38 protein-coding genes and 1 pseudogene (2 of these 39 cut by a window edge) are annotated in these 57,671 nt (G+C 43.3%); 25 read left to right on the top strand and 14 right to left on the bottom strand.

Annotated features, from left to right (window positions below; all coding sequences use genetic code 11):
• The 5 genes in view from B9A32_RS13410 to gshB are tightly spaced (at most 60 nt apart) and all read right to left on the bottom strand, a layout consistent with a single transcriptional unit that may run on beyond the window.
• Window positions 1–721, bottom strand: partial view of an ABC transporter ATP-binding protein gene (locus tag B9A32_RS13410; protein WP_084069955.1) — the 5' portion only. It extends 242 nt beyond the left edge of the window; the window shows 721 of its 963 coding nt (coding positions 1–721); the start codon lies at window positions 719–721; its stop codon lies off the left edge, out of view.
• A 2-nt stretch (window positions 722–723) separates the two neighbouring features.
• A complete protein-coding gene (locus B9A32_RS13405) occupies window positions 724–1,617 on the bottom strand; it encodes an ABC transporter permease (protein ID WP_084069954.1) in 894 nt (297 codons plus the stop codon).
• A gap of 52 nt (window positions 1,618–1,669) precedes the next feature.
• Entirely contained in the window at window positions 1,670–2,644 is a 975-nt protein-coding gene (locus tag B9A32_RS13400; RefSeq protein ID WP_084069953.1) for an ABC transporter permease, read from the bottom strand.
• Entirely contained in the window at window positions 2,641–4,422 is a 1,782-nt protein-coding gene (locus tag B9A32_RS13395; protein ID WP_084069952.1) for an ABC transporter substrate-binding protein, read from the bottom strand. Before B9A32_RS13395 ends, B9A32_RS13400 begins: the two co-directional genes overlap by 4 nt.
• A 60-nt stretch (window positions 4,423–4,482) precedes the next feature.
• On the bottom strand, window positions 4,483–5,463 hold the full coding sequence (gshB, locus tag B9A32_RS13390) for a glutathione synthase (protein WP_084069951.1): 981 nt from the start codon (window positions 5,461–5,463) through the stop codon (window positions 4,483–4,485).
• Window positions 5,464–5,675: 212 nt separating this feature from the next.
• On the opposite strand from gshB, the gene B9A32_RS13385 reads away from it, so the two are divergent.
• The 4 genes from B9A32_RS13385 (at window position 5,676) to B9A32_RS13370 (ending at window position 9,689) form a co-directional block, all read left to right on the top strand.
• Window positions 5,676–7,049, top strand: a complete 1,374-nt coding sequence (locus B9A32_RS13385) for a GNAT family N-acetyltransferase (protein WP_084069950.1) — start codon at window positions 5,676–5,678, stop codon at window positions 7,047–7,049.
• Window positions 7,046–7,948, top strand: a complete 903-nt coding sequence (locus B9A32_RS13380; protein ID WP_084069949.1) for an ATP-grasp domain-containing protein — start codon at window positions 7,046–7,048, stop codon at window positions 7,946–7,948. Before B9A32_RS13385 ends, B9A32_RS13380 begins: the two co-directional genes overlap by 4 nt.
• 15 nt (window positions 7,949–7,963) lie before the next feature.
• The gene (locus B9A32_RS13375) at window positions 7,964–9,103 is read left to right on the top strand and encodes a hypothetical protein (RefSeq protein WP_084069948.1); all 1,140 of its coding nucleotides are present in this window, start codon (window positions 7,964–7,966) and stop codon (window positions 9,101–9,103) included.
• Window positions 9,104–9,485: 382 nt separating this feature from the next.
• The gene (locus tag B9A32_RS13370) at window positions 9,486–9,689 is read left to right on the top strand and encodes a hypothetical protein (RefSeq protein WP_084069947.1); all 204 of its coding nucleotides are present in this window, start codon (window positions 9,486–9,488) and stop codon (window positions 9,687–9,689) included.
• A 73-nt stretch (window positions 9,690–9,762) separates the two neighbouring features.
• Here B9A32_RS13370 and B9A32_RS13365 read toward each other — a convergent pair whose 3' ends face one another.
• The 4 genes from B9A32_RS13365 to B9A32_RS13345 all read right to left on the bottom strand — a co-directional run bounded on the left by B9A32_RS13365 (window position 9,763) and on the right by B9A32_RS13345 (window position 16,642).
• Complete coding sequence (locus tag B9A32_RS13365) at window positions 9,763–10,683, bottom strand: adenylate/guanylate cyclase domain-containing protein (protein WP_084069946.1); 921 nt, start codon at window positions 10,681–10,683, stop codon at window positions 9,763–9,765.
• A gap of 143 nt (window positions 10,684–10,826) precedes the next feature.
• Entirely contained in the window at window positions 10,827–14,051 is a 3,225-nt protein-coding gene (locus B9A32_RS13360) for an Npt1/Npt2 family nucleotide transporter (protein ID WP_084069945.1), read from the bottom strand.
• Window positions 14,048–14,935 (bottom strand): formylglycine-generating enzyme family protein, encoded by an 888-nt coding sequence (locus tag B9A32_RS13355; protein ID WP_139795824.1) that lies wholly within the window; start codon window positions 14,933–14,935, stop codon window positions 14,048–14,050. The genes B9A32_RS13360 and B9A32_RS13355 overlap by 4 nt, the downstream gene beginning before the upstream one ends.
• Before the next feature lie 276 nt (window positions 14,936–15,211).
• The gene (locus B9A32_RS13345; protein ID WP_084069942.1) at window positions 15,212–16,642 is read right to left on the bottom strand and encodes an adenylate/guanylate cyclase domain-containing protein; all 1,431 of its coding nucleotides are present in this window, start codon (window positions 16,640–16,642) and stop codon (window positions 15,212–15,214) included.
• 435 nt (window positions 16,643–17,077) lie between these two features.
• On the opposite strand from B9A32_RS13345, the gene glnA reads away from it, so the two are divergent.
• The 3 genes from glnA (at window position 17,078) to B9A32_RS13330 (ending at window position 20,674) form a co-directional block, all read left to right on the top strand.
• Complete coding sequence (gene glnA, locus B9A32_RS13340; RefSeq protein WP_084069941.1) at window positions 17,078–18,412, top strand: type I glutamate--ammonia ligase; 1,335 nt, start codon at window positions 17,078–17,080, stop codon at window positions 18,410–18,412.
• A gap of 581 nt (window positions 18,413–18,993) precedes the next feature.
• A complete protein-coding gene (locus B9A32_RS13335) occupies window positions 18,994–19,551 on the top strand; it encodes an NAD(P)H-dependent oxidoreductase (protein ID WP_232367159.1) in 558 nt (185 codons plus the stop codon).
• A 118-nt stretch (window positions 19,552–19,669) separates the two neighbouring features.
• Window positions 19,670–20,674 (top strand): DMT family transporter, encoded by a 1,005-nt coding sequence (locus B9A32_RS13330; RefSeq protein WP_232367158.1) that lies wholly within the window; start codon window positions 19,670–19,672, stop codon window positions 20,672–20,674.
• Window positions 20,675–20,817: 143 nt separating this feature from the next.
• Here the strand turns inward: B9A32_RS13330 and B9A32_RS13325 are convergent, their stop codons facing one another.
• Window positions 20,818–21,690 (bottom strand): diacylglycerol/lipid kinase family protein, encoded by an 873-nt coding sequence (locus tag B9A32_RS13325; RefSeq protein ID WP_084069940.1) that lies wholly within the window; start codon window positions 21,688–21,690, stop codon window positions 20,818–20,820.
• Between the two features lie 162 nt (window positions 21,691–21,852).
• Window positions 21,853–24,972 (bottom strand): hypothetical protein, encoded by a 3,120-nt coding sequence (locus B9A32_RS13320; RefSeq protein ID WP_084069939.1) that lies wholly within the window; start codon window positions 24,970–24,972, stop codon window positions 21,853–21,855.
• Window positions 24,973–26,676: 1,704 nt separating this feature from the next.
• Here B9A32_RS13320 and B9A32_RS13315 point away from each other — a divergent pair.
• The 10 genes from B9A32_RS13315 to B9A32_RS13270 all read left to right on the top strand — a co-directional run bounded on the left by B9A32_RS13315 (window position 26,677) and on the right by B9A32_RS13270 (window position 44,395).
• A complete protein-coding gene (locus tag B9A32_RS13315) occupies window positions 26,677–32,565 on the top strand; it encodes a type I polyketide synthase (protein WP_084069938.1) in 5,889 nt (1,962 codons plus the stop codon).
• Between the two features lie 86 nt (window positions 32,566–32,651).
• The gene (locus B9A32_RS13310) at window positions 32,652–34,532 is read left to right on the top strand and encodes an SDR family NAD(P)-dependent oxidoreductase (protein WP_084069937.1); all 1,881 of its coding nucleotides are present in this window, start codon (window positions 32,652–32,654) and stop codon (window positions 34,530–34,532) included.
• Between the two features lie 73 nt (window positions 34,533–34,605).
• On the top strand, window positions 34,606–35,985 hold the full coding sequence (locus B9A32_RS13305) for a polyketide synthase dehydratase domain-containing protein (protein WP_084069936.1): 1,380 nt from the start codon (window positions 34,606–34,608) through the stop codon (window positions 35,983–35,985).
• A 146-nt stretch (window positions 35,986–36,131) separates the two neighbouring features.
• On the top strand, window positions 36,132–36,884 hold the full coding sequence (locus B9A32_RS13300; protein ID WP_139795826.1) for an ABC transporter ATP-binding protein: 753 nt from the start codon (window positions 36,132–36,134) through the stop codon (window positions 36,882–36,884).
• Window positions 36,885–37,023: 139 nt separating this feature from the next.
• A complete protein-coding gene (locus B9A32_RS13295; protein ID WP_212637936.1) occupies window positions 37,024–38,286 on the top strand; it encodes an ABC transporter permease in 1,263 nt (420 codons plus the stop codon).
• A gap of 136 nt (window positions 38,287–38,422) precedes the next feature.
• Complete coding sequence (locus tag B9A32_RS13290) at window positions 38,423–39,199, top strand: outer membrane lipoprotein-sorting protein (RefSeq protein ID WP_084069934.1); 777 nt, start codon at window positions 38,423–38,425, stop codon at window positions 39,197–39,199.
• A 40-nt stretch (window positions 39,200–39,239) separates the two neighbouring features.
• Entirely contained in the window at window positions 39,240–40,469 is a 1,230-nt protein-coding gene (locus tag B9A32_RS13285) for a hypothetical protein (protein WP_084069933.1), read from the top strand.
• 376 nt (window positions 40,470–40,845) lie between these two features.
• Complete coding sequence (locus B9A32_RS13280) at window positions 40,846–42,237, top strand: oxidoreductase (RefSeq protein WP_084069932.1); 1,392 nt, start codon at window positions 40,846–40,848, stop codon at window positions 42,235–42,237.
• 79 nt (window positions 42,238–42,316) lie between these two features.
• Window positions 42,317–43,003: a TVP38/TMEM64 family protein gene (locus B9A32_RS13275; RefSeq protein ID WP_084069931.1), complete on the top strand. Its 687-nt coding sequence runs from the start codon at window positions 42,317–42,319 to the stop codon at window positions 43,001–43,003.
• A gap of 264 nt (window positions 43,004–43,267) precedes the next feature.
• Window positions 43,268–44,395, top strand: coding sequence for a sulfotransferase family protein (locus tag B9A32_RS13270; RefSeq protein WP_084069930.1), 1,128 nt, complete (start codon window positions 43,268–43,270; stop codon window positions 44,393–44,395).
• A 551-nt stretch (window positions 44,396–44,946) separates the two neighbouring features.
• Here B9A32_RS13270 and B9A32_RS13265 read toward each other — a convergent pair.
• Together B9A32_RS13265 and mrcB are read right to left on the bottom strand one after the other, a co-directional pair.
• A complete protein-coding gene (locus tag B9A32_RS13265; RefSeq protein WP_084069929.1) occupies window positions 44,947–45,432 on the bottom strand; it encodes a hypothetical protein in 486 nt (161 codons plus the stop codon).
• Window positions 45,429–47,729: a penicillin-binding protein 1B gene (mrcB, locus tag B9A32_RS13260; protein ID WP_084069975.1), complete on the bottom strand. Its 2,301-nt coding sequence runs from the start codon at window positions 47,727–47,729 to the stop codon at window positions 45,429–45,431. The genes B9A32_RS13265 and mrcB overlap by 4 nt, the downstream gene beginning before the upstream one ends.
• A 352-nt stretch (window positions 47,730–48,081) precedes the next feature.
• Between mrcB and truA the strand changes: the two genes are divergently transcribed.
• Window positions 48,082–48,909 carry a tRNA pseudouridine(38-40) synthase TruA gene (truA, locus tag B9A32_RS13255; protein WP_084069928.1) on the top strand — a complete coding sequence of 276 codons (828 nt, stop codon included), beginning with the start codon at window positions 48,082–48,084 and terminating at the stop codon, window positions 48,907–48,909.
• A 2-nt stretch (window positions 48,910–48,911) separates the two neighbouring features.
• Window positions 48,912–49,412: a TrmH family RNA methyltransferase gene (locus B9A32_RS13250; RefSeq protein WP_170923824.1), complete on the top strand. Its 501-nt coding sequence runs from the start codon at window positions 48,912–48,914 to the stop codon at window positions 49,410–49,412.
• A 13-nt stretch (window positions 49,413–49,425) separates the two neighbouring features.
• On the opposite strand, the gene B9A32_RS13245 is transcribed toward B9A32_RS13250, so the two are convergent.
• Window positions 49,426–50,076, bottom strand: coding sequence for an MBL fold metallo-hydrolase (locus B9A32_RS13245; protein ID WP_084069927.1), 651 nt, complete (start codon window positions 50,074–50,076; stop codon window positions 49,426–49,428).
• Window positions 50,077–50,630: 554 nt separating this feature from the next.
• On the opposite strand from B9A32_RS13245, the gene B9A32_RS13240 reads away from it, so the two are divergent.
• From B9A32_RS13240 to B9A32_RS13220, 6 genes and pseudogenes are all read left to right on the top strand, one after another.
• A complete protein-coding gene (locus B9A32_RS13240) occupies window positions 50,631–51,908 on the top strand; it encodes an Hsp70 family protein (protein WP_084069926.1) in 1,278 nt (425 codons plus the stop codon).
• A gap of 221 nt (window positions 51,909–52,129) precedes the next feature.
• Window positions 52,130–53,989 (top strand): sigma 54-interacting transcriptional regulator, encoded by a 1,860-nt coding sequence (locus tag B9A32_RS13235; RefSeq protein ID WP_170923823.1) that lies wholly within the window; start codon window positions 52,130–52,132, stop codon window positions 53,987–53,989.
• 383 nt (window positions 53,990–54,372) lie between these two features.
• Window positions 54,373–55,614 carry a 4-aminobutyrate--2-oxoglutarate transaminase gene (gene gabT, locus B9A32_RS13230; RefSeq protein WP_084069924.1) on the top strand — a complete coding sequence of 414 codons (1,242 nt, stop codon included), beginning with the start codon at window positions 54,373–54,375 and terminating at the stop codon, window positions 55,612–55,614.
• A gap of 189 nt (window positions 55,615–55,803) precedes the next feature.
• Window positions 55,804–57,189 (top strand): annotated as a pseudogene (gene mtbB, locus B9A32_RS13225) ([dimethylamine--corrinoid protein] Co-methyltransferase).
• 47 nt (window positions 57,190–57,236) lie between these two features.
• Window positions 57,237–57,464: a hypothetical protein gene (locus tag B9A32_RS21375; protein WP_212637933.1), complete on the top strand. Its 228-nt coding sequence runs from the start codon at window positions 57,237–57,239 to the stop codon at window positions 57,462–57,464.
• Window positions 57,465–57,580: 116 nt separating this feature from the next.
• Window positions 57,581–57,671, top strand: the beginning of a protein-coding gene (locus tag B9A32_RS13220) for a cobalamin B12-binding domain-containing protein (RefSeq protein WP_084069923.1). It continues 566 nt past the right edge of the window; only the first 91 of its 657 coding nucleotides appear in the window; the start codon lies at window positions 57,581–57,583; its stop codon lies off the right edge, out of view.

Below are 57,671 nucleotides of genomic sequence, written 5' to 3'. Positions count from 1 at the left end.
ACACTTCTTCCCTGGTGCCGGTCTCCACAATCTTTCCATCATACATCACACATATTTTTTCACACACCCGGGCCACCACCGCAATATCATGGGAGATAAACACAAAACCGGTATCAAGCAGATTTTGTATTTTTATGATCTCCTTTAATATCTGATCCTGAACCACCACATCCAGGGCCGTGGTGGGTTCATCTGCAATGATCAAACGGGGATTACAGGCCAGGGCCATGGCAATGATGGCCCGCTGTTTCATGCCGCCGCTGTACTGATGGGGATAATCGTTGATGCGATCCCCGGGTATTCCCACAAGATCAAATAACTCTTCTATTTTCACCGATATTTCCACAGGAGAGACAGCGGTCTGGTGGGTGGTAATCATCTCCGCCACCTGATCCCCCACCCGGACAACGGGATTCAGCGCATTCATGGCTGCCTGGAAAATCATGGCAATTTTTCTGCCCCGTATCTCTCTAAAATCTTCCTGGGAAATTTTTATAAGATTTTGATCGTCCAGAATGATATTGCCATGTAAAATCCGGGCATTATCCGGCAAAAGTCCCATCAAAGCCATGCCAATGGTGGTTTTGCCGCATCCCGACTCCCCCACAAAGCCCAGGGAAGTACCGGATTCTATGGTAAAAGAAACATCGTCCACAGCCCGGGTCATGCCCGTTGCACTGTCATATCCCACGGTCAGGTTGTCCACGGTGAGTAATGCCATGCTTATTGCCCCTCCCTTCTCAACCTTGGATCCAGCACCTCGTCCATGGCCCGTCCCACCATATAAAAGGAAAGGGTGAGAAGGGAAATACAGATCCCCGGGGGCAACAGCCAGTAAGGGGCCTGGAACATGTGGCCGGAACTCCACACCCATTGCAGCATCATACCCCAGCTGATCTGACCGGGATCACCAAACCCGAGAAATGATAAAGAAGCCTCCACCAGAATGGCGGAGGTGACCCGAAATGTCATGTAAAGAAAGGCAAGGGGCAATACATTGGGCATGATGTGCTTAAATATAATACGGATATCAGAGGCCCCGGCCACCCGGGACGCTTCAATAAAGGGACGTTGTTTCAAAGACAGGGTCTGGGACCGGATCACCCTGGCCACTGCCGGCCATCGCAATATGGCAATTAAAAAAACAATCATCCAGATGTTAAGCTGGCCAAAAAGCGCTGCAATGATGAGCAGAATCACAAGGGAGGGCAACACCATGACCATATCAGCCAGACGCATGAGAAGAATATCCACAATCCCTCCGGCATATCCTGACACCATGCCCACCACAGTGCCGATGATGATGCTGATAAATGCCGAAGCCAGTCCAACAATAAAGGCAATTTTGGCCCCTTCCAGCAATTGACATAAAATATCTCTGCCAATAAAATCGGTACCCAGCCAATGGGATGTACTTGGCCCCACAGAGCGCGAAACCACAGGGTCCACACCGGTCATGGGATCATACATGGGGCCCAGCAGGTGCAGCCCAAAACTGGCCACGGCCATGAGAGCAAACAAAGACAAAAGAGCTAACCCGGCTTTTCCCAGTGGATTTTGAATAAAAATTTTCCAGTTGGATGAAAACCGATGCATAAAACCAAAATAATAACTCATATTGACAGGGTATCCATTGATTTGAGGAGTATTTCATATAAAAAAAATAATCTTAATAATGAATCCGGGGGTCCAGCCAGGCATAGAGCAGATCCACAATAAAATTGGCTGACAGCACCACCGCAGCAATGAGCAGAAAACAGCCCTGGGCCAGCGGATAATCATTGTTACTCACGGCAAAAATCAGCTCCCGCCCAATACCGGGCCATGTGAAAATCTGCTCGGTCAAGGCCCCGCCGTTAATGGAGAACGCAAGGCTTAACCCCACACTTGTCACCACGGGAAGGGCTGCATTTTTTGCCGCATGGCGGTTGCGAATCACCCGGTCTGTAAGGCCCTTGGCCCGGGCCGTTAAAATATAATCTTCCTTTAACACCGACAGCATGCTGCTTCGCATTAATAAGAGATAACTGCCCACATGGATAATAAAAAGGGTTAAAAGGGGCAGTATCATATGATGGATCACATCCAGGACCTTCAGGCCAAAGGGGGCATCTTCGATCCAGAGCTCAGGAGAAATAATGCCCCCCAGGGGAAACCATCCCACTTGAAATCCCAGCATCCATAACATCATCAAGGCAAACCACGGCACAAAAAGCGTATGACACACCAAGGCAGAGATGGAAAGCACCCCATCCATGCGGGACCCCTTTTTCCAGGCAGAAATTTTTCCCAGAAACACCCCGGCCAGGGCCGCCAGAAGGGTGGATGTGGTAAATAGTAAGAGCGTACAGGGCAATCTTGCCATGATCACCCGGGCCACGGGCTCTCCATAGTGAAAGGAAAATCCAAAATTACCCGTAAAAAAATTTTTAACATAAATCATATACTGGGTGGTCAGGGGTTTATCAAGGCCCATCTGTTCTATAATATGGGCGGCATCTTCGGGGGTGAGCATGGGGTCCACCATGCGGGTCACAGGGTCCCCCGGAGCCAGGCGAAATAAAAAGAAAAGAACGGTGAGAATCAAAAAAAACAAAATAAACAGTTCCACCGCTTTTTTGGATATAAACACAATGCGATTCATGGATTAAGTTCCGTTGCCGTTACAGGTTTAACCATGCAAAGGGACCAGATATTACCGATGCCTTCCAGGCTTTCCACCCATCCGTTAAAGCGCTTCCGGGAGGATGCCTCCAGGATATCAGGATTATACAAAGGAATATAGGGCACATCATCAAGGATAATGCGCTGCATTTCAATCAACAGTTCTCTTCGCCTGTTTCGATCCATTTCAGCCCGCTGCCGGTTGGCCAGGTCATCAAACAGAGGATTCTTATATCCACTCATATTCCATCCCCGGGGCTTGTCATTTTTAGAATAAAAAAAGGTTCTCACATAATCGGGGTCCAGATTGAGTCTGCCGTATCCCAGAACAAAGGCATCAAAATCATGCTTTCCCTTGACCTTGTCCAGGAGCGCCCCAAAGGACATGGGCCGGGCAAAGGCGGGAATCCCCATCTCCCGCATCCATTCCTGTATCATCATACCGGCAAAGGCCCGTTTGGGATCATAGTCCGCCGGTGGGGTCAGGATAATCATTTTTTCCATGGGATTCCCATTGGGAAGACGGATATTGCGGGCCGTTTGGATGTTTCCATTTTCGTCCACCGGAGGAGTTTCCCAGGTGTATCCTGCCTGTTTTAAAAGGTCATGGGCCTTTGCAATGCGCTGATCACGGTTTAACCCCTCACTGTACCGGGGCACATCACGATTATGCCAGAATGCATTGCCCGGGGGTACAATGGAGTGCATGGCAATGCCGTAATTTTGAAGAAGACGGGTGACAATGAATTCTTTATCAATGAGGGTGGCAACGGCCCGCCGGAGTGCCCTGTCATCAAAGGGGGCTTTTCTTACATTAAATCCCATGAAGTACAGGGCACTTTTGTGGTTATGGAACAGTTCAATGTCCGGGGTTTGAGTCAACTGGGCCACATATCCCGGTTGAATACCCCACCAGTACATATCAATTTCTCCCTTTTGCAGGGCAAGAATGGCCACATCACCGGTGCCGTACATTCTGTAGATCACGCCGTCCACCCATGGCCCCAGACGACGGTGGGCCATGGTGCGCCCTGTGCCGAAAAACCGGGGATTTTTCTCCATGTAAATAAAAGTGCCCTTTTGATATTGCGAAAGCACAAAAGGGCCTGTGCCCAGGGGGGATTCAATTTTATGATTCTGCAGGGTCCGCAGGGGTTTCCGGGTTTTTAATGCCGCATCCACCACCGGCTGCCATCGTTTTTGGGAAACCATGGGAGCAGTGAACACCCGGGATAAAATAATGGCAGAGGGTTTTTTCAGGAAAAAACGCACTGTGTGATCATCCACCACTTCAATTTTTTCAACGGCCTTCCATTTGCTGTAGTACCGGGGGACTTTAAAATCGTGAAACACCCCGGCGGTGAAGGCCACGTCATGGGCAGTAAAAGGGGTACCGTCGGACCATTTTGCCGCCTTTAATGTCACAAGGTAACTCATGTTTTCCCTGTCCAGCACCGGCATATCCTTTGCCAGCCAGGGAATAAGTTCCAGGGTGTCCGGGTCCCGCAGGTACATGGGCTGGTAAATCTGGGATAAAATTTTCCAAGAGTTGGAGTCACTTGCCAGCCACACATTAAGGGTGCGCGGCTCTTCTGGAAGCCCTATTTTTAAAATCTCTTTTGTGGATTTCTCCTGACAGGAAAGCAAACAAAACACCATGAAAACAGTGATCATAAAAAAAGCCTTCAGACGCACCCGTACCCAGGTGTGATACAGATCAATGGAAGTAATGTCGGCACTGGACAGCATTGTTTTCATATAAAAAAATCCGAAAAAATTATGGGCAAAACCGAATCAGGCACGGTCTGCCCGTGGCGGTTATTTAAAAATCTTATGCTCAATAAAATCAATCACCCGGGTTTCAATCTTCTGCCCGGTGAGTTGATTGATCCGGGGAATGCCACCGGGACTGACACAATTAATTTCAAGAAGTTTGTCTCCAATGACATCAATCCCCACAAAATAAAGCCCATCTTCCATGAGTCTGGGCTTAATGATATCGCAGATTGATTTCTGGGCAGGTGTTATTTCATGGAAAAGCACTTCGGCCCCGGCATGAACATTGGTTCTGAAATCTTCGGACACGGATTTACGTTTCATGGCACCGAGGATATCCCCGTTAAGCAGCAGTATTCTTACGTCCCCGTCCTTTTTAACATCTTCCAGGTATTCCTGCACCATGATGGGCTGACGCTGGGGATAGGGTCGATTGGCCCGGATATAATAGTTAATCAAGGAATTTAAATTTTCAGGGTCACGATTGCTTACCTTGATGACTCCCTCCCCGCCATGTCCCTGAAGGGGCTTTATAATCATGTCACCCCCGAAATTATCAATAATTCGCCGCAGACGTTTGGGATCCCTTGAAATATGGGTCTGGGGGATAATATGGGCAAAATTCAAGGTATAGACTTTACTGTTACCTTTGATTTGACCCATGGGACGATTCATGACAAAAACCCGATCACACACAGGGCCTAAGAACTCCATGACCTGATAATTGATGGGAGGATCTTTTCTTAAAAAAATAACATCCAGTTCAATGACCGTTTCAAAAATAAGCTCATCCTGGACCAGGCAGTCAATAAGGGCATCCCAGTAAGCTTTAATGGATAAATCCTTTTGCACGGTGATGTTGTGCATCCTGGCCACCACCCCGTTATCTCTTATATAAAGGTCATGGGGTTCCAGAAAAAAAACAGTGTGTCCACGCTGGTTGCACTCATACATTAAATGGGAGGTGGTCTCCCAGACAGGATCAATACTGCGCAGGTGATCCATTAAAAAAGCTATTTTCATAAGGTTCCCAAAAAATCTTTTTGATTCATCAGACGATAAAACGGTAAGATCTCAATAAGTCCGGGTATTCAAGTATCCGTTCTGAATATCATCCGGCATTTAAAGCACTGTCAGGGGGTATCAACCCGAGGTTATTGAGAATTTACATAAAACGCTTTTAACCTGTTTAATCCATTGAAAATCACGTAAAAATAAAGTAACATACTCTCACCATGAAACATATAAAAAAAAATATTTTATTGATCCATTCAAAACAACCCCCGGAAATTGATCCTCCCCTGGATAAATTCCAGCCGATTTTTCCCCCGGCAACCACCCAAATGAGCCTTATCTCCCATGATGTCGCCATGGATCATCATCTTCCTGACTGCCCACCGGAAAATTCCAGAAAAAAAATTCCCGAACCGTCCCCAACACCCTATTGCACCAAAAAAGAAGATTTCCACCCGGACATTGATTCTTTTATCAACAACATCATCCAAAGTATTGATGCCACCCGGGCAGATGCGCTTTTCTTTGAAATGCCTTTTGAAAGTGACGATTTTCTATTCCGGGTGTTGGAAGCAATTCACCGCAAAAAAAATATTACCATGGGTATTACCCGGGTAATCCGGGATGGAAAGCCCCCGTTTGAGCTTGCAGAAAATTTTTTTACCATTTCCACCCTTTGCATGATCCAATGGCAGATTCCCCATCCGGAAAAAAAATTGGAGACCAAAGCGTTATGGCAACTGTCCAAAAAAGGAATATGGAATCACTTTATTCTTGGCTTTAATGAAAATATTTCAAAAACACCCCCCTTTTTCTCCTTTGTCCTTTCCAACCCCAACATTGCCCATTCCCATGAAATGGCAGTAATCTCCCGGGCAACAAAAAAAAATGATGATTTTAATGCCCGTCCCAGGCTTGACATGGAAATACCTTACAGCGATGTTGAACAACTGCCGGGGATTCCCCTGTGGCAGGCCCTGAATGATCCCACCCGTTTACTGGGTTACCTCACCTGCTATTCCCGCAAAGAACTTTTTCCCATGCGGGTGGATACGGCCTGTGGAACAATTTTTTCCCTGGGAAAGGATATCACCTTTTATTTTGAAAAACCGGAAAACCTGCCGCCGAAATATTTAGATGAAATATGCAAAATGGTGGAGGCGGGTGGATCTGTGGCCACAAAATGGGTGAGATACAACCTGGAGCGGGCCTTTCTCATTGCCTATGCCATGGAAAACGGGGTAATTGTGGGGAATTCCAGTTTAAAACGCCCCAGAAAACCCTTTATTGAACGAATTAATAAAATATCAAACATGGATTTTACCCATTTTCTGGAACGGGGGTATACCTCGGTGAGGCCGGAATACCGGGCATTGGGGGTGGGGGCAAAACTTCTGGAAGGATTGACGGCCCGGGCAGAAGATCACAAAATTTTTTCCATCATCAGTGAGGATAACACTGCCACCCAGAAAATTGCCATACGAAACAAAACCCGCAAAGTGGTCACCTATTACAGTGAACAAATGGGAAAACCCGCCGGTATCTGGATGCCGGAACAGATGATTAACAGCAACATGGAAAAATTACACAAATGAACATCGGCATCATGACCGTTAATGATTATTCATTTCATCCCACCATGCGACTTGCCCAGGCCGCAGAACAACAGGGATGCAAGATTTGCCTGATCAATCCTTACAAAATGTTGTCCGGCATTGGTAAAGGTAAATTTCAATACACCGTTAATGACCTTGTTTCTCCTCTGGATGTGGTGTTACCCAGACAAGGTTCACCCATGGGGGAGTATGGTATGGCCCTGCTCCGCCAATTGATGCACCTGAATATTCCTCTGATCAACGGAGTTGAAGGCATCACCATTGCCAGAAACCAGTACATCACCCTCCAGACCCTGGCTGCGGCAGACCTGCCGGTACCAGACACCTTTTTTATTACTGCCGAAGAGGGGTTCCACCGGGCCGTGACACTTTTGGGCGGCTATCCGGTCATTGCCAAAAAAATGGACGGTATGGGAGGTGAAGGGGTTTTTAAAATCACCGGGAACGATGATATTTCCAAGCTTTGCCACACATTGCTAAAAGAAAAAAAAGGTGCCGTGGTCCAGCGTTTTATTCCACCGGAAAACCGCAGGGATCTGCGCATTCTGGTGGTGGGAAATGAGGTCATCGGGGCCATGGCCTTATCCCCGGGAAAGGGAGAATTCAGAAGTAATTTTCATCTTAACGGCAAGGCCCAATGCGTAGATCTATCCGCTGAATGGAAAACAATGGCCATCAAGGCCACCAGGGCGTGTCATCTGGAAATTTCCGGGGTGGATCTGATTATTACGGCAGAGGGAAGACCATATATTATGGAGGTAAACTATTCCCCGGGGTTCCGGGGACTGGAAGAGGCCACCCATATTGATATTGCCGGAAAAATCATTGAGCATGTGTGCCACCGTATAAACCGCCACAAGCGGACAAATAATGAATAATTTAAAAGGCCGTCTATGATTATCTCGCAACTGAACCGGACAAAAGACCATGCATTCACCCAGATCAGTGCCAGGGTGCAATTTGAAGAAAGTGACCATCCCGGAAAAACCATTTTCATCAAAACCCCCCATGCCACAGCAGATAAGCTGTCATTAAATCCCCATGCCTTTCTGGTGGGATGCCTCATCCCGGCCATGCATTTCCATGAAAAAAGAATTAAAATGGATGAAAAAATCTGCCCCACCCTGCTGGAGGGGCTTAACATTGCCATGGCCATCACCCAGGTGTGGAGCAAGGGGGATTATACTCCGCTGAAAATTGAAACCGATGTGCTGGATCACGCACTGTTTTCCGATAACAGGCATGCCGGCATGGTCATGTCCGGGGGTATGGATTCCCTGGCAGCCCTGCGACTTAACCGACTGCGCTACCCTGCCTCCCACCCGGGTTCAATTAAAGAGGGACTTTTTATCCATGGATTTGACATTGGCGGTGTGGTGGAGCGGGGCATGAAATATCATGTGTACGACCGGGCTGTCACCGCCATCACCCGGATCACCGATGCCGCAGATGTTGAGCTGGTACCAGTGTACACCAACATCCGGCATCTTTGCGACAACCGGGTTTTGTGGCTGGAAAATTTTTTCGGTGCTGTGCTGGCTTCCATCTCCCACGCCTTTGCAAAAGTTCTGCACATGGTTTACATCGGCTCCTGCTACGATGTTTCCTATCTTCATCCCAATGCATCCCACCCGTTAAGGGATCCGGAATACTCCAGCCATGACATGCGCATCCGCCACCGGGACCATGATCAGTCCCGGCTGGATAAAATAAAAATTGTGGCAGGCTGGGAGGTGGCGCTGAACAATTTCAGGGTGTGTCTTGCCAATGTGCCCCATCGCCTGAACTGCGGGGTGTGCGAAAAATGCGTGCGCACCATGATTGAACTTCTGGCCATTGGTGCCCTTGATAAAACAGACGCCTTTGTGGAAAATGATGTTACCCCGGATATGATCGCCAAATATGACATCACCATCCGTAAACGTCCGCCCTATTATCAGGCGGTGTTACCGCTATTGAGAAAACAGGGGCGTATGGATCTGGTTAACACCATTGAAAAATTACTGAACAAACAAAAAAGCCTTAAGCTTTAACATTATCCGGGAAAAAGCAACCATTGGCATCTTAATTGCATTAAAAATCATTAAAGTTGAACTTTTAAACCACCTCAACTTTCGGTGTTCGCATTTCGTGGTGGGGTCAGGCTTTCGTTATTGACATTATCGAGGCTTTTTTCGTTGGCAAAGGCCTTGGTCGATAACATCAACAACAAAAGCCTGACCCCGTCGGCACACTGAGCCCATCGGTACATTTAAAAATGCCGCCTTTGAAATGAAGCCCGAAAGTTGAGTAAACCACCTTGTCTGGCTGGCCGGCCACATTGAAACACCATCCAGCCGACAGGAGTCATAAGCGTTTCATTTTTTTACTGAGGCAGACAAATCTGCCATCTATTTTATAAAAAAGGAGTCGCCCATGAAAATGAATGAATGTCTTCCCGAAAGAATGTCAAAATTAATGATTGGATCGCTTTTATTAATAGGCGCCCTGGCCCTTGTGATCATCGGTTTTACCCTGCTTCCGGTGGTGGGCTTTTTGCTTGCAATCCCGGTGGCAGCACTTGGCGTTTACTTTATCCGGGTTCATCTCAACGATAAGTGTGAAATAGAAGGTTCATAGAATGTGAATCAAAACACCCCCTGGGCCTTCAGCCCAGGGGGTGTGGATAATCACAATTTTTTGCCCCCGTCAATTACTCAACAATGATCTCCCGGAGCTGAATGGGCTTACTGACATTTTTCAAGGCCTGTTCCCTGGGTGATCCCAGTTTAAATCTGTCTTCAATGTGACGCGATGTTGAAGATGTCACCAGAATCTCACCTCCCTTTGACACTGAACAGACCCGGGCCGCAATATTGGTGACAGGTCCGGATGCCGTATAGGTCCATCGATCTCCGGCAACCCCCTTGAAACGGGTGGAACCCACGGACGCTTTACCGGAATTAATGCCCATGTTCACCATCACCGGATCATATTTTTTCTTTAAGGATTCATTGATAACAAGCGTTTTTTTCTGGATACCGATGGCGGCGGAAACCGCATTAACGGCATGGGTCCGGGGATTTTCATCCTGGAAAAGAATCATGAGGCCGTCACCGGCGGTTTCATTGATATCGCCTTTATTTTCGGCAATAATGTTCAAAAATTCGCTGAAATAAGTTTCAATGAGATAATTCATTTTTTCCTGGGAGATATTTTCACTCATTTTGGTGTACCCGGCAATATCAAGAAACAATACAGACAAATCTTTTTCATGTTTGTTCAAATCCGGATTTTCAGGGTTATCCTCAATGATATCCTGCACTGATTTGGGTACAAATTTACTCAAATGGCTCTGAACACCTTCCAATAACTGGACCCGTTGGAGGGTTTCTTCCAGTTTTTTATTTTTACTTTTTATCTTTTCAAGCAATTGTTGAAGGTTAAATTCACGGGATTCAATCTTAACCACCATCATGCCAAAGGCTTCGGCAAGCTCTGACACCTGGGGAGGATATTTACCCCGGGTGGTCAGCTCCATGAGGTTGTCTACGTTGTCATAATCTCCCATGGACACTTTTTTTGCCACATCCAATAAAATTTCATACAATTTATTATTGCTGTCTAATGCCATGCAAACAATCCTTAACAGATCCGGTTCCAATGTTGATACACCTTGTTGGAAGGAGTCACAGCGCTTGCCTTCCAACCAAAAGTTGCAACAGACACACTTGGCATACTGATGAGCTTTTGGTTAATTCCACGGGGAAAAGTTTATCACTGATCAATTTTACCGTGCAGATGCCGGATACGCTGGCTGAGTATGGAACATATCTGTAATGCAATCCGGGGATACTCCATCACGGTTTCGTTAAAGGCCTGTTTGTGAAGGGTCAAAAACCGGGAAAATTCCACCGTCTGTATGGTTGCCGACCGGGGGGAATCATCTAAAAGGGCCATCTCTCCAAAGGCACCGCCCCGGTTAATGGTATCCAGAACAACCCGATCCTCCAAAGACAGCTCCCGCACCACCTCCACAAGACCGGAAATCACCATAAACACCGAATCACCCACATCATTCTGCTTAAACACTTTTTCATCCGGCGGATAGGAAACTTCCTCTGTCACTGCGGCAATGGCTGCAAGTTCAGCCACTTTAAGATCTGAAAAAATATCAATTTCCCGCAAAAGCATAATTTTTTCAGCAAGGGAAATCTCCTGTCTGGAGCTCCCTTTCTTTTCCTTAACATCTGCGGCTTTTTTGTGTTTGATCATTTCAATTTCCTTTATGATATGATGGGATGTAAAGGCATCATGGGTCTCCCAGAAGCTTACCGGTTCCTTAAGTTCAGGATCTTCCAGACTTAAATCAAGCCCCATGACAACATCCACCCAGTCCTTGGACAGCACCAGTCGGTGAAACACCTCCACTCCCTTTGAATCAAATTCCGGAATGGTTACAAAGGGGCGACCCTCCATCACGGCAACTTCAGGCGTGGGGCTTTCCAGAAGGGGACGCATGGTATCAAACAACCGACGATCCAGAAGATCTCCCAACAACTCAATGGCATTGGCATTGTGTTTTTGATTCAAAGAAAAGATCCCTTTCCATGCGGTTTTCATGCGACCTGTTTCATCACGAATCACCAGTACCCGGATCACATTTTCCAGAATCAATTCTTTTTTCTGGAATAAATGGGTTTTCACAAGTTCCCTCACAGGGGTGGTGGGCAAAGAGTCAATATTGAGCCCCATGGCAATATAGAGATAACAATTTTCAAGGCCTTTTCTGGCAAAATGGTAAATATCCCCATCTTTTATATCCAGATGTTCCAACAGTTCAAAAAGCCCTTTGCGCAGCCGGGTGTCGGGAACGGCAAGGGATTCCACCACAATGCGGTTGTTCTGATATTTGGCGTCACGGATGCGTTGTGCAGCCAGTTCCCGGATGGATTCATCACTGTCCCCCACCCGTTGAAGGGCGTGGCCAAAGGCTGTTTCATCATTAATATCCAGGGCTGTAACAGCGGCTTTCCTAATTCTTTTATCCCCATGGATAAGATAAGGAAAAATCACATCATTGATATCTTCCATGCCAAGTTTTGACAATGACACCAGAAGATCGGCAATGAGACCCGGAGAAGGAGACGCATATAAAAGGTTCAGCAGCATGGGGGTAACCACATCATCCCCCACAAATCCGGCACACACGGCACCGGCCCTTTGATCATCGTCTTCTGGAGATGCAAGCCACGCATTAAGGGTGGCTGCACATTTTTCCGGTTCTTTTGGCCACAGGCACGCCAAAGCATGACCCCGGACCCCGGCATTGGCACTGTTGAGAAACATCTCCATGGGCACCTTTTCCAGGGCATCTATCCTGCAATGATTTTCACACTGGATAAGATGGCTGAATGCAGCGATGGAAACACCGTGGGCGTCTGGATGAGCCTGCCCCAAAAGTTGTTTCATGGCCTCTTGTTCCAACTCTTTGGAAAGCATATTCACAAGGGCGATTTGCACGGATTCCTTTTGGGAGGGCAGTTTTTCCAGTATCAGGGAATCAAAATTTTCTATACCGAAATGTTTAAGCAACCTGGCATACCACACGGTATTTTTACCGTCGGCCTTTAAGAATGCGTTGATAAGGGCTTCCTGGATTTTACCGCCCTTGAATATCTGGGCAAGCTGTTTGCCGTCAAACTGTTTGAATTCAAACATGTCGGTTTTCATCAGATCCATCAAAATCCGTGTATAGGCAGACTTCAACACAAAGGGAGCCGCAGCCCAGGCAATGACAAAGGGAAGGGCCACCAAAGTCAGATAGCGGGGATGAAGATCAAAGTAGTGGGTGGAAATAAGAATCAAGCCGGAACCCAGGAAAAGGGCTGCCCTTACCACTGTTCCCCGTAGAAATGGACGCACCATGGCGCGGTAAGAATCGGGAAACAATCCCATTAAAATGGCATTGGCAGGCACATTTATGGTGGTTCGAATCACATTAATGGACATCCTGGCATACATGGCCGCAAAGATATCAAACCTGAACAAGAATCCCAGCAGGGCAATGGCATAGTTAAAGGGATGAAACATCAAAGCCACAGAGATTCCCCAGCGACCGTAAATCCTTCCCACAAACAGCAAAATAAAAAGACTGATAATGTTTAAAAAACCTCTGAAATAACCAAAAAAATGAATCATACCGGATTCACTGGCAAACTGACTGTCAATGGCATAGTTAAACTGATAATTGAGAATGGGAATCACCACATTGGGCATGAATGTCAACACCAGCACAATTTTAAACAAGGTGGACTCTTTTATCAGAGGAACCACTCGCTTAATCTCCTCAATCATGGGAGTACGGCCCTTGGCACCACCGGTTTTATGATCAGAAAAAATCAGCGTGGGAAAGCGGGAAGTCATGGCATTGACCAAAAAAGCCCCGGACAGTGTTAAGGCCAGGTAGACATAAAGCAAGTTATCCATGCGAAAAACAGAGGCCATCCAGGGGGTTAAAAAACTTCCCAGAATCATCCCCACCACCCCGCCGGCGGTGACCAGGGGAAAAAGCCGTTTGGATTGCCGGGTATTGTAAAGATCATTGGCCAGGTTCCAGAACATCAGGGCCTGGAGCATCTCAAACTGACTTTTCATCATAAACAATACAGGATAGATGATTTCAAATCCCAATGGAATGGCAAGACGCATGAGTGTGATGCAGACACCGCAGATAATAAACACCCGGGAAAGCAGCCGTGTGGCTGCCATGCGACCGGTGAACGCCGTGAGCACTCCGGTGATAAAAAAAGTAACCACCGCATTGATCATGTTCACCACCGGAAGATATTCCACGCCATAACGTTTGAGAAAAGCGGTTTCAGCAAAATTATTCAGCAGGGTTCCGGCGCTTCGAATGATGAATAAAAGAGCCACCGTCCATAACAGAAGGGCAATCTCATCTTCGTACACCTTAAACATGTTGAGAAATTTTTTTGTCATTTGGCTACCTCAAGCACCACCCGGAATCCCGTGGTTTTAAATTTCCCGCCGGGGTGGGCCCAGGCTCTGTTGGCGCTGCGACAATAATGTCCGTACATAAACCAGCTGCCCCCCCGTTTGATACGGGTATCCCAGGATCGTTCTCTGCCTGGCAGCACCCCGTCATCCTGGGCCAGATAGCCATGATATGCATCAGACACCCATTCCCATACATTACCATGCATGTCATAAAAGCCCCAGGGATTGGGAGGATAGCTCTTCACCGGAGCCGGTTTGTCCAGTTCAAGTCCCCTGGATCTGGATTCTTCAATGCAGTCGGTGCATTTCAGGCTGTTATTGCCAAACATGGCCTTTGTGCAGTCCACGGTGTCACCAAAACTATAGGCAGTGGTGGTGCCCGCCCGGCACACATATTCCCACTCTTCCTCCGTGGGCAATCGATAGGTTTGATTGGTTCTGCGGCTGAGTTTCCCAACAAACCGTCGGCAATTATAATAGGAAACCCGGGTCACCGGCATATCATCTGCCCCTTTTCGAAGAATAAAACTTTTTTTGGGCATGATACTGTGCCACTGTTTCAGGGTCACCTCCGTTGCCTGCATGTAAAATGCTTTTTTTATCTCCACCCGGTGCTGGGGTTCATTGCGGCTCCGGAAAGGTTCGTCCACCGGGCTTCCCATGATGTACCCCCCCGGATGAACCAAAATAAATTCCATGCCCACTTCATTGACAAAGGACGCTTCCAGGGCACAGATATCGTCTGTTTGCAACACCGGGGCAAACAATATTATGGATATAAGGCCTATGAAAATTTTTCTCTGGAAAATCATATGCTTCTGGAGAAAAAATTCCATAAAATTGAATCCCTTTCCATGAACTATCATAATTTTATACTCCTTAGGTTTAAATCATTCATTCAACTTTCGGGCTTCATTTCAAAGCCAGCATTTTTAAATGTACCGATGGGCTCAGTGTGCCGACGGGGTCAGGCTTTTGTTATTGATGTTATCCACCAAGGCCTTTGCCAAGGAAAAAAGCCTCGATAATGTCAATAACGAAAGCCTGACCCCACCAGGAAATGCGAACACCGAAAGTTGAGTCATTCATGAACATTGGATTTAAGATATAACCGCCACGGGCGGGCCAATAACCTTATCAAGTTAGTTGGAAAATTCCCAGGTCCACTTTTGGATCACTTCCCTGTCACCGGGGGACATGGTGGTTATAGCAAGCTTGGTCACAGTATGATTGTTATTTTCTTTTATTTCAACCACCTTGGCATAAATATCTTTAAAACAATGAAATTCCCGGCAAAACTGAAATTTGAGTTTCAAATTTGTAAAAAGAGCCGGTTTCGGTAAAAGGATCACCTCCATGTGTGTATCTGTTATGGAAAGTGTATGGCCAATCAATGGAGTCTTGTTAACCTTTTTGTCATGAATTTGCCAATATTGAAAGGGAAGCCTTATTGACAAGGCCTCTCCAGGAGTTGCAACAACATCAAGGACAACATTATAGAAACCTGCAATGGCAGACACCCCATAAAAAACAAGGGGGGATCTCATGCCCTTCATCATAACAGTTTTGGGTGGCGTGACAGTAGCAATGGATTCCACATATCTGTGGGTCCTCTCTCCCATCAAAATTTCTCCCCCAACGGTATTTGATTCTATGCGGGAGGCCTCATTCACCGTGGCACCCACAATGCCGTATTTCATGCGTAATTCCGAGCCGATATTACCCACAATCACATCTCCTGTATTAATCCCGATCCCCATCTCCATGGGGGGAAACCCCTGGGATTCAACAGAACGGTTAAGAAGATTCAAGCTGTTCTGCATCTCAATGGCACAGGCAACGGCTCGTTCGGGATCATTGCCATGGCTTTCTGGAGCCCCAAACACGGCAAGGATGGCATCCCCGATGATTTCATCAATGATACCGTCATACTTTAAAATGATTTCAGACATTTTTTCAAGATATCGATTTAAATAAAGGACCATTTCATGGGGGTCTCTATTTTCAGACACATAGGTAAACCCCCGCAGATCAGACATGAGTATGGTCACCTTTTTCCTGCTTCCCCCGATTTTCAGTCCATCCGGGGATTCCAAAATTTCATCCACCACCTTGGAAGAAAGGTATTTACCAAAGGTTTGACGTATAAAATCAATAAGATTCAAACGCTCCTGGGAAACATTTAGAATTTTTTTTAACATCTCTTCCCTGGACCACGCAATGCGCTGGATTTCCCGGGGGGCATCCCCCGGAAGCAGCACAGGATGAAAGGATTCTATCTCCCGGTGCAAAGCCCTGTTGGCACGATCAATCTGTTCCAGGGGAAAAATAATCCTCTGGGTGAGAAATCGTCTGAGACTTATCATCATAAAGGAGATGATCACAGCCACCAGGGCAACAATCCGCACCCCGTACCAGAAGAGATCCATGGCACCGGCATCTTCTGTGACGGCCCTGACTAAAAGAGAGAAAACCAGCAACACCCCCTCAATAAAAAGAATTCTCCAAAACACTCCCCTTAAAAGAATTTTTCGAACCCCGGGAGTCCTTTGTTGTTCCATTTTTCCAGCCATATATCATCACCGTTTCAACTTCTATTACCTGTGATTTTAATGAATTGACTTTTTTTCAAATGATTTTATCTGATCATGGCGGCATCATAGCATACGTATTACAGGCATGTGAGTCTTTTTTATATGAAATACTCCGCAAATCTGTGGAATATTTCTACCTTTGTTGTGGGCAGAGCCGGATCAGAATACGGTCCGCCCATGGCGGTTATATGAAAAAATAACATTATTGCAATTTACCAAAGACAATAAATTCAATTTTGTAATCCTTTTAAAAGCAATCAAAAATCACAATTTAATAATATACCTTTAAAAATCAATATTTTGTATTTATTTTTTTAGTGTGGCACGCATAATGCTTATTGAGAAGATAACAATTTAAAAAAGTTAATCACGATTATTTTACATACAACAACATCTAAGCATTGGAGTAATATCATGAGCATGAGCAAAGAAGATATCCTCAAAATTATTGAAAAAGAAAATGTTAATTTTTTTAGAATGCAGTTCTGTGACATCAATGGGTTTATGAAAAATGTTGCAGTTCCCAAAAGTCAAATTGAAAAGGCCCTGGACGGCAAAATGATGTTTGACGGCTCTTCCATTGACGGTTTTGCACGTATCCATGAATCAGACATGTATCTGGTACCCGACTACAACACCTTTTGTGTGTTACCCTGGAGAAACAAGGCCGGGGTTGCTGCAGCCAGAATCATCTGCGATGTTTATAAATCTGACGGCACCCCCTTTCCCGGATGTCCCCGTGTCAACCTGAAACGGGTGCTGGCAGAGGCCAGACAAATGGGATACACAATGAATGTGGGTACGGAAGCAGAATTTTTTCTCTTTAAACTGGATGCCGAAGGTAAAAGTACCACACAAACCGATGACAATGCAGGTTATTTCAGCCTTGATCCCGAAGATACAGGTCTCAACTGCCGTCGGGAAATCATTGAAACCCTGGAAAAGATGGGTTTTGAAATTGAAGCCTCCCACCATGAAGTGGCCGAGGGACAGCACGAAATTAACTTTAAATATGCCGATGCCCTGACCTGTGCAGACAATACACTGACCTTTAAATGGGTGGTTAAATCCATTGCAAAACAACATGGCCTCCATGCCACATTCATGCCCAAACCCATTTTTGGGGTCAACGGCTCCGGCATGCACTGCAACCAGTCCCTTTTTAACCTGGATGGCACCAATGCCTTTGCCGATGAATCCGGTCCACTGAAACTCAGTGAAGTGGCGTATCAGTACATTGCAGGCCTAATGAAAAATGCCAAAAGCTTTTGTGCTGTCACCAACCCCCTGGTCAACTCTTATAAACGTCTTGTGGCCGGATACGAAGCACCAGTATACATTGCCTGGTCTGCGTCCAACAGAAGTGCTCTGTTAAGAATTCCTGCATCCCGGGGTATCGGTACCCGTGTGGAAGTCAGATGCCCGGATCCGGCATGCAATCCCTATCTGGCATTTGCCATGATGCTCAATGCCGGTCTGGACGGCATTAAAAATAAACTGACACCGGCCCCTTCAACGGACATTGATATTTTTGCCATGGACGCTGCAGAAAAAGATGAGGCATGTATCGCGGCCCTGCCCTCGTGTCTGCGTGAGGCCATGGATGAAATGATCGCCAATCCCATTTCCAAAGAGACACTTGGGGATCATATATTTGAAAAATATGTTTTCAACAAAAATAAAGAATGGGATTCCTATCGAATTGCTGTCACAGATTGGGAAATAAAACACTACCTTGATATTTATTAATACCTGAACTTTCGGGCTTCATTTCAAAGCTGGCATTTTTAAATGTACCGATGGGCTCAGTGTGCCGACGGGGTCAGGCTTTTGTTATTGATGTTATCGCCCAAAGCCTTTGCCAACGAAAAAAGCCTCGATAATGTCAATAACGAAAGCCTGACCCCACCACGAAATGCGAACACCGAAAGTTGAGTTAATACTTAAAAAATCATTGGCAGCCTTAAGACAGTCATAAATATTCCGGCAACCATATACACGGATGGACATATTATTATATAAGCATAATAGTTAAACCGTTTGAGCAATGGACCATCCGTGTATATGGTTGCCGGACCGCTTATGTTTCATGAGACACTTTTGTGCACATTTTATGATACACATTTATACTTTCCTGGAAAAAATATCGTCAATCACGACGAAGTAATCCCCACCCCCTCCATTTTTATCACATAAAAAACTTGAACATCAAATTAAAGATATTTATTTCAAAATATCTTACATATATGGCACATCTTTTGCTTTTTAGAAACAATAAATTTAACGCCCGAATCTTTATTTTAATAAGATTCATTTATCTGATGTTTTATATGAAACACTCCGCAAATGAGGGGCGTATTTCAAGCTTCGTTGTGGGTGGAACCGGATCAGAATACGGTCCGCCCGTGGCGGTTTATACCAGTAATAATTCAACAAAAGGGGACAAAATGAAAAAAGTTTTAATCGCCTACGTGAGCAGAACCGGTGTGACAGAAAAAATGGCTAACTATCTGGCAGAAGGCATTCGCATTGCCGGACACGACGTAACTTTGAAAAAAACCGCCTCCATTAAGAACGAAAAAGAACTGGGCGGTTTTGATGGATTCATTTTTGGATGCCCCACCTATCATAAGGATATGACCTCGGGCATGAAACAATTCCTCTTTCTGGCAGAAAAAGCCAATCTCACCGGAAAAATAGGCGGTGCCTTTGGTTCCCATACCCACAGCGGTGAAGCGGCCCCCATGATATTTGATACCATGCAATATGTTTTTAAAATGGATACCGTGGATCTTGGTGCTTTAAATCTCACAGAGGCCATGATGGAAACCGACGAAGGTGTAAAGTCCTGCCAGCAGTACGGAAAAGCATTTACTGAAAAATTTTAATGAACATGCCTGCATGACTTGATAATTCAATTACTCTTCAGGAGAAATCCCCCCACTATTTCTCCTGAAGTGCCTTTCCCGTGTATTTCAGAAGGTGTATTGCCCGGAGGCGCCAGATATGCTAAGAACAAAAGAACTGCCAGAAGGCGTCATCCGGAGTAACCCTGACATGAAAACCGACACCACCGTTAGCCCCTGCCAAGGGCCCATAAATAACCTTCCCCTGGGGGCCTCACTCTATGCAACATTTTTGTGTATTCTATTCGGAGCCAATCCAACAGCCATTAAAATAAGCCTTGAAGGATTTGGAATATTCACCGTGGCTGGACTCAGATTTTCCATTGCGGCCCTGGCTCTCATTTTGTGGGCTGCCCTCACCCGACGCCCCCTGGCATTGAAAAGCAAAAAACAGGTATTGCAAATGGGCAAACTTGCCTTGATTTTCATTACACAAATCACCTGTTTTTATACCGGCTTGAGCAAAACCACCGCCTCACATGGCACCTTAATCGCCAATCTGCTGCCGTTTATTGTATTGATTCTGGCCCACTTTTATATCCCCGGAGATCGCATTACCATGAAAAAAAGCATTGGTATCGTTTTTGGATTCAGTGGGGTGTTATGCCTGTTGCTGGACCAGGGAGGGTTTTCCGGAGAGATTCACAGGGGAGATTTCTTTGTGTTTGTGGCGGTCTCTTTATGGGGATGCAATGCCGTTTATCTCAAAAGGATCATTGCCGATTATCATGCAGTTCAGGTCACCGTCTATCCCATGCTCTTTTCCATTCCCTTCTTTTTTATGGCTGGATGGTTCTGGGACGCCCCCATGGTGGGCACCATTGACACCTCTGTTTTTTTATCCATACTCTACCAATCACTTGTCACCGCTGCATATGGCTTTATTTCCTGGAATCTCATGCTCCAGAAATTCGGAGCCACGGCCATGCACACTTTTGTTTTTATTATGCCTGTTTCCGGCGTTTTTTTTGGCGTATCTCTTCTGGGAGAACCCTTGACTGCGGCATTGATCATGTCCATAATTCTCATTGCCACCGGAATCATGGTGGTACACCTCCACCTGCCCCGGCAAAAAAAACAGGCCCTGCCCATGGTCAAGCAATGATCATAGGGGCATCAGCAATTTTAAATTTACCGTTTATTCGGGGTCTCATTCACGGGAAATAACAACCATAGATTATTAAATGGTAAATCACTAAGGTATGAATCCCTAAGGGGTATCTTCCAAGGATAGTTTTAACACCGTATTTATGGAATCAAAAGGGGAACACATCCCGATTCTAACTGGATGCTGACATGGGAATGCCACCCTTTAAAATCACCATCAAGTTCAACTGGTATGGGGGTTACAGAATCAATGTCAACGATTTTTCCCTTGAAATATTTCACCCCCCTCAACCGGGTCACACGGCTGAATTTTGCATAAACACCGTATCTCAATAAAGACAACAGATTCATGTGGGGGAACACAATAATATCAAGGACTCGAGTGTCCACACCGGCATCAAAAGCGATGTCACAAATCCCCCCATAATTACGCACATTGCACACAAGCACCATGGCACCCCGGGTGCATTTTGCACCATCAACCACCACATCAAACCGGGAATGGGCAGGATTTATCAAAGCCCGAAAAATGGGCATGATATAGCTTAAATTGCTCACCCTTCCCCGTCTTATTTTTTTAACCTCTTCGGTCACCCGGGCATCAAATCCGGCCCCGGCCACCATGATAAAAGAATCATTGTTCATCTTTGCCACATCTGCCATCACCACCCTGCCCTTTTCCAAAATATCTGCCACCTTGACGGCAGATTCGGGCAAATCAAGATCATGGGCCAGAAGATTTGCATTTCCCATGGGCATCTGAATAATGGGTATGGAAAACCCCTGGGGAATACCATTGATGATTTCATTCACTGTCCCATCTCCACCAACGATAACCACCCGATCCACCTCAGAAGTCACCTGGGATATGCGCTCTTTTCCATCACCGGCATATTGTGTGAGATAAGGTTCCACAGTATGGCCCCGGTTTTCAAGGATACTTTGAAGTTCACAGATTTTCTTCTCGCCATCACCACCGCTGGCAATGGGATTTCCGATTATTAATATATTCATGCTCTGACATCCTTATGAAAAAATGGTGTTCAAGTACCCTCAAAGGTGACAAAGAAGTCCACCTGTGTGGTTTTTTTTATATGAAATACTCCGCAAACCGGAGGTGTATTTCAAGCTTTGTTGTGGGCAGGCCAAGGCCAGAATATGGTCTACCCATGGCAGTTATAGATTTTTTAAATCACGAAGATATTCCTCATACCGCATGAGATAAAAAGACAAGGGCCGTGAAAATTTTCTGCCAAGAATCCCATCCACAAACATCCTGCTCACATGTTGCTCATACCCCAACAACCCTTGAGACAACAAAATAATTTTTCGCTCCTCAGGGGTGAATCGCCCCATCATCTCCCTGAGAGTTATGCGGGCCCTGGGCTGGTACATCCAGAAATAGAGCATATCAAGGGCATTAATAATGAGCACAGCCATGAGATCCCGCACTTGGGCATTATTACTGTTCAACAACCGTTCGGGTGCTTCCAGCAAGGCAAGTTCGTCAACATCAGGATAAAGCAATTCCAACCGGGAATAGGCATCCAGAATCTCAGCAAATTTACGCCGGTAATTCCGGGTCCTGAGGGCAATGTTCTGCATACGATCCGCAGGTCCTTCAATCAAAGCCGCCACCAGATCAGAGGCGGCTTTGGAAATAACCGCAGCCCATTTTTGAAGAATATTTTCAACCCCGATCACCCCCATTCCGTTGAGGACACCACCTGTCACAGCACTGAATAAAATGGCAATGGGAATGGAAAAAAGGCTTCGAAACAGGTTACCGATGATGGCGGAACGGGGAAATCCCCTGAAAGCATTATGGCTGGCAAGATAAATACCATTGGCCGTGGCCATGATGGCATAAAGTGCTATGGGGCTGCTTGACACCGTAATGCCAAGTCCATGATCCAGTAAAAGCGTTTTAATAAAATAATCCAGCAATGGAACAGAAAATCCCGTAAATAACAAAGAGTCTGTGATTCGCTCCCAGCTGACATAATCATTCCACCGCATCAGCGGAGATCGAATGATGCCTCCCCCCCCGAGAACTGCCTGGACAATGTTTCTTAAACCGGTGATGCCAAACCAGATAAAAGCGCCAAAATAAGCCAGGACCCACCAATCTTTAGTTAAGGCAAAGGTGGCAAAGGCCGGAATAAACCCAATGAGAACTTTGAGGCTGTTTTTAACCCCGGTGTTAAGGTTGCCCCAGGATTTTTGGGGCGGTGCATCCTGTTTTTCACGCAGGGGTAAAGAAAGGGAAAGGGCCAGCTCTTCCCGGGCATGTTGACGCCCTCCCCCAAGGGTCACAATATTGCCCGGGCTTTTCATGGTGGTGGAATATTCCTCCAGAATCCATTTTTTCACCTTTTTTGCCCCCAAATACTCCAGCCCGGGAAGGGCACTCAACATATTTCGTACCCGGGCAATGAACCCATGGGTACGGCTCACCGGAATGGATGTCACGCTGGGATAGGTCTTGATGTGCAGCGGAAGAATCAAACGGGAAGAGGCACTGCGGTACACCTCCCTGCGGGCCCTGGGGGGAAGGGAGTCCACAATGCCCACGCCCATGCCATAGGCCAGTAAGGATCGGCCTGTGGAATCACTGCCAACCCGTGATTTCAAAGGAACACCTTTGTACATATTCTTGAAGGTGGCAAGATCATGGAGGATATTGACAAGTTTTTCCCGGCGATGGGCACCATCTTTATACTCTTTTTTTTCCATGCCCTGGATCACATGGCGAACCACCCGCTTAAGACGAATGAGACTCCCGTCATTAATGGCCTGCTGGAGCTCATTGATGGGGGGAATGTGATCATGGTGCCCTGCTGCATAATCTTTAAGATTCAATATTTCCAGACGAGTGATGAGTCCTCCCCCGTCATAGAGCAGCTCCAGAACATCCTCCACCTTTAGATTGCTCAGATTCAGAGTTATTTTAAAACTGTAATGAAGTTTGGCAATCCGGGCCATCAGCTCTTCCACGGAAAGGGTCAAGCGTTCGGGCACATCATCGCCGTTGCAGGGAATCCAGGGACAGGGGATGTCAGGATAATGTTCAGCGGAAAAATAATTGGCAACAATGCTTGCGGTGGTGAGGTTTTCCAGCACATCGGCATAAGATTTCACCCTTTGTTCCCCGGATGCATTCTCCTGCCCCGCTGACGGGGTGGTATTGTCTTCCCGGTGGGGAGTGTGCACTGTTTCAACAACATCAGCATCCCCTGTAGAAAAGTCATCCCCTGGGGATGATTGCTGGCTAACAAGCTTTACACACAAATGATAAACATATTCCCCCAAATGAAGAATGGATGCCTGACCCGGCAAAACAAATTTCAAAAACCGGTCAGGATCCAGGGGGGGGATATCAATGCCGGTTTCCTTTACAAATCGATTACGATGATCGCGGTTAAACGCTTTTAATAATTGCAGTACATATTTTTGCTGATACTGCATCACAGCCCTGCCTTTTTCCATGAACGCCATCACATGGGGTTCGGCCAAAAAACACAAAAAAGACTGGGAATCCATAAAGCCCCTGGAAACCCATATCAATGACACATACCGATCTCTGTAAAGGGCACTGAATTCAATGCCGATGCGTGTATCAATGCCCATGATCTCTGCAGCTTCCACAAGCTCTGCCACAAACCGGGGCTCCAGATATTGATAGTAAATCACCCTGAGCCTGCGAATTCCTTTTATCCAGGCATCCATTATAAGATGGGTGGGGGTTTTACGGCCCTTGCTGTTGGCATCATGGACATGATCGTCAAAGGTAAGTTGATTCCACTCTTCTGGCATCTCTAACAAATGATATTTCTGAAGCTGTCGACGAATCAGGCCGGGCTTGCCCGATGCGGTCTTCCGAAAATCATGGGCCAATTCCAGCTGGCGGACATAGTGCCCCCTGGCCCTTACCATTTCTTTCATCAACTGCAGCAACACCCGGGCCGAATTCATGGGCATGGGACCGGTACTGGTATCAATCACCTCATCGCGCAATCCTTTTAATGCCTGGATACGATTTTCCTCATCTCCCCGCTCCAGGGAATTGAGCAGATGCACAACGGAATAGGCAATGCGAAGTCCCTTGGACTCTGCCAATTCCTTGATTCCCAAGGGATGAAAAAAGGGATAATACAATTTTCGGGTATACCCAAGAGAGAGCGGGCTGTCATAGAGATCATTGACGATCTTAATGAGATCATGATCCCTGGTGTCAAAGAAGAAACGGAGAGGCAAAAGGGAGTTTCCTTGCCGCTGTAACGATTTTTGATCCATTAAAGTGTTCACCTTTTTATTCCTTACCATAGGGAGTCATAGGTTTTCAATTTAGCACATTTTTTATAAGAAGACCTAAGTCGGGCAAATTTTCAAGTTTTATTATGGACAGAAACAGGTTAAAATATAATCTGCCTGTGGCAGTTAAACGCCAAGCCAAGCCAAGCCAAATGATAATAGACATGCCCATAAAGCAATAGAGTTTCTTTGAATGGTTAAAGTTACTCCCCGCTGCAAAATGAAAGAAGTCAAATCTCTCAAAAATGAAAGCTGAAAATCAAAAATTGATCATAACAGTTTTCAATTATACCATGGGGTTGTCTTTTGTCATGCCATATATGACAAAATTTATAAGAAATTCAAAAATAATCCACCGCAACTTTTCCATGTCTATAGTTTTCCTGGCCTACAGAAAAGGAGTCACATGGTTAAGCGTGTGACTCAACAAATGACCCATCATTGATTCAGCACCAATATTTTCATGGCACACATGAAAATGCTTTATTTCAGAATACTTCCATAGGTATTTATTCAAAAACAATTTTGCCATTTAATTTTATTTAAACCCCAAAAATCCTTGGTTTGATCGGTTATAGCCAATGATCCTAAAAAATGGCTCAAAATCACTTCACAAAAAACAGTGGAAATCTATCTTGACATGGGTGGAGACTTTAGATATGAATGCTTATAATTACATTTTTTTAGAAAAGGCCTCTCTTGCATAGGCTCAGCAGATCACACTGAGATCTTTGCATAAGTTTGTTTTTTAAAGATTTACATATACAAACCACTGTTTTATTGAAGTATATTTCCAGAAGCGCCCATTATTTTAATATCTCATACTATCTTTGATCCGGAGTCTTTAATATGCCTTATAAATCACACACTTTCTGTACAGACTGATTGTTTTCACCCTATTTTACCTGACATTCATCAATGATGAGCTATGCACCCTGCTTTTACAATAGATTAAATTTCCCTTAGGAGTCTCGTGACAATAAAAAGCATGACTTTTTATTTATATTCCTTTAAAATTCAGTAGTTTCAAAACAAAAAGAAAAGTCATTTATTTCTATGCGGCTTATTATTATCCTTCATCTTTATTTTTATTAAAAACAAATTACCCCGAAGGTCTTATTTATGCTGTAATAGTTTCTCTGCTATCTTCTTTTCAAGTTGAATATGAACTTTGATTTAATATATTTATAACTCAACTTTCGGGCTTCATTTCAAAGCCGGCATTTTTAAATGTACCGATGGGGTCAGTGTGCCGACGGGGTCAGGCTTTTGTTATTGATGTTATCGACCAAGGCCTTTGTCAACGAAAAAAGCCTCGATAATGACAATAACGAAAGCCTGACCCCACCACGAAATGCGAACACCGAAAGTTGAGTTTATAAGGAAGCGGGTTTTATTAATAACCTACTGCTGTCAAATGCTATTTAAATTTTCAACAATATATCATACGCATCTTTATTTAAAGCATTTGCAGCTACAATATATCCAATTTAGTTTTAATGTCCAAATTTTGAATTATAGAGCCGATGCTTACTTAATTGCATCCATTTGAAAGAACAATAGATTCTAATAACCGGCCTTCACCGAAAGCTGAGGTGGTATATTGAAAACGCCTGCCTCCCTATATGGCTCACGAGAGTGAAGCAGTACACCTGACAAAATTAATAACAAACCATAGGAGGTATCATGGGTTCACATATTGTGGTTACACCGTCACACATTTGCGACTCGAAAATTGCCATCGCCGCAATTAACTCAGGTGAAACAGGTATTCTTGATTTAGGATATGGAAGCAATATGAAAAACATACTGCGGTCCATTGATTTACTGAAATATTCTGTAGGAAACAATAAAAATTGGGGTATTCGTTGGGATTCCTTAGGATCACCACTTCGCTCCCCCCAATTATTATTAGAAAAAATTAATATTCCAATACCAATAATAATTCTTGCGGGAATATTGCCTTCAGAAATGGAAAAGGCACGCCAGATAACACAACAATACTCCTCAAAAGTTTTTCTGGAAGTAACAACTCAAAAAGAGGCAAAATCCGCCCAAGAAGCAAAATTTAACGGTGTCATTCTTAAAGGAAACGAAGCTGGAGGTTATATAGGCAGCGAGTCTTCTTTTATTCTACTCCAACAACTCAAAGAAAAAATAGATATTCCGTATTGGATATGGGGAGGTATGGGTGTTCATACCACTGCAGCAGCCTGTTTAGCTGGAGCAGAAGGAGGCGTTTTTTGCGAACAACTCTGGCTTTCTGATGAATCTCCTTTTTCTATGGAGGAAAAAAAATTCTGGGAGAATATGGACGGCAGTGAAACAATATGCCTGGGACATAAAGATTGTTTTTTCAGATTATTTAGCCGTACCGGACGATACAAAATACGCGAATATGAGAGCCTGCTGGCAAAAAGCGACAATTGGCGCGTCACCATGACTCAACTTCTGCTGGATGCAAATGAAAATAATATATTTATACCTTGTGGACAAGACATCGGCTTGGCATCCCACCTCTCCAAAACCTTTGGAAGTACAGAAACAATTCTTGCTGCCATTGAAAAGAACTGTGTGGAACACATCAAAAAAGCAAAAAAACATTGTTCGCTTGCAAAACACTCTCCCCTTGCCAAAATTCATGGAACTACTTATCCCATTCTCCAGGGCCCCATGGCCAACATAAGCGATGTTGGTAAATTCAGTCTCAAAGTTGCCAATGAAGGGGCTCTTCCCTTTGTTGCACTTTCTGCCCTTCCTGGTGACCGCATCAAAGAGATTTTGAAAGAGGTACGCAATGAAGTGAAAAATTATCCCTGGGGAATAGGAACATTGGGATTTCTTCCTGGAGAGCTTCGCCAAAAACAGTTTGAGGTTTTTAAAAAATTTAAGCCCCCATTTGCCATTGTCGCCGGTGGCCGTCCCAGCTTGGCAATGGCATATGAAAAAGAAGGAATTTCAACTTATCTCCATGTGCCCTCCCCTGGTCTTCTTACTCAATTCATCAAAAAGGGATGTTCTAAATTTATTTTTGAAGGAAGAGAGTGTGGAGGACACGTGGGTCCACTTTCGAGTTTTGTTCTATGGGAATCAATAATTCATACGTTGTTATCCAACGAGATTGCTGATTTAAAACAAATTCATGTTATTTTTGCAGGCGGTATTCATGATGCCCTTTCGTCAGCCATGGTTCAAACCCTTGCAGCCCCACTTGCTGCATCAGGGGTAAAATTGGGTATTATCATGGGGAGTGCGTATCTTTTCAGCAGAGAAGCTGTTAATTATAATGCCATCACCCCTGAATATCAAAAACAGGCCCTTGCCTGTGACACCACACATTTACTTCAATCTGGAATCGGACATGCTTCTTGCTGCATGGCAACTCCATTCATTGAAAAATTCTATAAAAAAAAGCAAGCGCTGATATTAAGTGGAAAAAAGGATATGGAAATCCTACAGGAACTTGAATTAATGAATCTGGGACGCCTTAAGATTGCTTCCAAAGGAATCGCTACTTCTTACAAAAAGTCCCCAGACAAAAATGATGTGTCCCATATTCAAGTTGAAGAAACAGAGGTGGATGATAAGACTCAACGAGAAGAGGGACTGTTCATGATAGGACAAATTGCCAGACTCCATGATAAAACTTTTTCCATTAAAAAACTTCACACAGATGTCACAGAAAAAAGCCTTGCAAGCTTTGATGCCTTCACCTCAAATCCCAACCCCAAGCATGATATTTCAATGGAAAAAGCACCTTTGTCTGCGGCTGAAAATGAAGACATTGCTATTATTGGAATGGCTTCTTTTCTGCCAGAGTCTAACAACAACAAGGAATATTGGCACAATATTCTGAATCAAGTGTGTGCTATACGGGAAATCCCTGGGAACAGATGGGATATCGATATTTTTTTTGATCCAGATCGCCGATCCATTGAAAAAAGCTACTCTAAATGGGGAGGTTTTTTAAAAGATATAACCTTTGATCCGGTTAAATACTCCATGGCCCCCAAAAGTCTCGAATCCATAGACTCCAGCCAGCTGCTGGCCCTGAAAGTTGCCAGCCACGCCTTGTCCGATGCGGGATATAATAAACCAGAATTCCCTCGCAAAAACACAGCAGTCATATTTGGTGCCGGGGGGATCAACAGCCTGGGGATGGATTATGGTGCCCGTGCCATGTCAAACTATTATGCTGGTATGGTTTCCGATATCCCTGAAACACTGAAAAAAAACTTACTAAACAACCTTCATGCCAGGCTACCAAAATGGACATCAGACACATTTCCAGGTGTCTTGGGCAACGTGATTGCCGGTCGTATCAGCAATCGATTTGACCTTGGTGGTATGAACTTTACCTGCGATGCGGCATGTGCATCATCTTTTGCTGCACTGGATATTGCCGTAAGGCAACTCAGAACACAGGCATGTGATGCAGCACTTGTGGGCGCAGTTGATACTGGAAACCATCCTTTTGAATATATAATGTTTTCCCGGGCACAAGTGTTATCTCCTAAGGGGCAGAGTCTTCCATTGGATGACAGGGCAGATGGAATAGTTCTCAGCGAAGGGGCGGCGGCCATCGTATTGAAAAGATTGACTGATGCAGAGCGGGATAAAGATCGCATTTATGCCGTTATTAAGGGCATTGGTGGTAGCAGTGATGGACGGAAAAAAAGTCTGGTCTCTCCCAATGCAGCAGGACAGGTACGCGCCATGAAAATAGCATATAAAGATGCGGGTATCAATCCAGACTCCGTTGATCTATTGGAAATGCACGGAACAGGCACCATTGTTGGAGATAGAGTTGAGATGCAATCCTATCGGGATTTATTCATGCAAAATGACATAACAACAAAAAAACATTGTGCCGTGGGTTCGGTAAAATCAATGATTGGGCATACAAAAATCACAGCAGGCTTGGCCGCGTTAATAAAAACATCCTTGGCATTGGAACATAAAATTCTTCCACCAACCATGGGTGTCAAGAAACCTAACACAAAAGTAAACTTTACTGACTCACCTTTTTACATCAATACCGAAACCCGCCCATGGATTTTAAACAAACCTGAAGACACACGAAAGGCAGGTTTGAGCTGTTTTGGGTTTGGTGGCACCAATTTTCATATTGTAATGGAGGAATATGTCCAAAATAACAAAAAAAGTAATGCAAAAAACTTAATTCCTCGTGATGTGGAAATTTTTACATTTTCCACCCAAACACGTGCCCAGCTGCAAACTAAAATTCAAAATTTACTTATTCTCTTAGAAGGGGCCCAAGGGGTTGAGTTAAACCAATTGGCTTACAGTGTATTTCTTGATTCGTACCAATATCAGCCCCCAAAACCCGATTGCCGATTAAATATTGTTGCCATGTCGCTGGATGATTTGAGGAACAAGCTTAAAATGGTAAAATCGAATCTGGATGGAAATAACGACATAGAGCAAGCACATTTGGGTATTTACTACTCAGAAAAATCTTTTTTCAATGACTCCACAGCCCCATTGAAACGCATATGTTTCCTGTATCCAGGCCAAGGTTCCCAGAAAATCAACATGTTTAAGGATTTAATAATCTCCATGCCTGAAACATATAAACTGATTGAGTATGGAGATAAACTCACCCATGGAGCTTATGATCGTCCACTTTCCAACTTCATATTTCCCACACCTGTCTTCTCTGATAAGGATAGACGTAAACAGCAGCAGGAACTGAACCAGACACAAATAGCACAACCCGCTTTGGGTTTAATTAACCTTCTTTCACATGATATTCTTAAATTATTTGGAATCAAGCCAGATATGGTCGCAGGACATAGCTATGGAGAATATGTTGCCCTTTGCACCGCAGGAGTACTTTCACGCAAAGATTTAATCCAATTGTCTGAAAATCGTGGCAAATTGATTGCAAATTTATCCCCCCAGACTCCCGGCACCATGGCAGCCATCAGGGCTGATTCTGAAACGACCTCCCACCTTATTGAAAAACTGGGCCTTGATGTTTCCATCGCAAATTACAATTCTCCAATACAAAATGTAATCAGCGGTTCTGTGGACGCCATTGACAAAGCGGTTGCAGCCATTACAGCACAAAGAATTCCAATCAAAAAAATCCCCGTTACGGCAGCTTTCCACACCAATGCCATGGACAGTATCAGTACCAATCTGGAAAAAAGCCTTAAAAAAATCACTTTAAACAAGCCTGATATAAAAGTATTCAGTAATGCGACATCGCAGCCCTATCCCCACAAAAATGATGAAATATTAAACCACATTAAAAACCATGGCTCACAAGCGGTAAGATTTGAAAAAATGATTCAAAATATGTATGATGCCGGAGCACGTTTATTTATTGAAGTGGGTCCAGGCCGGGTGCTCACCGGACTGGTCAAGGCGATTCTGGGAGATGCCCCTTTCTCCATGGTATCCATGGATGCACAAGGACGTTCTGCATGGGACCAATTATCCCACTTGTTGGCCTCGGTTAAAACATTGGGTATTCCGGTGGATTTGGCCCCTTGCTTTAAAGGGCGGGGTTTGAAATCTATCAGTACAAAAAATTTAATCCAAGAAGCTCGGTCCAATTCCACCCCAGGGCCCATGGCATGGAGAATATTCGGCGGTCGTGCAGAACCCTATCATCGCGACCTTAGGAAAGATCCTCCAGTTAAGAAAAAAGACGTCAAAATTGTTAAACACACCATAAAAAATGAAGCGCCTATAAAAAAACAGCGGGCAAAGCAATCGTTTTCAAAACAAAACTCAACTATTATACAAAATAAGGAGCGCATCATGTCCTCACAAAAAACGACAACTTACTCCCCCAATGCTGCTCAGACAAACATTCCAGGCAACGAGGTTTTAAGAGTTTTGGACCAATGCAACAAAACGATGGCACATCTTTTTGAAATGCAAAAAGAACAACATCGAACAACGCAACAATTCCTGCGCATGCAGGAAAGTATGATCCAAGCAACTATCCACGGAAATTCCAATAGTAATTCTGAGCAAAATATTAATCAACAAGACAATATCCCAGCGCAGTTTGAACATGAAAACCCAATCATTGTAACCCAGGCAGTTCCTCCCAGCCCCACCCTTCCAACACTGGAAAAGACCTGGCCGGATGCAACCCCGGATGAAAAACACAATACACCATACAATGAGCCATCCCGAACATTTCAAACTGAAGTGAAATCCGATGATGTCGTAACTTCTCCAGAAAAAAATACAACACCCACTGAAGGAAAAAAAACAACCCGACAATTTTCAAAGCTACCTGATATAAATGAGTTTAAGCAAAAACTTATGGAAACCACCTGTGAGTACACGGGGTTTCCTGAAGATATGCTGGACTTAAACATGAATATGGAAGTAGATTTGGGAATTGACTCCATCAAAAAACTGGAAATATTCAGCGCATTAGACGAACAATATCAACTCATAGGAACTGACAATGAGGAAATGATTATTGATGAATTATCGGCCATAAATTCCTTGGGAGAAATTATTGAATGGTATGAAAAGAAAAGAGAAGATCTTTTAAGCTCCAAGTCAATGAGCTCACAAAGTTAGGTATATCTTTTAGAAACTAACAGTGTATGTATTTTCTCAGAACAGATACTATTTAATCCATAAACCCGAGAGAGGGTACCCGGACAATGAAAAAAAAATCATACATTGCCCAGCCCCATATTAGCGAGCAATGCAAAATCAACCAAGATGTTTCAAAAATATTGGAAGAGTACCAGCGCATGGCAGCCCTTTTTTTTGATATGCAATGCCACCAAGATAAGCTAATTCAAAGAATCATTAATCTTCAGAAAAATATGGTGGCAGCGGCACTGAACACAAATCAAAAAAATATTGACAATCTAAAGGAACCAGTGCACCGCCTGGTCCTTAAACCGTTTCTTGCAGGCATAAAAAAAAATAAAAAAAATTTACATTTTTCTCCAGAAAAAGCGATATTACTTATTGGGGAAAATCCTGATCTTATTCATTTAATTAAGAAATCTCTCTCGGATTTTAAAAATCCATTCATTCATATTGTCCCTGGAGATAATACAAAAATTCTGGGAAATAATTGTTATCAGGTGGACCTGCTCTCACCTGAATCAATAAAATCACTAAAGAACTTAATCAACAACTCTTTTCCGGGAATTGCAGCTATTATCAACTTGCTGGGTATGACAAAGCCATATGAGGGGAAAGGACTTTTGGGGGCCTACATACCCAGGCCTGAAGAAAAAAAAGACACATCCGAGCATAAGCCTTTGATGAGGCAAAGCCATGATGGAAATCTACAGGATGCCATAAAATGGTTTCTTTTTCTAAAATTCTTTATAAAAGAGCTTAAAAAAAATTCAGAGCAAGAAGATGCGTGCTTGGTGAATTTTTCATTTATGGATGGACAATTTGGTTTAAAAAAAGAACACGACTATTCTCTGGGACAGGCAGGATCAATTGGTTTGACCAAGGCTTTGGCCAGAGAATATCCTCAAATTAAAGTAAAATGTATTGATGTGGATCCTTCCGCATCTCCTTTGTATGTTATTGCCAGACTACGACAAGAGTTTGCTGCATTTGATGAAGAAATTGAGATCGGCCTGGATGGAAAAAATCGCTGGAAGTTGGATCTTAAAAAAGAGGAACCCTCTCCTGATTTGGGCATGACCTGTGAGTTGGATTCTGACTCCGTTATCTTGGCTACTGGAGGAGCATATGGTATTGTTTCAGAAATTCTTTTGGAAATTGCAGCAAGGTATGGTTCAAAAATTATCATTCTGGGCAGATCTCCTTTACCAGAAGCAGAATCACCAGAAACAAAAGAGTTTCAAACTTTTACGGACCTCCAACAATTCCTCATTAAAAAAGCAAAAAAACAAAATTCTATTTTATCTCCAAGCACTATACTAAACCAGGTTAAAAATATTTTAAAAGCCAGACAAATTCGTCGGAATATGCGTCTCCTTAAAAAAAGATGTGCTGCTGTTAAATACCATCCCCTGGATGTAAGAAATAACACAAAACTTGAATTTTTAATTAATAATATTTATGAACGATGGGGACGAATTGACGGAGTCATCCATGGTGCTGGCATTATAGAGGATAAGCGCCTTGAATCAAAATCTCTTGAGTCGTTTTCAAGGGTATTTGAGACAAAGGTTTTGCCAGCAGCTGTACTTGAAAAAATGATCCGTCCAGACCATTTGAAGTTTATGGTTTTTTTCTCATCAATTGCAAGCCGATTGGGAAATATTGGCCAGACCGACTATTGTGCTGCCAACGAAATATTGAACAAATTTGCCAATCGACTTGACAGTAAATGGCCAGGAAGAATTGTCTCAATTAACTGGGGACCATGGGATTATGGTATGATTTCTGAAGATCTTCGTAAATTTTTTACAACAAAAGGAATTCAGATGATATCTGTGGATGAAGGTGTTAAAATGTTTTTTGAAGAGTTATTTTTCTATAATAAACCAGCATCAGAGGTTGTTATTTCTGGAAGTCTTGATCTGACAAATGCAATTCAATAAAAATTAAATTGCAGAGCAAACACATCACAACGATTGTTCAATCATCACAAAAAGTATAAAGGAAAATAACAAAGTGCATTTTGGTGATATCCCAACAGTTGAAACCCAACGCTCAACAGACTTCAATGAAAACACTGCCCAACGTATGCCTTACGTGGGAGACATCCTTGAATACCAACCAGATGTCATGATAAAAATAGGCTATACACTTGACCTTGATGAAGACTTATACCTCAAAGACCATACTTTGATCCACGCATCTGAAGTCAGAAATATCTCTTCTTGTCTTCCTGTATTGCCGATGACATTTGGCCTGGAAATGATGGGTGAGGCGGCAGCCTGTCTGGCCCCAGGTCTTGGGCTCATCGGTTTTAAAAACGTTACAGCATCAAACTGGGTGGGGCTGGAAGATATTACAACCCTTCCTATTACCTTATCTGCACGATTTCAAGAAGATAATTCCATGCAGATGAGTCGTAAAATAAAAGTAGAACTTTTCAAGAAAGGATACGACTTTCCGGCAATGAGATGCGATGTTATTTTTGGGAAAAAATATCTTCTAAGTGTCTCTTTAATTTTTTCAGAACTTGTAACCCCCCAACCACTTCCCATCAGTGTGGAGCAATTATACAGTGAGCGATTTCTTTTCCATGGTCCCCTTCTACAGTGCATTTCTAAAATTCATGCTGTGGGAAAAAATGGCCTCATTGCAGAAGTAAAACTTTTTAAAACAGATAATTTATTTAGATCTACAGACACCCCCGAACTTTTAACGCATCCGAGCTTTATGGATGGCCTGGCACAACTAATGGTAGCCTGGTTTATAGACAAAGAATTCAATGCTCTTCCCATTGGTATTGATAACATTGAATTATATTGCCCAATACCAAAACTGGATCAAGATTTAGCGGTTTATCTTCAAATAAGCGAACAAAAATACAAAACCATTTCAGTAAATCTGGAAATTCATGATGGCAAAGAAAATGTATGGATGCGCATAGAAAACTGGAAATATGTCATTTTTCGGCATTGCGAATCCATGTCAAATTTTTTAAGACTTCCTGAAGTTTTTTTTGCATCAACTAAGTTGCCAGATTCTTCTGAAAACACAATTACCTTTGAAATCTCCAAATCCATCCTCCGGGACATAAATATAGAATGGCTTGCCAGAACCATTCTCCATAAAGAAGAGCTTTCTATATTCAAAAATATAAAAGAAAATTCTCCTGAGATTCAAGATTGGTTACTTCAACGTCTGGTGGCCAAAGATGCTGCAAGACATTGGATAATAACCAAAACTTCTCATTCTATGATTCATCCGGCAAGTTTTGCGCTTTCAACAAAAAAAGAGAAAACTTTTTCAATCACGCATATTCCAGATCAGACAACCACCCCAACAGTGGTTACAAAAATTTTAAAAAACAGTATAATTGCCATTGCACAAAGAGAGTAGTCTTTTTGCAAACCAATCTTTTTAAAATGGGGTTAACAAACCTCTCTTATATGCCATCACAAAAAATGAAGGAAAGAGACGAAAATATACTCCCAGAATGAAAAATTTCATTACGCCCAATTATTATTAAGGAAGGATTGAAGACTATGTCATCACTTGTTGAAATGAAGAATATAAAAAAAGATTACTACCTGGGAGAGACACGTATTACAGCATTAAAAAGCATTAACCTGTCAATACAAAACGGTGAGTTCGTTGCGGTCTGGGGTCCATCCGGATCTGGCAAATCCACACTGTGCAACCTCATGGGACTGACAGACAACCATACCTCAGGTACGCTCTTGTTTCAGGGAACGGAGGTCACATCCCTTTCTGACAACCAAAAAAGTGAAATGAGAAATCAACATCTTGGATTTATCTTTCAAAATTTCAATCTTATTCCTGTTCTTACCGCACTTGACAATGTAACGTTGCCCCTTCTTATTAAAGGTGAATTTGAAAAATCCAGCATTAACGCCGCCAAAAGTCTGCTTTTTGAATTGGGAATTGGAGATTATTTCCTTCACAGACCCCATAAATTATCTGGAGGGCAACAGCAAAGGGTGGCAATTGCCCGGGCATTGATCACAGCCCCTGACCTTATCATAGCAGATGAGCCCACCGCAAACCTTGACTCTGAAAACGCCCTTAAAATAATTGATTTAATGCGTAAAATAAATATTTCTAAAAAAACAACATTTGTCTTTTCAACCCATGACCAACGTCTTCTGGATCGTGTTAATCGTCAAATTAATCTGCAGGACGGTTTTATTACCAATGACTCTAAGGCAGATAAAAAAAATAATGATAATGTAGAGACTAATAAAAACACTAACTTCGAGACAAAACAAATGCTATAGGATAGATACGATCAAACTTTTTTCTATACAACCGCCACGGACGGACCAAAATCTATTTCGGTTTTGGTCTACCCACAACAGATATAAAAACGCCTCCCAGGTTGCGGGGACTTTCTTTATATAATATCAGGAGACAACAGTGAATTCAAAGTTTATTGTCTGGATCAAATTTGCCATGGCCAATCTTCTTAGGAACGGAAGGCGTTCTTTTTATACAATTATAGCAATTGCCATCGGATATGCAGCAGTAAATATATTTGGAGGATTTACCTCATATATATTTACGAATCTGAAAGATTCATTCATTTACTCACATGCCAATGGACATTTAACTATTTTCAAGAAAGGTTTTTTAACTGAAGGACGAATTGATCCCACCAAATATCTTATCACTTCTCAAGAATACGCTTTAATTGATGATATATGCGCAAAAATTCCACAAATTCTCATAGCAACCCCCCAAATGCAAATCACAGGACTCATCAGTAATGGAGAAGTTTCCACTGTGTTTATCGGTTCCGGTAGAGTTCCATCCCAAACCCAGGAAATACAGAGACAAGCCACTGGGATAGGTGGAAATTTAAAGTTACACAATGGTAAAGCCTTACAAGATGACATTCCTTATGGCGTGGGCCTTACCAATGGGTTAGCAGAAAAATTAAATATCGACATAGGATCAGACGCTGTGGTTATGTCCCCAACAGTTGATGGCAGAATTAATGCACTGGATGTTGAAGTTTTTCAACGGTACGATGTTCCTGTGGAAGAGCTCAATGATAAAGTTATGAGGCTTCCATTAAAATTTGCCCAGTCTCTCTACGATACAAAAAGCATAGACAGATTATCGCTTTTGCTGACTGATGAAAAACTGATTACTCCCATAAAGAAATTACTCCAAACAGCTTTTAAAAAAAACAAATTAGAAATGGAGGTCAAAACCTGGAAAGAGCTTTCACCTTTTTATAGAAAAGTAAAAGATATGTTCGATATTATCTTTATCTTCATCTTTATTATAGTATTCATCATTGTCGTTACAAGTGTTGTAAACACCCTCAGTATGTCTGTAATTGAAAGAACCAGAGAAATCGGTACACTTCGGGCACTTGGCCTAAAACGTAAAGGAATAATCGGATTATTTGCCATGGAGAGTGGCATGTTAGGACTGGTCGGATCATTTTTTGGAATTTTGATAACCATTCTGAACTGGTTGCTGATAAAACTATTCGAACCTCAATGGATGCCTCCTAACTATGTGATTAAAATTCCTCTGGAAATTTTCATGGTGCCGGTTTATATGTACTGGACGCTTTTATTTCTCGTTTTGTTATCATCAATAATATCAATAATTCCTGCAAAAAAAGCAGCATATAAAAATATTGTTGATGCACTTGGTCACACTTAAATATTAAAAATATAATAGAAACTAATTACTTATTATATTTTCAATCAAAAATTTATAAAGTTAACATCAAGTCTTTAAAAAAGTAAAACTCTAAGTCTTAATTAGTTCAATTATAATCAAAAAAAGAGGTGCAAAAATGAAATGGATATCAAGTAAAAAAACAGGAATAATTCTCTTTATATTTATTGTCTTTTTTAATACGAACAGTTTTTCAACGGAAAAAAATGGCCACACGATGGACCTTTCCATTCAAAAAATTTTAGAAAAAGCAGATAAAGCCCGTGGAAACCGTGATGGCATATCCTGGGAAGTTTCCATCCTTTCTTCTGAAAATAAAAAAAAATCAAAAATGGCTTTTAATGTAAGTGCACGTGGCTTTGACACACTGGCAGAATCAATTGCTCCCGCCAAGGACAAAGGAAACAAGATACTTATGGTCAATGGGAATATGTGGTTTTACAAACCAGGTTTAAATAAAGCCGTTCCTATATCACAACGCCAAAAGCTTATTGGAAATGCTGCATATGGTGATATTGCCGCCACGAACTATGCTGAAGATTATGAAGCAACGCCCATGCCTGATGACATCGTTAATCAAGAAGTCTGTCACGTTTTTCTTTTAAAAGCAAAAACTAAAAATGCCACATATGATCATATTCACTATTGGATTAGTAGAGATAGTGGGTTGGGCATTAAAAGCATATATTTTACGGTATCAGGTAAAAAATTGAAATCTGCAGAAATGAAATACGATAATTTTGTAGAAATTGATGGAAAGAGTCAGCCTTTTATTTCTAAAATTATAATTCGTGATATTCTAATAAAACAAAACATGACCACACTTTTGTTTGAGAACGCTCAGATAAAAGATATTCCAAACCATATTTTCAATCGTAACTTGTTAAAAAAATAATATTTTCAGTGCAATATAAAGTCTGATATGAGGAAACATTATGAAAAGACTAATCATTCCCAAATTTTTTATTATTGCTTTACTGTCTTTATCATTGACTACTACAGCGATAGCTGTAGAAAATAAAACAGCTCTTCCATCGCAAAAAGAAGTAACTGAATCCCCAAAATTCAGTAGTCAACTCATTGATAATTTCTCGTGGCGACTTAACCTTATGACACTTGGAATTATAAGAGAACCTGAAACCAATTCAATTATCAATTTCAACAATCAACAAAACATTAATAAATATCAAGCAGAAGTCAACATAAGACCCGATTTTGATCTGGATTTAGGCCCTTCAGTACATTTATCAATGAAACCCCGCTGGCGCTTACAATATGAAAAATGGACAGAAGGATCAAAAAAAAATACAAGCGACACAACGGATGAATTTTATTTTAATGAATGGCTGGCCCAAATAATGGTAACAGAGAAATTATTCGTGTCCTATGGGCGTGAAAATATCCAATGGGGTCCCTCTTTTCTGATATCCCCATCTAATCCGTTTATAAAGGATAACGGTCGTGACAACCCTAAAATAGAAGTTTCAGGGTTAGGCTATGGACGCCTTGTATGGATACCCCATTATAACTGGAGCACATCCCTGATAGTCAATACAGATGATGGGGAATATCGTTTTCACAACGATTTTGAAAAAACATACGCCATGAAAATTGACTACACCGGATACGAAAAATACTTTAGTCTAATTCTCTCTCATAAAGAATCTCAAGGTGAAACCTTAGGTTTATTTGCAAACTGGAGTATTGCAGATGCAATTCGGTTATATGGAGAAGGAAGTGTCGCGAATGAAATCGTTGATGAAGACTCTACAGATCTGAACTTTTTGTTAGGAATTTCATACACGTTAGAACTGGGTCCCACTTTTGCTTTTGAATATTACTACAATGAAAACGGATTTACAGGTCCAATTGAAGAATCTCTCTCACCCATTGGAAACGTAAATTTTGACGATGTTCTTATTCGTAAAAATTATAGCCTTCTACAGGTGTTCGATTCCAATATTAACGACTGTTTCAATTATCTTATTCGTTGGATACAAGATTTGGATGACTCTTCAAGCAGAACCATGTGTATACTGGAATACGAATTAGGTGATCATTTTAAATTTTTTACCATCGGAGATGTTTTTATTGGTGATACTGATGATGAATTTGGTAGCCTTAACAGCTATTCAGCATATTTAGGTATGGAACTGACGTATTGAGCAATAATAAAAAAATTGATATCATTGCCAAGGCATCATGATTTAATACCTCAACTTTCGGTGTTCGCATTTCGTGGTGGGGTCAGGCTTTCGTTATTGACATTATCGAGGCTTTTTTCGTTGGCAAAGGCCTTGGTCGATAACATCAATAACAAAAGCCTGACCCCGTCGGTACACTGACCCCATCGGTACATTTAAAAATGCTGGCTTTGAAATGAAGCCCGAAAGTTGAGTTAATACATTATTCAAATACCCCGACATAATGGCTGGAAATATTGTATAGGCCAGCCTCCATAAACAAAGATTAAAATAGCAACTTGATTATTAATCATATTATTTTCAATGTTTAATTTGTTCATTTCTAAAGGAGAAAAAAATGAATCATGCTGCATTGTTTAAACCCATTCAAATTGGTGATATTGAAATTAAAAATAGAATTGCCATGGCCCCCATGAATGTAGGCTATACGGGTCCCAACGGATATCCCAGTGAACAGAGCCTTGCTTGGTATGCCATGCGTGCGAGAGGTGGATTTGGATTAATAATGACGGAATGCGTTGTGATGAACCCTCACAGGTGGGCTGGTCACGAAGCTCTCAACCCACCGCTTTTGATTGATGAACGTTACTACCGCTTTCACAGCGAATTAACAGAAACTATTCATCAGTACTCGGGATGCAAGCTCTGCCTTCAGCTTAGCCCCGGATGGGGAAGGCAAGGTCATCCACACGTCAACTCCAAAGACTGCCCAGCTGGTGCTCCATCGGCCATTCCATTGGAGGTTGATATGCGAAAACTCAACCAAGGATGGATAAAACAAATAAAACGAATAGCACCGGAAGCATCTACTCTGTTACCGGATTTGGAAACATTACAGGGAATGAAGGGGGATGAATATATTGCTTTTAAAAACTTGGTAGTTGATTACATGGCAGATAAATTTCCAGAAATGCTGCATCTCATCTGCGGAGATACTCCCCGTGAACTCACAAAAGCAGAGATTGTTGATCTTGAAGATAGATTTGCTGTCCAAGCTCAAGCAGCTTTTAAACTTGGATACGATGCCATAGAAATTCACGCTCCCCACGGTTATTTATTACATCAATTTTTATCACCCCGGTCCAACAAACGTCATGATGAATATGGAGGAACAATTAATAACAGAGTCAGATTTTTAAGCAATATTATCATCAAAACACGAGAAAAAATTGGACATGATAAAGCATTTGGTGTGCGCTTATCTGGAGATGAGTTAATGCCTGGTGGAATACCCCATGATGAAGTCAAAAAAGTTATTGGATTATGTAAGGATGCAGGGGCTAATTTTTTTAACATATCACAGGGATCAGCAGAAAATCCAGGTGCAGCATTTGCACCCGATGGCGAAGGAGAATTCACACAGTGGGCACCTGGTTTCAAGCAGGCCTCTGGGGGAATGCCGGTGATAACCCCAAGCTTTATCAATCCAGAAACTGCTGAAAAGGCTATTCTTTCAGGGGAAACCGATATCATTTCTTTGGGCCGACAGGCCATTGCAGATCCATTCTGGCCAGTAAAAGTAAAAGAAGGGCGAGTTGAAGATATTGTCAAATGCAAAAGATGTCAACGTTGTTTTATGGACCTCATGACATCAAATTGGCTACGTTGCTCAGTCAATCCGATTGTTGGACGAGAGAAAATGTATCCAGAACTTTTCTTGGACACGCCTAAACTCACTAAAAAAATCAAGCAATTTAAGGAAAAAATAAAGAATCTACCCCAAATATGATAAATTTATAAAACCGATCGAATCGCTCTATATTGTAAAATATGAAACTATCAGAATTATTTTGATTGAGAGCCAATAAATGCAAAAAAACAATCGAAAAATTTTTTTTGCCCTTTTTTTAGGATTACAAATCCTCCTATTATTAGGAAAATTTATATTTTTTCCAGAATACAATAACGAATCACTAACTTCAGACTTGCAAAATCCTTTAAGCTTACTTGGATTCTGGAGTTATTTTATCGTAACTGGCACGTATGTGCTTTCTGCCTTCTTTTTTATCCCGATACTTATCCTGTTGAATATTATTTCAGGTGCTCTTTATGGACCATATATAGGAACCATCATATCGATATCAGGAATAACCTTAGGTAGTATGGCTTCAACAATTTCCGTTCGATATGTTTTTAAAGAAATCCAATTTTCTATTAAAAAAAATCCTAATGCTCAAGAAATATATTTATTATTATCAAAACATGGATCAATAATGGTAATAATAATACGCCTTATATTCATTGTTCCATATTTATTACAAAATTTAATTTTAGCTTTGACTCCTATAGGATTAATCAAATTGGCTCTACTGACATTTTGGGGGGCACTCCCAGGGGCTGCGGCCTATAGCTTAATTGGTGCAGGTCTTGTACAAACAAACGATGTGAATAAAGCTGGATGGTATATTGGAATAGGGGTAACGATCCTGACCAGTTGCTTTCTTTTAATGAAATATTTACGCAAAAAATTTCAAATTCCACCGAACAAACTTTAAAAATTGAATCAAAAACTGCGGGAAAATCAGCCATAGCTTGGAAAGCTATAACACCACAGAATTTAATTTTGGGGTTGATCATAAGCTGGGCCACTATGCGTTAGATAAAATCTGATCAACCGCAAGGGGACTGTAATTACAGAAAATAATCTCTAACACTAAATTTTTATCACAAAATGACCCACGTTATGACCAAACTCATAATTTTTAATCAACTAATTTTTTGGTTTCTGGCTTCTCCAGGTTAGAATTCAGGAGAGTAAAATGTTCAATCGCAAACTTAGACAACATATTTATAAAATTTCAAAAAGAAACATTCTCACCACTTACCGTGAACTTGGATTGAGTAGAGTAGCGGTTGCTACGGGAATGTATCTTTGGATGCTTTTAGTACGTTTTAGTATGGTCCTTGACCAATTTTTTTTTCCTAATATTAATAAAATAAATATCAAACAGCCTATATTCATCATGGGTGCTGGCAGAACAGGATCCACTTTTCTTTATAGACTTATTAATCGTCATAATGATTATGTGGCTTCAAAATTTTGGCATATTCTTATACCGTCACTTACACTAAGAGTATTACTTCATCCCCTTATTCACTTTATTGAGCGAAAGGAATCTAATGTGAATTATGAAGTTTTAGGAAGTGGGGAAGGCCATAAAACAACATTGACTACATTTGAGGAAGATGAAATGGTTCTCGGGCACATAATGGATACCCAGCATTTATCATTTTCAACATCACTTGGATTGCATCCAGATGGATTTGATGAGCTCGTTTATCATGACCAGCAACCTCACAGACGCGAAGCAGTCAAATTTCTAAAAGCTTATCTTCAAAGGCAAATTAAATTCTTAAAAAAAAATCAAGTCATATCAAAAGCTGTATTCTCTACTTTTCGTTTAAAAACACTTTTAGAAATTTTTCCAGATGCAAAATTTATTCATCTGATTAGATCTCCTCTTGATGCAATTCCCTCACATATGACTCTACACAAGAAAGTGAGTGAAAAATTTAATCCGGGTGTTAGCTCACAAGCTATTTCTACCTTTTTGAAGTATCGTTATCGCTATAATTGTGAAGCCTTGTTGCAATTTGAAAATTTACGATCACAAGGCATAATAGATGAAAAATGTTTTTTAGAAATTCGTTATGAAGATTTAAGAGATAATTTGGAAATGACAATGAACCGCATAGTTGATTTTACTGGCATTAATGTAGATAAAGACCTTCAAGCACATTGGGAAAAACAAGCACGCCGACAAAAATCATATAAACCAAATCATGTCAACTTAAGTTTCGAAATGCTTGAAATAACACCAGAGTTAATACAACAAGATCTAAAACAAATTTTTGAAAAATATAATTTTAAAACAAACGATCAATAAATGTTTCTTTGTGCGGGAATTGAACAATATCAGCCCTCCCCTGTGCCAGAATACTTGTTGCCACATGGATTTTAAACAGCTACTACAGGGCTCAGAAGATAATTAGTTCACGTGACCTCCCCAATTAGGTATTTATACGATATGCACCCGAAAAAAAGAAGCCGTAATCAAAAAATAATACCACCACATTCCAAACCAATCAGCCAGTTGGATAAAGGAAAAAGCATTAGAGAATCCATATTACACAAATAGAGCCAAAATAACATTTTACTATCAAATGCCAACACCAAAAATTGGAGTACCCAAGACAAATTTCAAAAAAAGCGATTGAAAATCAAGATGATGAAAATCATCTCGTATTAATCACAAAATCCTTAATAAAAAATGCGACAGGATTCTTGACAGACACCGATCATTACACAGTCAACCCTTCAAAAGTAGACTGACTGCACGGGAACAAAATATAGTCTTACCTCTCAAGAACAAACGTCACAAAAGAAAAAGTAAAACCACCATCTAAAGTTAATTTCAATAGAATGATTCAAAAAAAATTACATGGATTTTTGTTTAGCCAGACTCGCTTCCTGAATGCGTCCCTGTTTTTCCAATGCATTGGCAATCAACCTCCAGTTCTTCTTTCTAAGTGAGGCATTATCCGCTGACAGGGTATTGGACTTTCTTGCCAGGGATTCAGCCTGGCCGTATTGTCCCTGCACAGACCTTGTCTTTGCCATGAGGTGCCAGACCAGAGAATCCTGTCCATCAATGTTGAGGGCACGTTCCAATGTCTGAAAAGCGGCTTCAGGCTGCCCATGGTGCAATTCTTTCCGGGCGGTGCGGATAAGGCTCTCCACAATACCCGGCCGACTTTTTTTATGATGATACCCGGCCGGTATGGTCTTTGACGAAGGGGTGCCGATTTCCGGAGGTAGATGGGTCTGGGGAATGGATGCCACCCGGTGATCGGCGCAGGAAGCTGTAAAAAACAAAACAATTACAAAAAAAATCCATTGAGTGGATGTTAAAACGGCTCTCATTTTAAAACCTCCTTTAACCAGTCCATTAAATTGGCCGGTTTCAGTTTTCTGGATGGTTGTGTTTTTTCTTTTTCCCGAATCTGGTTCCCCCGGGTACAGGGACGATATTTTTCCGGAACAAATCCCCGGATAAAAGGAACAGACATCGCCCCGGAACAATTTTCATCTGTCCGGGCACCGGTTGCAGGATCAATGATTCCCCACTCAACATTTTCCGGAACCGCCAGAACCAGTGGCGCATTGGAAATTTTTGACATAACCCTTCCAAATATCTGCAAGGCACCGGTGGCTCCGGTGAGTCCACAGGAACGATTGTCGTCCCGTCCAACCCACACCACTGCCAGTCGGCTGCCTGAAAACCCGGCAAACCAGCTGTCCCTGTAACCATTGGAAGTACCGGTTTTCCCGGCAAAGGCAAGGTTTGAAGAGACCCATCGGGAAAGCGATTTCCCGGTTCCCTGGAGAACGGCACCCTGGAGTATTTTGTTCAATAAAAATACGGCCCCGGGATTCAGACGCTGTTCAATGGTCAGTGGATACCGCTGAAGACGTTCTCCGTCCGGTGTATAAATCACCCGAATGGCCCGGGCCGGGGTGTAAAATCCCCCTGAAGCCAGGGTATGATAAATCCTTGCCACCTGCACCGGTGACATCTCAATGCTTCCAAGCAACATGGAGGGCAGCCATGGCTTTGGGGGTGCCTGACCCATTCTTTCCAGGGTATCTGCAACAGCATCAACTCCCAGAGCCATGCCCAACCTCACAGTGGATACATTATAGGAATTGGCCAGGGCCTTATAAAGGGTAACAGTGCCGTGGGATTTTTTATCAAAATTTTGGGGTTGCCACATGGTGCCATCGGCATTTTTTATTTTTATGGAATTATCATTGATCCGGGAAATCATGCTGTAGATATCCGGGCGGTCCAAAGCAGTGAAATAGATGGCCGGTTTCACCAGGGAACCGATGGGACGTGTGGCGTCCAGGGCCCGATTAAATCCCCCCTTTGCTGATGCTCTTCCCCCCACCAAGGCCTGGATCTCATTGGAAGCCCTGGAAGTCACCACAAGACCGGTCTGAATTTTTTTATTCCTTTTATTCAGAAATCCTGCCACTGCCTGTTCCGCAGCCAGTTGAACCTGGGGATCCAGGGTGGTAAAAATCCGCAATCCCATGGCCCTGAGATCTGCTTCATTATACTCTTTTAACAATTGACGCTTAACCAGATCCAGATAATAGGGGAAGGGAGAATGGCCCAGGCGTGTTTTTTCAATTACATTCAAAGGGGCTGCCAGAGCACGTTTAAGTTCGGATGGGGAAAGCAGGTTCTGATCTGCCATCAGGTTTAATACAAGATTTCGGCGCTCCTTTGCACGGTCCGGATGGAGCCTGGGATTATAACCGGACGGTCCTTTTAGCATGCCCACCAGCAAAGCCATCTCCTGGGGGGCAAGGTCTGCCGGGGATTTACCAAAATAAAAATCAGCTGCCAGTCCAAAACCGTGGATGGCCCGTTTCCCGTCCTGACCCAGATAAACTTCGTTCATGTAGGCTTCAAGAATCTGCTCTTTGGTGAAATGAAGTTCCAAAGCTGCGGCCATGAACACTTCATTGATTTTCCGAACAAAGGATTTTTCCCGGGTCAAAAAAAAATTTTTGGCCAATTGCTGGGTCAAAGTACTGCCCCCCTGGGACAAACGCTTTTTTTTCACATTGACCACCATGGCCCGGAGAATGGATTTCGGATCAATGCCGTAATGTGTGTAAAAAGTCCGATCTTCCACGGCCACAATGGCCTTGACCAGCAAGGGAGGAAGTTGATCCAATTTAACCAGAACCCGGTCTTCCATGGATGAGGGATAAAACCGCCCGATCACCACCGGGTCCAGTCGAACCATTTTTACGGCTGATCCGGATTTTGGGTTTCTCACATCAACCACTTCATTGTTTTTTATGCGTATCCGTATATGGCGGGCAAGGGCCTGATCATCCCCGAAATTAAAGGATCTGCAAAACAGATCAAAGGTGTTTTTCATTCGAACATAACTGCCGGGATTTTCAAGGCCCTTCCAATCCTTTTTCCGGCGGTATCCCATGAGGCGCAGCTCTTTTTCAAACAGATCCGGCACCAGATGCATGGCAGGATAAATCTCCAGGGGACGGGCATAAATCTGGGCCGGCAGCTCCCACAACCTACCCTGGAACCGCTCTTGAACCACTGTATTGAATTTATAAAAATACCCCAGAAAAAGGGCTGTACATCCCATGAGAAGCAGTATTAAAATTTTTTTTTTCATTTTTTCCGTATCATTTTTTATATATGAAAAGCTCGCCTTCAAGTTTACCTAAGGAGGGGGCGGCATAATACCAGCTCCTTTTCCCTGAAACCACCCCGCAAAGCAGGAAAAAAAAGATAGACAATGTCGATTATCTTAGATTCTCAGGACGGTACCAAAATATGGGCATACAGGCAACATTGAAAACAAATAGCCTTCTGTAATATACTCAACTTTCGGCATCCATCCAGACGGCCCCCACAGTTCCGCCCTTGTTTTCGATTAAGAGTTGTGCTAACAGTGGGCGCGTTAATGACCCTTATTATTTAATGGTGACTGCGCCAAGTGCGCCCCAATCTCTGGATATTATTTAATGACACACTCTCAACATAATACAGCAGAAGAAACACCCCTTGCCAATTACAGGATGGATATCCGATATGATGGACAAGATTATTACGGATGGCAACGCCATAAAGAAAAACCAACCATCCAGGGGGCTTTGGAAAATGCCGTAACAGAGTGCTTTGGATTGCGGTGCAATGTGGAGGGCTCCGGACGCACAGACCGCGGGACCCATGCACTGGGACAGGTGGCCACCGTTCGTCTCCCCAAAGAAGTTGATGAAAAAAAAGCCTTGAGAAGCCTTAACAAGGCCCTGGATGATCCCATTGAAATTACCCTTCTTCAAAGAGTGGAAGATAATTTCCATGCAAGGGATTCTGCCCAGGGCAAGTGCTATTGTTATAAGATATGGAACCATCCTGATTTGCCACAAGCCATGGACGGCAAGGTGTGGTACATTCCCGGAAAACTCAATGTAAAGGCCATGCAGAAAGCCTGTCCTTTTTTTGTGGGAACCATGGACTATGCATCCTTTGCAAAGGTTCCCAACTATAAAAGAGCCACCACCATACGAACAGTGCACGCCCTGAATCTAAACCGGGATGAGGATCTTTTAACTTTTTCAATCATAGCAGACGGTTTTTTATACAAAATGGTGCGAAATATTGTCCGTGCACTGGTCAAGGTGGGAGAGGGAAGAACTCCAATTAAAGAGCTCCCTCGTATTATAAAAGCAAAAAATCGTAATGCAGCGCCCGGTACGGCCCCGGCATCGGGACTTTACCTTGATTCTGTTTTTTATGATCAAGACACCATGAATGCAGCCGTCAAAAGAAACCGGGAGAATAAAAAGTAACCATGAACAAATTTGTCCACCAGCGGCATAAGTCCCCCACCCACCTGACCCGGCCCCGGGAATTGATTGTTGCCTGTGTACCCATGCGAAGCAATGTCAACATCTCCCAGATAGCCCGCACAGCCAGTGCCTGTGCCGTGGAAAAAATGATTATCTGCGGAAATGCCTCTTTGATCTCTAAAATTGCCAGGGATGCCACTTCTGAACTTTCTGTTTCAACACACAGATCGTTGGCTCCTGTGCTTAAAAAATTAAAACAAAACGGCTACCGTCTTGTTGGAATAGAACAGACATCCAACTCCCACAATATACATGATTTTTCATTTCATCGTCGCACCGTCCTGGTCATCGGTAATGAACGCCTTGGCATCAATGATGAAATTTTAAATCAATTGGATGATGTCATTGAGATCCCTGTATGGGGAATGCCCCATAGTTACAATGCGGCGTCGGCAGCCAACATGGCACTTTATGAATATTGCCGCCAGTTTCCCCAAGGATAATAGAAATAATTACTTATTTCGATAAAACCTTCACAGCAACCTTTCCATCAAGGCCCTTTTGAAAAGCAGCCGCGTCCCCTTCATCCCCCACAAGGGAGCCGTAATGCATGGGAATGGCAAGTTTGGGCGCAATCTTCAATGCGGCCTGCACAGCTTCGTCTGCCGTCATCACATAGGTACCGGAAACAGGCAGCAGAGCAATATCACAGGAGACATCCGCCATTTCAGGAATCAAATCCGTATCCCCGGCATGGTATACAGTCCTCCCCTCCACATCCACCACAAACCCCAGCCAGTTTTTCTCTTTGGGATGAAACTCTTTGTTTAAATTGTATGAAGGCACTGCGAAGATGGAAACCCCTTTAATTTCAATTTTTTCCCCAGGTGCAAGAATATTAATTTGACCTTCAATGGAAGGTCCAAGGGCATGGGTAAGGGTGGCGGCAGAACCCTTTTCCGTGACAATCACCGTGTCTTTACCCAGAATTTTTTTAACATCATCCACTGAACAATGGTCATAATGATCATGGGTGATGAGTAAAATACCTGCTTCAACCCCGGGATCAATCTCATAGGGATCAAAATAGATCACAGGATCACTGTCAATGCGGATGCAGTCATGTCCCAGCCAATGAATTTTTTCAACAAATGTTGGATCAATCATTTAATTTTTACTCTCCTTTTTGGTGTGGTTCGCAATCACAAGTTAATGACTCAACTTTCGGGCTTCATTTCAAAGCCGGCATTTTTAAATGTACCGATGGGCTCAATGTGCCGACGGGGTCAGGCTTTTGTTATTGATGTTATCGACCAAGGCCTTTGCCAACGAAAAAAGCCACGATAATGTCAATAACGAAAGCCTGACCCCACCACGAAATGCCAACACCGAAAGTTAAGTTAATGAATGACTTTGGGGCAGACCCGGGCGGGAATGAAGTAAGTCGGGATCGGTATTGCACCATTCCCCATTATCGGCTGCTGTTTCGATTCTCCGGGCATGGTTCTTAATGATGAAAAAAAGGGTGATGAATCAGGCCATTTATCAATGGTACATTGAATTGTTTTTGAAATCAAATGTGAATTGAGCTTCTTTCATAATTTTCTGTACATGGTCTTAATTCTCATGTATGGTGCTCGGTTTTAAATGAGCAGGGCGGGCTTGAAAAAGCACCTTATTTACAATATTTTACATGAAAAATCACAGGGAGCGGTTAAAATATGTCTGCCATATTTGGTATTGATTTTGGGACATCCAATTCGGCATTGTCTGTAAGCATGAACAACGAGGTAAAATTATTAAATGTGGACAAAGAAAATCCCATTTCAAACTCATTAAAATCCATCCTCTATTTTTTAAAGGAAGATGGCCGGGCCAATTCCTATGTCGGCCATGAAGGGGTTCAAAAATACATTGAAAATGAGGCAGATGGAAGGTATATACAGTCCATAAAAACATTCTTGCCCAATAAAGAATTTGATAGAACCTCCATCTATGGAAAACAATATACCCTGGAGGCATTGATTTCCATATTTCTTACGGTGATGAAAGAACGGGGGGAGAAAATCATCAATCAGGAGGTGTCGGATCTGGTATTGGGGCGTCCGGTGATCTTCTCTCAGGACCCGGAAAGGGATCAACTTGCCCAGGATCGTCTGATTCGGGCCGCAAAGCTTGCGGGATTTAAAAACATCTCCTTTCAACTGGAGCCCATAGCAGCGGCCCTGGCCTACGAAAAAACCATAAAAGACGGAAAAGAACAACTGGTGCTGGTGGGGGATTTTGGGGGCGGCAGCTCAGACTTCACCATCCATAAAGCAGGGAACAATAGCAAAAGCAATAGAGAAAAGGACATCCTTTCTGTGGGGGGTGTTTATATTGGGGGGGATATTTTTGATTCTCAAATCATGCGGGAAAAAGTGGCCACCTACTATGGAAAAAATGTTAAGGCCAAATCCATGTGGAGTGATAATTTTTTCGGTCTTTCTCCCATTGTTATCAGCAAATTGACCCAATGGCACCTCATTCCCCAGCTGCGGTTACCCAGTACCTTAAAAAATATTAAGGAACTCAAAGTGAATGCCGGTCTCAAAGACCAGAAACTTCTGGAAAATCTGGAAAACCTCATTGAGTCCAATTATGGGTATCTGCTTTTCCAATCCATTGAGAAATCAAAATGCGAACTGTCCCACAAAGAGTCATCCCATGTCTATTTCAATGATTATGAGATCTGCATTGATGAGTTAATCACCCGGGATGAGTTTGAAGGCTTTATTCGCGAAAAGGTAAGCAGTATTAACACCTGCATTGATTCAACCTTAAGGGATGCAGGATTGACATCCTCAGATATTGACGTGGTGTTTTTAACCGGGGGATCATCCTATATTCCTTTGATTCGAAGCTTGTTTGACCAACGCATGGGAGCAGACAAAATACGCACCGCCGATGCATTTACCAGCGTTGCCTACGGCCTGGGTCTTCATGGTTCCATGATTTAAAACGAATATTGACAGATGGTATCATGCCGCCGCCCCCCCGATGGGCAATGGGCCCGGCCCGGAACTGTAGACAGCTCAATTGTCCGGTTCCTATTGCCCATCGGGGGGGGCGGCTCTGCCTTAGCTTGCCCGGAAGTTTTATTTTCTAATAGAAAAGTAGTTGCTGTGAACACCCAGCACCCAGTACCCAGTACCCAGTACCCAGTATGGGAGATTCTAAAATGAAAAAAATCAACATATTTCAAACGGCAATGGAACAGATGCTGACAGGTCTTTTGATCTCCCGCCAGGCAGACAATAAAATACTATGCATCAATAATGAAGCATGGCGAATTCTGGGCCTTGACCCCACCCCTCAATTGGGTAAGCTTTCTTTTAAAGAACTTTTCTTTGATGCCGGGGGAAAACTGTTTTACCCGGATAAAAGAATTCTTAACAATACAATTTTTGATCCCAATCTCCTGTCCCGATCACATGTGATTGTTAAAAATGTTGAAACCCTGGTGCAACAACCCGGGGGGAAAAAAATCCATGCCCTGCTCAGTGCCTCTCCGGTGTTGGACAATGCCGGAGAAACCATTGCCATGGTAACGGTTTTACAGGATATCTCCCAAAAAAAAATCAAGGAAATGGCCCATCTTGAGCATGAAAAAATGCTTGAGATGAAATTTTCCAGACAGACCGATAACCTTGAAAAAACCAACCGCCAGCTGGAAACCATTCTCAATGCCTCATCGGAAAGCATATGGATCTGCGATGGACAGGGAATTGTGCTTCGCATCAACCGTGCCACGGAAAATCTCCTTGGTATTTCTGCCCAAGAGGTGGTGGGTAAAAAAATCGATGATCTGGTTAAAAAAGACTTAATGGATCGCTCTGTCACCCGGGAGGTGCTCAATCGTAAGTGTCAGGTCAATATCATCCAGAAAACGGCCAAGACAAATAAACAGCTCCTTGTCACCGGTACACCGGTATTTGATGATGATGGATCCATTTCCATGGTGATCACCAATGAACGGGATATGACCCAACTCAATGATCTCCATGAAGAGCTGGAACTGGTGCGTCTGGAGAGTAAACAGATAAAGGATGAACTCACACAACTCAACCTCAGGGAACTCAAAGAACAGGAGATTGTTGCACAAAGCAAAGAGATGCAGCATATACTGCTGACATGCCAGAAACTTGCCAACCTGAAAATTTCCAATATCCTTATCATGGGGGAATCCGGCACAGGCAAGGGATTTCTTGCCAAGTTTATCCATTCCCGGAGAAACAAGGGGCCCTTTGTGCAAATCAACTGTGCGGCCCTTCCTGAATCTCTCATTGAAGCTGAACTGTTCGGCTATGAAAAAGGCGCCTTTACCGGTGCCGGAGAACGGGGGAAAATAGGGCTTTTTGAGATGGCACGGGGGGGCACCCTGTTTCTGGATGAAATTGGAGAAATGACCCTGCCCATGCAGGCAAAATTGTTAAAATGCATAGAAGATAAAGAAGTGATGCACATCGGCGGTCTGACCCCCATTAAAATAGACTGCACCGTCATCGCCGCCACCAATGTTAATCTTGCGGATCAAATAAAACATAAAAAATTCCGGCAAGATCTTTATTTTCGCCTGAATACCTTTACCATCACCATCCCTCCCCTGCGGGACCGGCTGGAGGATATTCCCGAATTAACCTTTTTTTTCCTGAAAAAATATAACAAAGAATACAGCCTCAATCGAAAACTCTCCCCCCGCAGTGTCAATGCCATCCAGGATCACGAATTCCCCGGTAATGTTCGGGAATTACAGAACATGATTAAAAAAGCGGTTGTCATGGGAGAATCCGCCATCATTGAACAATTTGACAAAAAAAACATTAAAGATCCCTTTTTTGCATCTTCCCATGACAATACATGGAAAATGGAAAGCGGTTCCTATGTTTTTAATGACAAGGTTCTTGCCTATGAAAAAAAACTGCTCTCCCGGGCGGTGAAGGAATTTAAGACCACCCGTGCCATTGCAGCAGCCCTTCATATGACTCAGTCCCAGGTGTTTAGAAAATTAAAAAAACATGGCCTGAAGACAGGCAAATGATTCAAAAAAAAATCGTTTTTCTCCATTCAAAAGTCTTCCTCCCCGTTAAAACGCTATAAAATCAGCGAAATACTACACTAAAAGTCCCCCTCCATTGTTCCACCACCTGTTTTTGATTCAAAATTAATTCAAAAATACACCATCTCAAGATCTTAACCACCCAATTAGATTCGATATAGAATCAAATCCAAAATCATTCCAAATAAAAACAAAGAACAATAAATTTTAATCATTATATTTCAAATACTTAGAAACATACATTGCATTAATTAATTTTCCGGTATGGAATCTGCATTAGGTAGTATTCACAAAACAACAGATTATTTTAAAATCATAATCACACAGGGCAATCTTCCCTGATCTAACTTTCACAGGAGAGTGTAATGAACACGAACAAGGAAATCCAAGATCTCAGAGCCAAAGTTATTCCCAATGGACATGCCAGTGGAACCGCCTGCTATGTTGAATCTGCAAAAGGTGCCACTTTCACAGACGTTGAAGGCAACGAATACATTGATTTTGCCGGTGGCATTGCCGTGATGAACGTGGGCCACAGTCATCCCAAAGTGGTTGAAGCCATTAAAGCCCAGGCTGAAAAATTCACCCACACCTGTTTCATGGTCAATCCCTATGACAGCGCCGTACTACTGGCAGACAAGCTCTGTAAGGCCACCCCCGGTGATTTTCCCAAAAAAGCGTTGTTCATTAATTCCGGTGCAGAAGCCGTTGAAAATGCTGTAAAAATAGCCCGTTACTACACCGGGCGTCCTGCCATTGTGGTGTTTGAAAACGCCTACCACGGACGTACGGCCCTGACCATGACCATGACAGCCAAGGTTAAACCTTATAAATGGAAATTTGGTCCCTTTGCCCCGGAAATTTATCGTGCTCCCTTTGGCGATATTGAGGCCCTTAAAGAATTTTTCATCACCGGCATTGATCCGGAAAGTGTGGCTGCCATCGTGGCCGAGCCCATTCAGGGTGAAGGCGGATTCATTGCCCCTCCTGACGGTTATTTCCAGGAAGTGGCAGCCCTTTGTAAAGAACACGGCATTCTCTTTGTTGCCGATGAGATCCAGAGCGGCATGGGCCGCACCGGAAAAATGTTTGCCATGGAGCACTGGGGTGTGGAGCCGGATTTAACCACTGTTGCCAAGAGTATTGCCGCCGGTATGCCCTTAAGTGCTGTGGTGGGCAAAACCGAAATCATGGACAGCGTCCATCCCGGAGGGCTTGGCGGTACCTATGGTGCCAACCCGGTTGCCTGTGCCGCAGGACTTGCCGTCATGGAGATCATGGAAGAAGAAAACCTGGTTGAAAAAGCAGAAGAACTGGGAAAAACCCTGATGGAAAGATTTGGCAAATGGCAGTCTGAGTTTGCCCATGTGGGTGAAGTCAGAGGCATCGGTGCCATGTCCGGCATCACACTTGTGGATGAAAAAGGCAATCCCTCTGCGGACGCTGCCAAAGAACTGGTGGGATTCTGTTTTAAAAAGGGCTTGTCCATTCTGGCCTGCGGCATCCACGGAAATGTAATTCGGGTATTGATGCCCATCGTCATCACCGACGAACAGCTGGAAAAAGGACTTTCCATCATGGAAGAAGGTCTGGCAGCACTGGCCTGATTGCCTTTTTCCCTACTTAAGAAATCTAAAAGGCCCGGCAACACCTTATATATACCGGGCCATAAATAATAAGATTTCAATAACTGCAACGGGCAGACCATATTTTGATCCGGTTCTGCCCACAACGAAGTTTGGAAAATTTTGTGGTTCTCAAGAGTTTTTATATAAACACTGTTAAAGGAGAAAACCATGTCTAAAATTTTTACCCGTTATGGAGACGGGACCCCCGTGGAGCTCAGCGAAAGCGAGCTCTGGGAAGATATGCGGGCGGGAACGGAGGATGCGGCAGACCGTGCCAATGTCCCCGTTTTAACAGACGATGATCTCAAATACATGTATGACATTCTGGCAAGCCCTTACAGTTTTGTCAGCTGTGAGCGCGGTAAAGAGGTCATTCTCACCTATGATGCCGGTACCTTGAAAATCCGGCGGGTGGGTGTCAATGTAGATCGCATCCAGGCACTGCAGGTATATGAGAAAATCATGGGTGCGGACACCATGGAACTTTGCCATGTGGATTACAGCTACAAACCCATCAAACCCATTATCACCATGGAACAGCCCATCATGGAACAGGCATTATTGTCCACCCATATTCCGCTGCTCTACGGTGCCATGCCAAACCTTGGCCTTTACAGCCAGCCCGACGGTCCCTTTCCCAACCCTGCGGAACTTCTGCCCATGGGCCAGATCAAAGAGGCAAGGGAATCCCTTGAAATGACCGTTGAAGAAGCGGTGAGAGACATTGTCTTCACCGGTTCTGCCATGTACGAATCCGGTGCAGACGGCATTAATCTTGATTCTGTGGGCGCTGCCGGTGATGCTGATTTTCTGGCCTCCCTCATGGCCTGTCAGAAACTCAAGGAAAAATATCCCGATATCTGCATCCAGATCGGCATGGCCGGTGAGTTCATCCTGGGCATGCACGGAGAGCTGGAGTATGACGGTGTCCGTCTGGCAGGTCTCTATCCCCAGGATCAGGTGGTGCTTGCCAAAAAAGCCGGTGCCACCATCTTTGGCCCTGTGGTTAACACCAACACAACTGAGTCAACCCCCTGGAACCTGGCACGGGCCGTCACCTTTATGAAAGCGTGCGGCGAAGTGGCAGAAATTCCCATCCATCCCAATATGGGCATGGGTGTCGGTGCGGTACCGGTGAACGATCACCCGCCCATTGACACCGTGTCCCGTGCATCGGCTGCCATGACAAGCCTTTGCAAACTTGATGGACTGTAGGTTGGCGTGGGTGATCCCGTCTCCATGGCGATCACCCACGCGCATGCATCGGGCATGGGCGGAATGCGAGGAGCCGGAGATCTGGTTGCTCGTGCCCAAATGTCCCGGGGTATGCGAACTTGGGAAGCAAAAGAATATGTGGCTGAAAAACTGAAAATTTCCGTGGCGGACCTGACAGACCCCGTCATCATGACCGAAGTCAGAGAGGATCTGCAGATCGGTCAGATGACCCCCATGCCGGGCTGTGCCAAGGGAATTGAAGCCAAATTCAACATTGCAAGGGAACTGGATTTCAATATCAACTGCGTTAACAGATTTAAAACGCGGACATCCATATAACCGCCACGGGCAGACCGTATTTTGATCCGGTTTGCCCACAACAAAGATTGAAATACGCCTTAGATTTTCGGAGTATTTCATATAAAACCGCCACGGGCGGACATTGCAAAAAGAAAACCACCATGGGATATCCTGATACCACACGCAAAAAAGGGTATCCCATGAAACTAACCGGGTTGCGCATTACAACATTCCTCAAGTGTCTGATGATCCCCGGCGATCATTTTAAAACAAAAACTGCAACCCGGCAGTTTCTTTCCCCCCCTTTCCGGTGATCCGGTAACACAAACATAAAGGGTCCAGCCCTGTGTGATAAAACCACCAGACCGGGGAAACAACATTAAAAGCAATACCCAATTTATATGACATCATCCAAGGAGAAAATAATAAAATGATTGATGCAGCCCTCATAGAAGAAGCCAAAAACTTACTGGTGGCCCAGAAAAAAGATGACGTTGAAGCCATTGCCAAAAAAATAATTG

The organism is Desulfocicer vacuolatum DSM 3385 (genome assembly GCF_900176365.1).
In the GTDB taxonomy this organism is placed as follows: Bacteria; Desulfobacterota; Desulfobacteria; order Desulfobacterales; family Desulfobacteraceae; genus Desulfocicer; species Desulfocicer vacuolatum.
The sequence above is the reverse complement of the archived record's forward strand: the minus strand, read 5'-3'. Positions and strand labels throughout refer to the sequence as shown.

Excerpts from the sequence above, each read along its gene's own strand:
- B9A32_RS13405 (WP_084069954.1), bottom strand. The coding sequence starts at position 1,617 with ATGAGTTATTATTTTGGTTTTATGCATCGGTTTTCATCCAACTGGAAA.
- B9A32_RS13400 (WP_084069953.1), bottom strand. The coding sequence starts at position 2,644 with ATGAATCGCATTGTGTTTATATCCAAAAAAGCGGTGGAACTGTTTATT.
- B9A32_RS13395 (WP_084069952.1), bottom strand. The coding sequence starts at position 4,422 with ATGAAAACAATGCTGTCCAGTGCCGACATTACTTCCATTGATCTGTAT.
- gshB (WP_084069951.1), bottom strand. The coding sequence starts at position 5,463 with ATGAAAATAGCTTTTTTAATGGATCACCTGCGCAGTATTGATCCTGTC.
- B9A32_RS13385 (WP_084069950.1), top strand. The coding sequence starts at position 5,676 with ATGAAACATATAAAAAAAAATATTTTATTGATCCATTCAAAACAACCC.
- B9A32_RS13380 (WP_084069949.1), top strand. The coding sequence starts at position 7,046 with ATGAACATCGGCATCATGACCGTTAATGATTATTCATTTCATCCCACC.
- B9A32_RS13375 (WP_084069948.1), top strand. The coding sequence starts at position 7,964 with ATGATTATCTCGCAACTGAACCGGACAAAAGACCATGCATTCACCCAG.
- B9A32_RS13370 (WP_084069947.1), top strand. The coding sequence starts at position 9,486 with ATGAAAATGAATGAATGTCTTCCCGAAAGAATGTCAAAATTAATGATT.
- B9A32_RS13365 (WP_084069946.1), bottom strand. The coding sequence starts at position 10,683 with ATGGCATTAGACAGCAATAATAAATTGTATGAAATTTTATTGGATGTG.
- B9A32_RS13360 (WP_084069945.1), bottom strand. The coding sequence starts at position 14,051 with ATGACAAAAAAATTTCTCAACATGTTTAAGGTGTACGAAGATGAGATT.
- B9A32_RS13355 (WP_139795824.1), bottom strand. The coding sequence starts at position 14,935 with ATGATAGTTCATGGAAAGGGATTCAATTTTATGGAATTTTTTCTCCAG.
- B9A32_RS13345 (WP_084069942.1), bottom strand. The coding sequence starts at position 16,642 with ATGGCTGGAAAAATGGAACAACAAAGGACTCCCGGGGTTCGAAAAATT.
- glnA (WP_084069941.1), top strand. The coding sequence starts at position 17,078 with ATGAGCATGAGCAAAGAAGATATCCTCAAAATTATTGAAAAAGAAAAT.
- B9A32_RS13335 (WP_232367159.1), top strand. The coding sequence starts at position 18,994 with ATGAAACACTCCGCAAATGAGGGGCGTATTTCAAGCTTCGTTGTGGGT.
- B9A32_RS13330 (WP_232367158.1), top strand. The coding sequence starts at position 19,670 with ATGCTAAGAACAAAAGAACTGCCAGAAGGCGTCATCCGGAGTAACCCT.
- B9A32_RS13325 (WP_084069940.1), bottom strand. The coding sequence starts at position 21,690 with ATGAATATATTAATAATCGGAAATCCCATTGCCAGCGGTGGTGATGGC.
- B9A32_RS13320 (WP_084069939.1), bottom strand. The coding sequence starts at position 24,972 with ATGGATCAAAAATCGTTACAGCGGCAAGGAAACTCCCTTTTGCCTCTC.
- B9A32_RS13315 (WP_084069938.1), top strand. The coding sequence starts at position 26,677 with ATGGGTTCACATATTGTGGTTACACCGTCACACATTTGCGACTCGAAA.
- B9A32_RS13310 (WP_084069937.1), top strand. The coding sequence starts at position 32,652 with ATGAAAAAAAAATCATACATTGCCCAGCCCCATATTAGCGAGCAATGC.
- B9A32_RS13300 (WP_139795826.1), top strand. The coding sequence starts at position 36,132 with ATGTCATCACTTGTTGAAATGAAGAATATAAAAAAAGATTACTACCTG.
- B9A32_RS13290 (WP_084069934.1), top strand. The coding sequence starts at position 38,423 with ATGAAATGGATATCAAGTAAAAAAACAGGAATAATTCTCTTTATATTT.
- B9A32_RS13285 (WP_084069933.1), top strand. The coding sequence starts at position 39,240 with ATGAAAAGACTAATCATTCCCAAATTTTTTATTATTGCTTTACTGTCT.
- B9A32_RS13280 (WP_084069932.1), top strand. The coding sequence starts at position 40,846 with ATGAATCATGCTGCATTGTTTAAACCCATTCAAATTGGTGATATTGAA.
- B9A32_RS13275 (WP_084069931.1), top strand. The coding sequence starts at position 42,317 with ATGCAAAAAAACAATCGAAAAATTTTTTTTGCCCTTTTTTTAGGATTA.
- B9A32_RS13270 (WP_084069930.1), top strand. The coding sequence starts at position 43,268 with ATGTTCAATCGCAAACTTAGACAACATATTTATAAAATTTCAAAAAGA.
- B9A32_RS13265 (WP_084069929.1), bottom strand. The coding sequence starts at position 45,432 with ATGAGAGCCGTTTTAACATCCACTCAATGGATTTTTTTTGTAATTGTT.
- mrcB (WP_084069975.1), bottom strand. The coding sequence starts at position 47,729 with ATGAAAAAAAAAATTTTAATACTGCTTCTCATGGGATGTACAGCCCTT.
- truA (WP_084069928.1), top strand. The coding sequence starts at position 48,082 with ATGACACACTCTCAACATAATACAGCAGAAGAAACACCCCTTGCCAAT.
- B9A32_RS13250 (WP_170923824.1), top strand. The coding sequence starts at position 48,912 with ATGAACAAATTTGTCCACCAGCGGCATAAGTCCCCCACCCACCTGACC.
- B9A32_RS13245 (WP_084069927.1), bottom strand. The coding sequence starts at position 50,076 with ATGATTGATCCAACATTTGTTGAAAAAATTCATTGGCTGGGACATGAC.
- B9A32_RS13240 (WP_084069926.1), top strand. The coding sequence starts at position 50,631 with ATGTCTGCCATATTTGGTATTGATTTTGGGACATCCAATTCGGCATTG.
- B9A32_RS13235 (WP_170923823.1), top strand. The coding sequence starts at position 52,130 with ATGAAAAAAATCAACATATTTCAAACGGCAATGGAACAGATGCTGACA.
- gabT (WP_084069924.1), top strand. The coding sequence starts at position 54,373 with ATGAACACGAACAAGGAAATCCAAGATCTCAGAGCCAAAGTTATTCCC.